This is a genomic window from Symmachiella dynata (genome assembly GCF_007747995.1).
In the GTDB taxonomy this organism is placed as follows: Bacteria; Planctomycetota; Planctomycetia; order Planctomycetales; family Planctomycetaceae; genus Symmachiella; species Symmachiella dynata.
The window spans coordinates 5,836,714-5,894,084 of the sequence record NZ_CP036276.1; the positions used below are offsets into that span (position 1 = coordinate 5,836,714).

Below are 57,371 nucleotides of genomic sequence, written 5' to 3' on the forward strand. Positions count from 1 at the left end.
TTCACCTTATAACGTCGATCGACGGTTCTGGTGAATTTTTGATCGGCAAAGTTGGGCCAATGGTCTTCATCAAACCCGCGATCCCCTTCGAGCTGTTCCTGCGTGACATCCAATACGAGGACGTATTCGTTCGCATCATCGGAGTCCTGACGGCAAGTGAAGGCGTCGTAAGGAACGGCAAACATTTTGTTTCCGATTCCTAGGATTCCACCGTAAGTGACTGCGGCGTAGCGGATGTTGCCGTGGTTGGCGTCGATCACCAAGTCACTGATTTCCCCCACGCTTTTGCCTTGTGGGTTATAGATATTCCTGCCCAACAGTTCGGTTGTGCGGACGTTGGCGCCGGCCGTTTTCTCGTCCAGCTTGCCGATTTTGTCCCGTTTCGTTGCCGGGGATTTGCGTTTTGTATTGGTGTCATCGTAGGCGATCGCCAGCATCGTGGCGGACGCCAAAAAGATGACGGCTAAACTACTGCTTATCAAGTGTGTGCGTTTCATGGCTTTTTCCTCCGTAAAAGTTCACTGTGGGAATTGGCTGCGACGTTTTGTGTTTGCCGTGACGATTACGAAATCTGCCGATAGCAATTGAGGGCACATACCCTTTGCGGTGCGTCGATACGCGTGCAGTTCGTGCGTCTGGGGCAATTAAAAAAAACGTGGCTTCAGTTGGAATGACGCATTCCGACTGCTCGTTTCAGCACGTGCAGGATTTCTCAAATGACTGAACCTGCTCTTCCGCTTTCTCGCGGGCAATTCCGTAACGTTCTTGAATTTTCCCAACGAGAACGTCCCGTTTTCCATCGATTGAATCCAGTTCGTCATCGGTCAGATCGCCCCATTTTTGTTTGGCTTGACCTTTGACCTGTTTCCATTTTCCTTCGATTTGATCCCAATTCATGTCTGTGCTCCTTGTTCATAGGTGACAATGTGCCGTCTGCGCGGCGTGTTAAAACAGATTTTGCGTTGCCGACAAGACAACGCCCGTTGTTCAGAGTGTCGGGTGGGCATCAATCACCTGTAACTGATTGATGACGTGATGCACTCCCGGTACTTTTGCTGCGATTGTTTGTGCAAGCTGCTTTTGATAGTAGGAGTTTGCCGTCCCGCGAAGCACGATCGTGGTTCCACGCGATTCGCATCGCACGCGGGTCAGCCGGTGGACCCCTAAACGCTGCATGGAATTCCAGACCCGCTCGGCGAGTTGATCTTTTGAATGCTCCGAGGTTGCGTTGATGAACATGGTTCCATTTCTTTCACTCGACTCGCAATGAATTGTGCCTTGGGACAGGCTGACGAACATCTGATTTCGTCATCGCTCAATCAGCTTGTTCCCTGGTGAATAGCTTGCGGCCAATCCTCGACAAGTGGCGTTGTGCGGTAAGTGGCTGCGGCTAGTTTGACGCTCGGCTTTGATTGAAGCCGCCCTACGACTACCGCTTGCCATGCTTGTTACACCATCTGTTTTGCACATGCCGTGCCAATAGAAAATAATGCAGCGAGACTTCGGCGCATTTCTACATCGCGAAGTCTCCAAGGCTATTGATTGCGTGGAGATACTAGTCGGATCAGATTTCAAACAATTCCGTTGACCGCATTCACCACCATGAAATTGTGGTTGGTGGATAAAAATGGCGCACCGATATCTGGTTGCCGATCTACCGCAATGGTCGTTGAGCGTTCTCGCATTTGATCCAGCAACGGCGCATAACGGCTGGAGAACATCAGAGGGGGAGCAGAGCAGTTCTTTGTTGAACCGTCGGCTCTTTAAGCGACCGACGGCTCAGTCGGATTACATCTACAGATAAATCATCCGTCATCGAGACTCGCGTGACGTGTGGTCGATTTCAAACCACACGGCAGCACGTTTTGCAAGCGCGTCTGGCGACACTGAAGTTTCAACTCGCCAACATATGAGCATCCGCTTTTGTTTGGCTAAGCGGGCAGCGCTGACTATTCTCGATATTTTGCCAATGCGAGGTCGAGTTGTGCGACGTGTTGCTCGAGTTGTGTTTGCAATGCTTTCGCCCCCGTCAAATCGCCGGCTTTGCCAAGTTGCTCTAACTCGTTGGCCGTGGAGAGACAGTTCTCAGCACCGAAATTGGCAGCGATGCCTTTGAGGCTGTGCGCTGCGTGTTGCACGGCTGAGGGGTCGGCGGCGTCGATTGCTTTCCCGAGATCCTCAAGCAGCTTGGGTGAGTCTTCTTGAAAGTAGCCGATAAACTCCAGAAACAGGTTCTTGTCCCCATTCAGGCGCCGCATCGTGCCTGCATAATCGACAACGTCATCTGGCGAAGCGGGTAACTCCGGCTGTGGTGTAGAAGATGCGTTCTCAACAATTTCAGCGGATTCTTCAAAGTCATAATCGTCTTCGAGATCGTGTAGGTTGTCGCGGCCGAGAGAGGCATTTTCTACCAACTGGACCAGTTCCTCCACATCAACTGGCTTGGAGAGGTAGGCATCCATGCCGGCCGCTAAACATTTCTCGCGATCTCCCCGCATGGCGTGGGCGGTCATGGCAATGATGGGTGTTGATTTTTTAGAATCATTTTCAACGGCGCGTATTTTTGCAGTCGCTTTATAACCGTCCATGACCGGCATTTGCACATCCATCAAGATCACATCGAAGGCCCGATCATGGTACAACTGAATCGCTTCCTGGCCGTTCTGAGCAACGGTGACCGTATGCCCGTACTTTTGTAGGATGATTCTCACGACTTTCTGATTGGCGGGTGTATCCTCCGCCAGCAAAACCGAAAGCGACCGATGTGAGGTGCGGTTGTTGTGTGGGTTCACTTCGTCATTGGTTTCGTCGACTTGGACATGCATGGCCTGCATGACGGCGTCCAACAGGTCGGATTGCGAGACCGGTTTCTGTAAAAAGTGATCGACTCCAGACTCGGTTTCCCGCTGTTTGAATTCCTGTCGATCAGACGAAGAGATCATCAAGATAATTGGCGGCGGATTGGTGGTTCGTTCGCAGATACGTCGCGATAACGTATATCCGTCTACTCCCGGCATCTGCGCGTCGAGGATGACTAACGGATAGGGAGCACCGTTTTCGCATGCTCGATCCATCCGGCGAATCGCTTGTTCGGCTCCCTCCACGGTATCGGGTTGCATGGACCAATTCTTCAACATTTGGGCTAGAATGCGACGGTTCGTCTCGTTGTCATCCACGACCAGAACCGGCAAATTTTGCAGTTGCTTGAGCGACAATCCTTCCGACGGTTTTCTCGTCGCGATCGATTGACGGGCAAGTGTCACCTGAAACGACAGACAACTTCCTTTCTCCGGTTCGCTTTCGACGGAGAGTTTTCCGCCCATTAAACGCAGTAGCTGGTTGCAGATGGCCAGTCCCAGACCCGTTCCTCCATGTCGCCTGGTGGAAGAGGCATCGACTTGAGTGAACGGTTCGAGAATGCGGCGTTGGTCATCCGGAAGAATACCGACGCCGGTATCGCGAACCGAAAAACGGAGTCGCACTTTACTGGGCCATTTTTTCAATGTTTCCACAGCAACGACCACTTCGCCGGCATCGGTGAATTTCACCGCATTATTGATGAGGTTGGTCAAAACTTGCTTAAGCCTAACCGTGTCGCCCACTAATTCGTCGGGGACATTGCTTGCCACATCGCAGGCCAATTCCAACCCTTTATCAAACGCATGCAGCGATAGCGGCTTGATGGCCACATCCAGCATTTCGCGTAGATGAAACGGTTCGTTTTCGATCGTAAATTTCCCGGACTCCAGCTTCGAGAAGTCGAGGATGTCGTTCACCAACGTCAGCAACGAGTGCGCTGACTCGTTGGCTGTTCGAATGTAGTCCTCCACATCGTCTGTCAACTTTTCACCGAGTGCGATTTGCGTCATGCCAATAATTGCGTTCATGGGCGTTCGCAATTCATGACTGACATTGGCTAGAAATTCTGCGCGCGAGCGATTGGCTTTTTCGGCATCTTCCTTGGCGACAAACAGCTCTTTTTGTTGCCGTTTACGTTCGGTGATATCTCGCTCGATCGTTGACGAGCCAATGTCCACCCCGTTCTCATCGGCGATCGGCGATACGGTGACGGAGACGGAGAGTAATTGCCCATCTTTTCGTTTCCGGATCGTTTCAAATTGTTCCAACCGCCTCCCCGAATGTATCGCCTCGGTGATGACTTTCGTTTCTTCTTCAATATCCGGCGGCAAGAGAAAATCGATGGTTCTACCAAGCGTTTCTTCTTCCCGATAGCCATAGACGCGTTCGGCCCCCAAGTTCCAACTGTTGATCGTGCCATCGATGTCGATGCCGATGATTGCGTCGTAGGAAGAATCGACAAGTGCCGCCAAGCGAGCCCGATATTTTGAGTTTTCGCTCTTCTGCGAAATATCGCGGACAAAGGCATTGAAGAGGACTTTGCCGTCAAGCGACACGGCAACGACGCTCAATTCGATGGGGAATTCTTCTCCGTTTTTTCGTAAGGCGGTCAGCTCCACCCGTTGGCCCAGGATCGGTCCCATCCCCGTTTTAAGAAATCGCGCTAACCCTTGGCGTTGAGCGGTCCGATATTCCGGCGGGATGATGCGCGATGCGAGTTCTTCACCAACAACTTCTGATCGTGTCCAACCAAACGTGGTTTCCGCCTGGGCATTCCAGTCCACGATGCGGCCGCGTTGGTCAATCGAGACGACGGCATCCATCGCAGTTTCAACGATGCTGCTGCGATAACGTTCTCGACTGAGTAGCGTACGTTTGGCACGCACGATTTTACCACACAAGGCGGCCGTCAACCAAATGGCGAACATCCCCAACAGCCGGTTCATGACGGAGATCCAAACAACCTCGTCACTCGTTGAAGAGATATACAGGTCGATCACCAACATGACCGAACATAATGCCGCGGTGGCGTAGATATCTAAAGCTTTTCCGGTTCGGAAAGCCAACCAGATAATCGGCAAATACAATATGTAGCCAGCCACATCGACTGCCAGAAACGAATCGAGCAGAAACACTGCTCCAACGGCCGCTAAGACACTCACGCGTGCCAAGACGTACGATTCACGCGAGTTATCCACGACGTCTTGGAACGGCATCGAGTCAGAATTCATACGGCCTACCTTCATCACTGACACTGAACACAAAGAGCATCAGTATAGCCAATCTGTCCGTGATCCAGCTAACGAGACGAGAGAGATCAACGGAAGTGGCCCCAGTCTGCTCCTTGCTGCGCAGCATTTTTCGCGACGTCGCAATCAACAGTGCTCCATGCCTCCGCCACCCAATGGGAGATCCTACCAGGGCTTCAATTTCCAGCCCAGTACAAAGCCGATTCCAAACGCCCATAAGGTCACGACCTCGGGTCGTTCTTGAGCGTACTGTTTCATGCACTCAATCGCCGCATCGCCGGCCGACATGGCCTCTTGACCTGCGAGATGAATCGGCTTCGAGTGACGTTCATGGGATTGGATATTCATATCGTCTGTCATCGATTGCTCCTTTGTGGCAGAACTGAAGCAAGTTCACTTCTCAGGATTACCTTGAAAGTGACTTGCCCTGGGGTTTCCATATGGTCATATCGAACGGGTCTGTTTTTCCGCAGTCCCTTTTAACGCGAGTTTTATCCACGTCAGGTTGCTGCGAAATTCTTGTTTGGATCGACGGAATGCGTTAAACGACTTGCCCATCCACAGCCAGCCGGCGATACCGCTCAGGCTGGCGATGATCAGGCCGGTTACGGTTGCTATTAAAAATGCCAACCAAGTTTGCAGGCCGGCTTGAACCAGCCCCAAAGCCAATGTTGCCAAGGCCATCGGAACACAGCCCAATGCGACGACCAGTGTGATCGCCAGCGCGATGAGCGGTTTGGCAGTGCGTTTCAGATAATCCTCGGCATCGACCTTGAGCAGTTCGGCCTGCAATTCGGCTAAGGAGACGACGTCGTGTGCGAACTGGCCCACATTGCGGGCGACGGTGCGCGGTGGAAAGTGCGTTGAGCCGTTGTGTTCACTCATTTTCGTTTCACCCACCAACCCAGAACCAGACCGGTCGCGACTGCCGCCCCCAATGCCACTGCCGGGTTAGCAGAGACGACTTGTTCCAGTTTTTTGACGAGTTGTTTCCCCTGCCCTAATGCGGCAGCTGCGATTTCTTCGGGGCTACCACATTCGGTGAATGATTTTGGATCGATACTGTGATCGGCGAGGGGCGAGTCGGTCATACGGTTCGTCATTGATTTCTCCATCGAGTTGTATTGTTGAGTCAAAAAGCGAATGTTGACGCGCATCACTCGGTATCAGCGGCGATCTGCTCGCCACCTTGTTGGCCGAAATAATTCCCGGCGTAAGCGACAGCGCCACGCATGGCCATTGTCCCCATGAGACTTAACAAGGTGCTGGTCACGCTGCCGCGAGATTGCGGCTTTGGGTTCGCTTCGACGACTAATTTGTGTTTTTTTGCCAATTTGATCAGCGTGTCCGCATCGGGAGCCACGAGTTCCACCTGCTTGGGAACCACGGCATAGCCGGCGGCAAGCGCGGCCCCCATACAAACCCACGGATATCGTTTGACATAGGTTCGCCAATTCGTCATCTCGCGTGTCGATTCAGCAATATCGTCCACGCCCTCTTTGAGTTCGTGGCGCACGTTTTGCATTTTTCGTCGGATGTCGTCGGCGGGACTGATCATGGCAATGCTTTGGGGGGTTCCGTATCAGGATGATTAGCAGACCGTTAACAAAAGGGTGCCACTGGCGACTTATCCGCCAGTGCAAACGGTGTGACCTGAAAAACACTGCTGGGCAAGCCAGCGGTGGCACCCGACTTTCGATATTTTGCGATTCTTAACAGGCTGTTAACGTTTCATAAACGAATCAGGCACGACCGCACTTAAGGAGTCCAACAGTTGTGCGCCCAACCGCTCCGCGGCCGCCGCCCTGCGCGGCGGCCCGGAGTCAGAGAGTAGGCTGACCACTGTCAGTCCGACCCCCACACCTAACCCAAAGGTGACAAGTGCGGAGGACAATGCGTGATCACCGACAAAATCCTTCGACTGCTCGGTGATTGATTCCTGAATATCGTCCAAACGATTACGAGGTTCAGACATGGTCACTTTCTCCAAAAGGTGACATATTCAAAAGTTGAATCAGCAGGTCAGATTATGACGGTCGGCGTATCGACCCCGTCACGGCACTGATCAAAAACAACACGAGGAAAACGACGAACAAGATTTTTGCAACACCGGCGAAACTGGCAGCGATGCCGGTAAATCCCAAAACAGCGAAAGCCAACGCCACGATCAATAAGAAAATTGCCAGATTTAACATTTCAAACTCCTTGAGGTGAAAGGGAAAAGAGGGTGAACAGTTGCGGTATTATCGAGACCGCAAAGCGAGACCGAGCACGACACCGGTGATTAACCCGGCGCCAAAACAGACTGCTAAAGATTCCGCGGGACGGCGACGGACTAGCTCTTCGGTTTGCTTGTATCCATCGCGCATTTGATCAGCGGCCCGCGTTGCAGCCACTCTGGCTGACTCGCCAGCATGCGCCGCATAGTCACTGACATTGTCGGCGACATCGTGGACACCTTGGCGGACGGCATCCGAGACTTTTTCGACCGTGGAAGTTGAGTTGCTCACGATCTCTTCGAGAAAGTCTTCCACATCGCCACGAGCCTCGCCGGTCTTCCGCTGAATCATTCCGACCAGCTGAGCGGCGTTGCCGTCGAATTGTTTTAATTCGTTGTCCGTCAGTTCTCCCCAACGGTCGAGTAATTTGCCTTGAATTTCATTCCAGTGCCCTTGCAAAACTTGTTTATTGAGCATGACGTGTTCCCTTGTGTTTTATGTGTTGTCGAATAAGAAACCATCGGACGGGTGGGGATGACCTCAGATGACCTTCATCACCAAAAGCACGATCACAATGATGAGAAGCAGGCCCACGCCGCCGCTGGGTCCATACCCCCAATTCCGACTGTGCGGCCATGTCGGCACTGCGCCGAGAAGCAGCAAGATCAAAATGATCAGCAAGATGGTTCCCAACATGGCGGTCTCCCCGATGAGTTGTATGTCTTAAAGTTTTGAGCAACGAAACGACGAAAGAGCAGGTTCCGTGCCAATCGCCAATTCTCATAAAATCCGCTGAAATACGAGGGCGATTGAAGCAGCAATAGAGACACTTCCGCAAATTTCGCGCGACGTGCGGTCAAGCTGAGCGCTCAACGATCAAGCCTGTTCGCCATCCCCTCACATGCAGAAGGCTCCCCCTCAACGCCCCCGACAGAACGCGGCATGAGGGAACGGATCAGCGGATGCAGTCGTCGCGCCGGCGGCAATATTTGGGAGCGCTCGACGTACCTCTTAGGTTTCGAGCTTATCAGGCTTCCAGCTCATTCCACCGAAAGGCAAGCTCGGTGGACGTCAGTCAATCGTCACTCCACCACTCTGAGTGTTCAACGACCGGTCTCAGCCACCAAAAACGCTCAAATTCCGCGATTTTAGTGTTCGGCACACGGCTTGCTTTAACCACATAGAAGAGGAAGCTGGTTGACCAAGCACTGAACTTAAAAAATCAAGGAGATGGTCGTGAACACCACCGAAACTTTGACGTATCGCTGCCCGCACTGTACTGCAGTGATGGATGTGGAATCACAACTGATTGGAGAAAACATCGCGTGTGTCGACTGCGGCAAGCCGATTCAAATCGAGGCGCCGCAGTCAATCCCGGTCAGCGAAACTTCATCGACCGGTGTTCAGAGTCCCCCGGTGGTTGAAGTGCCCGCCGATGAAGAGCGGACTCTTCAAACGCTGCACCCAGCGATGTTTCGCAACCATCCTTTCATCTACCTGGGCATCGTATTGTTGTTTGCCCTCGGTTTGGCAGGTCTCGTGTTATTCCTTGCGGCTGAGGCGAACGTCGATCTTGTCGCGTGGGACCTCAACAACTGGGACGTGCTGGAAGGGGAATCGTTGCTGTGGATCAGCCTGGCGTTGATGGCGGTCAGCACTGTCACTTACTTGGCTTGGCGAATCAAGATCATGTTTGTCACTTTGCAGGTCACAACGGACCGTTGCATCTTTCAGCGAGGGCTCATCGCACGCACCACCTCTGAAGTCCGACACGATGACGTTCGTAATATGCAGATCGATCAAACCGTCCTCCAGCGCATACTGGGTGTGGGCTCGCTGGCCATCTCCAGCTCTGGACAAGATGACTTTGAAATCCGCGCCAAAGGGATTCCACAACCTGAATCCGTGGTGGAAACCATTCGGAATTACCAATAAGTCTGGGCCGTGTTGTCGTTAGTCGGTTGTCTGTTAAAAAATGCCTCAAGCGCGAGACAAGGGATATCTGTCATGGTAGATAAAAACGCGGCAACGCATGGTTCAGGACGTTCGTACACGCTGTTGATCTTGGCATTCGTGATTGCCGCGCTCTATTTGGCCAAAGAGATATTATTGCCGCTTTCTCTCGCCATCTTGCTAAGCTTCGTCCTCACCCCCCTGGTGAGCCGTTTGGAACGGTTGCGTCTTGGGCGAATCCCTTCAGTGATCATCGTATGTGCGATTGCATTCTCTGCCATTGGAGGCGCGGGCTGGCTGGCTACGAATCAACTCATTGAGTTGAGTACGCGACTGCCGGATTATAAAGACAATCTGATCGATAAGATCCACAACCTGCAAAACGGGACCGGTGAGAAACTCGAAAAGGCCAAGCAAGCACTCGAAGACATTGGCACAGAATTGTCGGAAGGCGGCGACGTTGCCGACAAAGAGCAAGATTCCGCCGAGACCTCTGATCAGCCGGCATTGCAGAAAAACATACTGGGGTGGCTAAACCCTCAAAAACAGGCCGATGGCTCGAAAGACAACCCGGTGGAAGTCAAAGTGGTCTCCCTGCCCCCTTCCCCGTTGAATCAGATTCAAACGTGGTTGGGGCCGCTTGTGGCGCCATTGTCCACGGCGGGTATCGTCGTCGTGCTGGTGGTTTTTATTCTGGTCAAGCGAGAAGATTTGCGGAATCGGGTGATCCAACTCGTCGGCACTTCGAAACTGTACGCCACAACAGAAGCGATCGAAGACGCCACCGACCGCTTGAGCCGTTATCTACGGATGCAGTTGTTGATCAACATCATTTATGGTGTCGTCGTTGCTGTTACTTTGATGTTTTTGGACGTCCCCAACGCGATTCTGTGGGGCGTGATGGGGACGATGCTGCGGTTCTTGCCATATATCGGTCCCTGGATCTCAGCCGCTATGCCGATCGCACTGACAATGGCGATCTCCGATGGCTGGTCGCTTCCCTTGATGACCATCGGACTGTTCGTCAGCTTGGAACTGGTGGTGAACAATGTGCTGGAACCTTGGTTGTACGGCAGTAGCATTGGTGTCTCATCGTTGGGTGTTATCCTCGCAGCGATTTTCTGGACCTGGCTGTGGGGACCGGTGGGATTGGTACTGGCGATGCCGTTGACGGTCTGTTTGGTGGTTCTAGGCAAGTATGTTCCGCAACTCGGTTTCCTGCCATTATTGTTAGGAGACCGCTCAGCTCTTGAGCCGTATGAACAGATGTATCAAAGATTATTGACGGCAGAAGACTATGAAGCGAACGAATTGGCTGAAGAGTACCTCAAAAATGCGAGCGTGACGGAATTTTATGACGACGTGTTGATGCCCGCCCTGCAGTTGGCCGAGCAAGACCGACATGCGGCTCTGCTCAGCGAACAACAAGAAACCGTGGTGAACGACTCTGCACGAGAACTCGTCGAGGAGTTGGGCGAACGATTGCCCCAAGAACCACTGCCGGAGAACGGGGCTTGCGGACCAGAGGCTCAGGAGCACGTACTTTGTATTCCGGTGCGCGACCAAGCTGATGAAACGGTCGCGTTAATGACCGGTCAACTGCTGCGGTCTGAAGGATGTCACGTCGAAGTGGGATCAATCGATATGCTGGCGAGTGAAGCGATCAACCGGATTGAAACTCAACAGTGCCAAATCGCGATCCTCATCCTGCTGCCGCCGCTGGGGGCACGCAAGGGACGCTACCTTTGTAAACGGTTGAGCCAGCAGTACCCCGATTTGCAAATCGTCGTTGCACTGATGCATGGTGAAAAGTACGGCAAATCGAAGCAACGTTTATTAAATGCCGGGGCCAACGTCGTTGCAACGAGTCTGCCGGACTTAATCACCTCCGTACGCCAGGCACGCTTCAATGTCCAACAAGCGTCCCACTCGCACAGTTCCACAGAGGAGTCCGTCCCAGTAGAGCAAAATGCCGTCCCTGTTGCCGCCGCACAGCCCGTTGATCACCAACCCTAAAGTATTTCCGGATCATTATTAATCCCTGCATTCTGCTTTGCCCCGTATCTGGTCGTTAAGCAGCCAATTCGAAAGTTGATCTACCAATTGAGAGGAGTTTTCGATGAAATTATCACAATTCATCGCTGTTTTGGGCAGCTAGAAATGCTTGGCATGCTATCTGCAGTATAGATGGAATTACTACATTTTCAGGAGATATCAACGACAACTGATCGGAGAAATCCCATGACATCCGAATCTCAAAATAGACTCAATCAAAGAACGATTACCGCTTTGCAAGAACTCATCGAGATTAATCTCGATAGCTATAACGGGTTTACGAAGGCAGCGAATCTGATCGAGGATACGACATTACAACATCATTTTGCCGGCGTCGCCCAGGAACGAATTAGGCAGGCTGTCGGTCTACAGCAACTCATTGACAGTGATGATGAGCAACCGCTAATCGAAGGCAGTATCGCCGGACGAATTCATCGAGCGATCATGGATTGGAAAGATACGTTTAGTGAAGGGCCCAATGCGGTATTGACCGAAGTGAAACGCGGCGAAGACTACATCAAAGCCAAATACGAGGCTGTACTCTCACGAACGGCCGGTAGCAAAGCGGCTGGCCTTCTCAAACGCCAATACGCCGCCGTTCAACAGGCACGCAACCGCATTTGCGAACTTCGCACGAAATTTACCGCGACCTAATTCTCGACGTCGCCGTTGACGTTGAGAGGGAAGCATGTTGGTATGCCATGAGGTCGAGTGCGTATTCCACTGGTTTGGATTGCCGACTTCACTCAGATCGAATACGGTTTGCTCGTCTCCATGTTACCTTCGAACGACAGTCTCTTTTGAAAAGATCAAACAGATGTCATTTCTTGAAATCCTGGTGTTGTTATTAATTGCTGGAATCTGTGGCGGACTGGCACAGGCGCTCTGTGGCTATTCTCGCGGAGGGTGTCTGATCTCCATCGTGATTGGGTTCATTGGTGCCTTCTTGGGCACATGGCTGGCGCGACTCGCTGAATTGCCAGAGATGTTCGCCATCACCATTGGCGACACAACCTTCCCAATCCTCTGGTCAATTATTGGCGGGGCACTGTTTGCCGCCATCATAGGTTTCATCACACAACGTCCGTCCAAATAAAGTTACTCTTCCCCTTTCGGTTGGCTGGCCGACCAGGCGCTCGTCATCGATAGGTCCGCAGCACTCCGTCAATCGCCAGCAGCTTTGATCAATTCATTGAGGAGGTATCAAGATGAGTGATTCCCGTGAAGATCTGGAAGCGCGCGTCGAAAAACTCGAACATGAACTTCAGGTTGAACAAAATTCGCACAAGGCAAAGAAGTCCGTTCGCGCCCGCTCCCACAAAAAACTCCTTGGTTTGCCGCTCTACGATGTCGCCATCGGTCCCGATTTTGAGAGCGGCGAGGCACGCGGGCATGCCAAAGGGATTTTCGCCATCGGTGATCAAGCCACCGGAGTGATCGCTGTCGGGGGCATCGCTCAAGGCGGGGTGGCCATTGGCGGACTGGCGTGTGGACTTTTGAGTTTAGGGGGCTGCGCGTTCGGTCTGTTGGGAGTTGTCGGTGGCGTGGCCCTTGGTGGATTCGCTTACGGGGGAGTGGCGGTCGGGTTGAAAGCCATTGGCGGTGTTGCTGTCGATCCGGGATGGTTTGGCGACGCACAATTGCCCATCACCAAGCCGTAAAACTGCTGTCGCTCTCAGGTCGGCAGGTTGGGCGACGCCACATAATCGGCACCGACAATCACTTTCAGAGCAGAGGGACAGATCTCGAACTCTACGGTGCCCTTGGTGAGCAAATTTCCGTCAGCGGTGAAGGCCATCGGCGGGTCCGATTCAATACGGACTTTTTTTGTGCGCTGGAAAAGAATGTTCTCATTTTCCCGATAGTCACCCAACGCATAATCGGTGGCGAGACCGGCGATTTGTATCGGCTCGCAATCGCGGACGATCACAACATCCATGAAGCCATCTTCAAGACTCGCGTCTGGTGCAACCGTGAGACCGGTGCCCGATGTGCGACCGTTGGCCACAAAAACATTCAGCGCCTCGATCTGTTGCGGGGGGTGGTCGTCAAACTGCACGGTTAAGTCATAGCAAATCAACTCCGACAGGACGTCGACCACACCGCGGAGATAGACCAGCGGGCCCCAGAATTGTTTCATGTCAGCGGTCAATTGATCCATGAATTGACCGGTGTTGCCTCCCGTGGCCATGTTGCTGAAGTGTGAGCATTCGCTGTCGTTCACAGCCCGGACGAGGTCAACCTGCCTTGTCTCAGCCACATCGACAAGTTCGGCCGCCTGCTGAACGTCGAGAGGAATGGCCAGCGTCCGGCAAAAGTCGTTTCCGGTCCCTAACGGCAGGATCCCTAAGGTCGACGTGGCACCTGCATGCATTAACCCCTGCACGGCAGAGTTCACGGTCCCGTCCCCCCCGGCAGCAATCACCGTCTGAGCACCGTTGCGGGAGACCTGTTCCACCAGCTTGCGTGCTTCTGCATCCGAACCAGGTTGATGCACCGTCACATCAGGGCGGCTTTGAAACAACGCCAGCACATCTTGATTCGCCTCAGCAGAGCCGGCGTGACTGTTCCAGAGAAGATGAATGGGCGTTTCACTCATGGGTGAGCTTTCTTTAATCCTTGAGCACATTGAGTCAGGCTGGACAACACTGTTCGCCCTCCCATCGAGTTGGTTGTTCGGCGACCATTTCCAGGTCATCTCAGCCGGAAGCCAATGCAATATTTCCATCAGCCATGGCGAAATCAACTCAATTCCAAACGTTTTGCGTCAAAAAACGCTCCCGGGTTATCGCATAGGCAGGATCGGCACGGCAACTGCTCTTAAAAGAAAACTATTGCGAGAAATGCAAAACGAACCTTCGAATCTTCACTAAGACAGTCAGTTGAGGTCAATCATGACTAAAGAACTCGTGTTCAACGCCTTGAATGAACAAGTCGGATCAGAATTATCGGCGTGGTATTCCTATCTAGGAATGTCAGCTTGGTGCTCGTCACAACAACTCAACGGCAGTGCGAGATGGCTGCGGGCACAGGCCCAGGAAGAGTACACGCATGCGATGAAACTCTATGATTTCTTGGTCGAACGGAATGCCCCCGTGCAATTGAAGCAGATCGAACCTCCCCAAGCAGAGTTTGAATCGATTGTCGAAATCTTTCACGCTGCATTGAAGCAGGAGGAAGAGAACACACAGCGGATCGACGCTATCTTTCAAATGGCATTGGACCAACGCGCATTCGCTTCGCTTGTCGAGCTGCAGTGGTTCATCACGGAGCAGGTTGAAGAGGAAAAAACGGCCCGTGAAAACCTGGCCAAAGTCAAAATGGTCAGCCAGGATCCGGCAGCCATCCTGGAATTCGACCGCGTGTTAGGGGAACGCGACTTGGTGCTGGACACCAGCCCCGCTTAATGCTGGCCGATGAGCCGGTTGAAAAAGGGTGCCACGGGCGGCTTGTCCGCCAGTGCTAACTGTGTGACGGGCAAAAACAGTGCGGGACAAGCCAGCAGTAGCACCCGACTCGCATATGTTTTTTTTTCAACGGACTGTTATACCGCCGTCATCAACGCTGGCACTGAATCTCTCATCATTTTCAACAAAAAACGATTTACCAGGAGTCCAAAATGTCTAACCAGGTTTCGCCCGTTTCCCACGATGTAAAATCACCGACGGCAGATGTCATCCGTATTTTATTGGCCATCCTGTTACCCCCGGTCGGGGTGTTTTTACAGGTCGGCTTGGGAATGCATTTCTGGCTGAATATTCTGCTGACGATTCTGGGATACGTCCCGGGGATCATTCATGCGGTCTGGATTATTGTGCGGAAATGAACCTGGAATGTATTTCTTGAAAGGACACTTGTCATTCTTGAGCTCCTTAAAAGGAGTCCCGACGAGTGTATGGTCGACACGTGATTGACTTCATGCACGAGCATCACGGCTGAAGGAGTACTATGGAACAGCTTGCCCTACTATCATCGGCCGTCAATTTGAACACGGTCGCCGTGACGGTCTCGATCTTGGTCGTGTTCGCGATTCTGGTCACGATCGTGCTGCGCAGACGCAGAGAAAATGTTTGGCAAGCGTTCGCCCGGCGAAACGGATTTCAGTACACCGTTGTCGAGGGGCAACCCCAGGTCACGGGGCTGCTTGAGGGACGCCGTTTTGAATTGGCGATTTCTCCGGAAAGCTCTGATACAGGGCCACTGGGTGTGGAAGTCATTTCCATGGCTGTTTTCCTACATCATCCCCCGCCAGGCAATCTGCACCTCGAATCCGCCGGCGGCTTGGTGGGGGATGTGCAATTGGCCTTCAATGAGCAGCGATACCAAACTGGTAATGAAGAGTTTGACCAGAATGTGAATGTCGAAATCACTGAGTCCGCAGATGGAGTGGCTTGGCTCACCCCCAAAAAGCAGCAGGCGTTTTTGCAACTGGTTCTGGCGACTCCGACCGACACCTATCAACTTGCGGCCGGGCAATTGCGATGGCAATGCCGGACAGCCATTAGTGTTCCCGACAAACTTGATGAGCATCTCAGATCACTCGCGACCGCTGTGCGCGAACTGGATGCCCCACCCCAGGTGTGAGGCAAGCACGGCGCCTCGTACAAAGTGATCTGCTCAGCGCTGCGCTCCGGGAATCCGCCAGCATCCAGGTGATGAGCGAGAATGATTTGGCTCGCTTCGACATGCTTGTCGGTGCCGTGTCTCAGAAGTCCATCTGTTGGAACTGACGACGCTCCGGCGTTTGCAGGCCACTTCCAGGCGGGTTGGCCAGGAAGGTTGGCCAGGAACGAGATAGGCAGTTTCAGCACAACATCTTGGAACGCATGCTGTGCGAACGTATCTCGAAATGCGAACAGTTTCGCAGTCCTGCCAGTACTCCTAAACCCCCAGGCAACGAGTGAATAATCGGTAACTCTTACCTGGATTCCAATTTCCTGGGGGATTCGACTCAACTTACGGCTCGAATATTCCGAACAATCAGAATACTGCGAACATTCATTACAACCGTCAAAGTCTATCTCCTCTGTGGAGGGCGGTTGAAATGTGGATGCTCTGCCACAAATCGGAGCGGGCAGCACGGGGTTATTGGCCGTGTGGGAGCATTTTTTTTGTCGCAGTAGGGGGCGTTGAGTTGCAGCGGCATTTCGCCGATTTCGGATACAAATTCGGATGAAATCAGAGTAATCCTGACTGGTGAGACAACATTATGCGTGTTCACGCGGCAAGCCTTTTGGAGCGATCCATGAATACGAGACGAGTAAACGTCCCCTTGAGAATCGTGTTGATCACGGCCATGCTATGGTCACCGGTCCATGCGGCAGACGACGCGGGTAGCGTACGTCTTGCTAACAATGAAACCACTGGAACGGCTTATGTCACTCCCACATCGTGGAGTACCGAGTCGATGAATGGTGGGCCCACCGGGATGACATCCGTGGGGAGTCCCGGACCGAGTCGCGCAGCGGATCCCTTTGGGATTCAATTCCGCTTCCGCAGCGACATTCAGCCTTCGTTCGTTAAGGACGGGTATCAAACACTGGGTGCGATGGTCCCGTTCCACATCGATCCGGGGACCAGCTTGGTCTTCATCGAAGGTCGCGGCTACGCCACGAACCATGCCGAATACGGCGGCAACGTCGGCTTGGGCTATCGTTACTACAGCGAAATGATGAATCGCATGTATAGCATCAGTGGTTGGTGGGACTACGATGATAGTAACGTATTCAACTACGATCGCTGGGGCATCAGTTTGGCGTCATTGACCGACAATGGTCTCGACTATCGCGTGAACGCCTATATCGCTGATAACACAGCTGGGAAATTCGTCGGTCGCACGACGGGCATTCCGATCTTCTCGGGATACAACATTGGGCAAGCGACTGATTCACTGTATGAAGTCCCCTACTCGGGGTTTGATGCTGAAATCGGCATGCCGGTTCCCTTCTTGGGTGACTATGGCATTAAGGTTTATGCCGGTGGCTACTACATGCAAGCCGAAGGCGAGAAAGATGCTTCCGGTCCTAAGGTTCGCCTGCAAGGTGACATCACAGAATCGATCTGGGGCCAAGTGGAATGGACCAGCGACAGCGTCTTCGGCAGCAACGTGATGGGGTCGGTCGCAATCGACTTCCCCGGTGGCGGACGGCGTCCGGCCTTTACACGCCAACCGACCAACATGATGCTCGCACAACAAGTCCAACGGCAATATCGCGTTCCTGTTAACGAAAAAGTCGTTCGGGAATCGAGCGTGGCAATCAACCCGGTTGATATGGAACCGTTCATTGTCTATCACGTCGACAACACCGCACCTGGCAGTGGAGACGGTTCGGCAGAAGCTCCGTATAGCACCCTGCCCGGCTCGGTGCCTTCTGAAGCTGACATTATCTTCGTCAACCGTGGCGATGGCACATCGTCGGGCATGACGGGCGACTTTTTCCTGCAAGACGATCAACGTCTGTTGGGTGAAGGCACGGTTCACTTCTATACGTCAACCGCAGGCACGTTTGAAATGCCTGGATACACACCGGGAGTCAACCCGCTACTGGGTGGCACGGTCTCCATGCTGGGTGACCGCGTCGAAGTCGCTGGCTTCCGCTTTGCGGTGCCGGACGGTCAGCCTGCGATCTTCGGGTCCGGGGATGACTTCTTGATCCGTGAAGTCGCGGTCAGTGGAGGCGGACGTGGTGTCGATCTGATGAATGCCACTGGTGTTGGCCTGATCACTGATTCGACCTTTGTCGGAACGGGTGCTGACTCGATTCGTGCGGAAAACGCCGATGGGACGACCTTAGACTTGGCAATCATCGATACGATCATCGCCGACGGGGATGAGGATGGTGTTTATGTCACTGTCGACACCGCCGCCACGATCAACTTGCTGATGGATAACGTGGATGTCTCGGGTGTGGCCGGTAACGGTTTCGGGACGGATGTCAGCTTCTTCAACACGACACTGGCAGTCGATGTGTTTAATAGCTCCTTCTCAAATAACTTTGGCGACGGGTTCTTCGTGGAGCGGGTCGATGATTCCGGATTCAGCATTAACATTGCTGACTCGACATTCGACAACAACGGACGTAACGGTGTCTCCATTTTCAGCTACAACGGTCGCGTGCCGAATGGCATGGTCGACATCGTACGCAGCTCAATGTCTGACAATGCCAACATCGGTCTGCAACTGCATGGTGAGGCGGACGTGACGTTGGATGTGGATCTGGCAGACAACTTCATCAACCGCAACGGCTTCGGCGGTATCCAAATGACTTCGGCTGAGCGTATCCTGCTACAAGGTGTCTGGGAACGCAACGAAATCAACAATAACGGATACGACGACGCAGTCGGCGACGGCGATGGTATCTTTCTGCAGTCGAACCTGGATCTGGTGCTCACCGACAACGACGTCCTTGCCAATAACGGCGACGGATTGCAGGTTGAAATCTTCGGAGCGGCGAGTACGATCCTGGACCTCAACGGTAACCGGATCAACAACAACCTTGGTGCTGGTTTCGACTGGGAATCAATCTTCGGCAGCTCATTGTTGCTGATGGACGTCGATGCGAGTGCGACCCGCATCAGCCAGTTTAACAACAACGACGGCGACGGTATGGAATTCCGTTCGAACGGGCTATCGGGATTCGCTGACTTTGTCGTTGCCACGATCAACGACACCGAGATCAACTTCAACGAAGGACGCGGTGTCGACCTGTTGACGCAAGAAGATGCAGGTATGGAAATCTACATCACAGACTCGCAGATCTCAGCCAACGGCGAAGAAGGGGTCTATCTTGTCAACACCGCATCGGGAACTCAAACTCAAGATGTTTCCAGCTCCGTGGCCTTGGCTGACGATGGCCTAATCGACACCATACCGACGACAACGTTGGTGATCGATAATAGCGAAATCGATGCGAACGGCACCATCGGAACAATGGGCGGTGTTGTCATCCGCGTGGGAACCTCCGATGGCGGTCGTTCTTACACCTTCGACGGAGGATATGCTAGCGACGGTTACGGCGGTGTGATCGCCGGCTTGACCAACAGTATGTTGTCAGGGAACTACGGGGAGGACCTTGTCATCGAAAGCTTTACGTCGACGGTTGATCCGCCTGATACCGATGGCACTTGGACCGACGCAGAATTCACAGTGGACAATTACGAGTCCGATCCGCTGGCGAGAATCGACGTGGTCTTCCACGGCAATACGGCTGACTCGATCGATGTCATCAACTTCGGAGCCTTCTACGACAACGCCGAAGCGGTCTTCAAGTCACGCGATGTTGATCAAACCGATCCAGGACCGTTTACCGATCCGGCCAGACGGCGAAACGCAACTCGCTTGGCAGCCAGAGATGGTTTGCCGCCGGCAACACCAGGTGGAGCATCGGACACTTTCCTCTATCCAGGTATTGGCGAAAGCACGATGCGGGTCGAAGGGCCTCTGCCAGGCATCGAAGATGGTGTCGACATCCTGGACCCCGGCTTCGGCGGTGGAGTCATCTTGGGTGTCCTACCCGGCGAGTTTCCGTTTGTCTGGCAAGTGGTGCCTCCGGGAACAATCTTCCCCTAAGCACGACCTAATGGTCACCTGACCAACGCAACTGAAAAACGAACACTGGGGATGCCGATTTGACGGCATCCCCAGTTTTTTTGTTTGTCGACAAGGAGTTTCAAAACTCTCTGACGCGTCACGCAACCACTTGTATTATAGATTCCTGAACAGGCGCAACCTGGTTTTGAAACTGGTTCTACGCAAATCAAGTCGCCTTCACCCGCGCGTAAGTCAGCGTGTCCAGAAACTCATCCCATTTCTTGATCGCTTGCACCTGCCGACCTTCATAGGTCAGCCCCGCTTTTTCCAGCACTCGCGCAGAAGCCGGGTTGTTGGCGAAGACCGAGGCATAAATCCGGTGCAGCCCCAGATCCTCAAAACCGAACCGCACGATCTCAATCGCCGCTTCGGTCGTATAGCCGCGGCCCCAATAGGGCACGCCAATCCAATACCCCAGCTCGGCCCGCTCCCATTCCCGTTGCACGGTCAGCCCGACCGAACCGAGAAATTCATCGGTTTCAGTCAGCACCATGGCAAAGTGATAGGCCTTGCCGCTCGCCGCTCTCTCCAGGGCGCTGGCAATCCACTCTTCTGCAACACCGTCCGGATAAGGATGCGGAATCCGCAGAGTCGTGGCTGCAATCGCTCGTTCTCCGGCCAGTTGTTGCATCCCCGGCGCATCGGTCAATTGATACGGCCGTAATGTGAGGCGTTTTGTTTGCAGTGTGAGTTGGCGCATGCGGGATCTTTCGGATTTCGGGCGCAGAGTACGACGGCGAGCCGTCGGTTTGGACGAGGCCTGGGAACACGAGAAAGCACGTCCGCAAGGATTCGCACCCTGACCCGCCGGGTTGGAGCCGGCAATGCTGCTGTTACACCACGGACGTGTGTGGGCAATTGATGTATTGAGGCGTATGCTGATCGATCCCCAGCCGACCACCTGCCGCTGTCGGTGATGTGCGGTGAATTGGTGCAAGAATTACATCCAATCGACGTCCACTAAGTCTCGTCTGGGTCATCGACTTCAACGAATTCGATCAACAAAGTGACAAACACTACCACAAAGGCCGCAATCGTAGTGAACGCAATAACACCGCGCACTGCACGACCGGAAGGCACGCCGATGACAATGCATATTGATAAGAAGGCTGCAAATCCGACGGCCGTCAGAAGTGGCCGTCGATACGTGGGAGACACGAATAGTCCTACCAAGGTTCCTCCCCAGGTTGCTAAACCTAGTGCGAACACGGCGGCGATCAGGTAAATCTCTCCCTCCTCTTGAGGGTTGGAGGGGCGCGTTAGCAACCAGCCTGCACGGCCATCGTGGATAGCCATAATGTCGTGCACACCAATTCCAGCGCCAATAATGAGTGCAACCAAGGCACCCGCGATTACGGACCAGCCACCGCGTCGTTCCAAGCCATCCGCCAACACCCAGTCCAGCAGACGTTGCGATACGGTCTGACTCGATGACTCTTTGGCAGAATGCGTTTGCGGCAAAATCTCATCTGCTTTTTCCAGTCCTGGCAGGAACGTATTGCGAGAGATGAGCGCGCCGATGGTCAGACCGATCAGTCTCAACGGTGACATTTCCGGAAGACTGCACGCCGCACCGATGCCGGCGAAAAGCGTCGCCATCAAAATCCGCTGCGCGACACCCCCGCCGGTGTCAATTAGCGAGCCGAGTAGCATGCCAACAAGGCTGTAAGCGATGCATCGCCAGAGACGAAACGTATTCTTCTTTTGATGCATCGCAAATTCTCAAATCGAGCGCCGGGTGCCACTGCTGGCTTGTCCAGCAGTGACGTGGCAGGTCGCACGGTTGGTACTGGTGGACCAGCCAACAGTACCAACCGTTTTGTGCCAAAGGTTTATCAGCAGCGAGCAGCTACTCTTCCAACTCCACGTTCCAGTACGCTTCGCTAATGAACTTGGACCAACTGTCGATCCGTTGTCCGTGCGTTGCGTACAGCGGCTTCCATTGGGGGCGCACTGGTTCCTTGCGCAACAACATGCGGGCTTCTTCCGGAGTGCGGTCCGCCTTGCGGGAATTGCACTCCACACACGCCAGCACGCAGTTCGTCCAACTCGAGCCACCCCCTTGCGACCGGGGCAACACGTGGTCGATCGTCAATTCGTTGCTGCCTGGTTGGCAACCGCAATACTGACACGCATAGCGATCACGTTTGAAAACGTTGCGGCGGCTGAAAGTGACAGCGTTGACCGGGACCCGGTCGTACTGCACGAGCGTAATGACCTCAGGCACGCGCAAGCGCAATTGGCTAGTGCGGATGACCAATTCATCGTCCTCCGGCATGACTTCGGCCCAATCGGACCAGTCGTACGTCTGGTAGTTCGCCGGGTCGACGATGCGGGCGTTTTCGCTGAACACCTTGACCAATGCGCGGGCGACGGTCGCCACGCCTACTGGTTGCCAGTTGCGATTCAAGACCAGCGTCGGTCGATCTAAAACGGCAGCTACCATCGTATCCTCCTATGAGAAGTCCTTCGGCATGCGGTATGAGACTGCAGCCTGATCCGTCGGCATACAACCTGTCGGCATTTTCTCAGGTGAGACCTGCGAGGTCAATTGTTACGGGAAATTGTTAAATTTTTATCAAGGGTATCCGGGGGGAATCGAACCCGCCACCACGACCTTCACAGGGTCGCATGCATAGCCACTACACTACGGATACCATATGTCCGCTAGGACACGGACCGCCGTCAGTCGGTTCAATCGTTTGCCGACGTTTCGGTGGAAATTCTCCATGACCGCATTTGATTTAAGTGTCACCACCCGCCCGGGATGCGCGGGACTGGTCCCTCAATGGTCATCTCCGGCATAAATCCACATCGCTGCGGTTTGCCCTGCGCGCTCGAATCCACACTTGCGATAAAAATCGAGCGCCCGGCCGTCGGCCACCAGCATCTGTTGATGCAAGCCGGCGTATTTGTCCATGAGCAGCCGCATCAAACCGGTCCCGATTCCCCGACCGTGATATTTCGGCCATACCAGCAAGTGTGGGTAATAAACCACCAAGTGGCCATCAGAAATCGCATTCCCCAATCCAACTAGCTGCTCGCCGTCCCAAGCGGTGACCAAGGAATCTGATGCCAATAACCCCTTGTGCAAGACGTCCGGCTTGTCAGCCGACGACCATTGATTGGCGAGGTAGAGCGGCAAGATTTCCTCGATCGTCGGTCGGCGATTGTCGCTGTATTGAATTGCGAGCGGTTCCATAAATCGTGTGCGTCCTGCTATGAGGGATTGTGAATTTGCCGCTTGTCGGGATTGAAAAAAAGTGGCCAGTGGTCGGTGGCCAGAAATGTGGGGAAAGACAAACGGCTGTTGAATGCCAACCCTACGGTCTAAGGACTATGGCCTACAGCCTTTTCCCTCAAGCCTCAAGCCTCAAGCCTGCGCCCCCCCGCACAATGCAGGGCGTCTTTCAATTGTCAAAAGTGATCCCGGATGGAATTGAACCATCGTTGCCAGCATGTCGAGCTGGAGTCGTACCATTGGACCACGGGATCGGGAACCAAATTTCAGACGCGTTGAATCGCCGAATGTCGTCTTCCTCCCCCGTTACTACAAATTGCATCTACGAGACGGGTAATGATCTAAGTGTTCGATTGATAAAAAATCCGGGGTGGCCGCGATGGCGCAGACATCGGGGCGGGCGCAGCCCGCAAGAAGCCGCAATTTCCGCATTCTTAAACAAGCAGACTCTCGCTGACGAGGACAGCTGAAATTGCTGCGTCTTGTGCCTACGGCACACCGATTGCCGTTGGCAATCGCTGCCACCCGATGATTATTTCACCACGGCGAAAGGCAATCTATTGCTCTGGGAGAGGGTCAGGGGTGATGGCTCCACGAGCCGGACGGTGTCGCCAAGGTCGTGCACAGAATCCGGCAAGCGGCCACAAGCCGTTCGCCGCACGATCAAAAGTACCCCACCGAGGAATCGAACCTCGTCCAACAGTTTCGAAGACTGTCATGCATCCATCACAACCGCAGGGCTTGTTTAGTAGGCAGTAGGCAGAAAGGAGTGGCCAGTGGCCAGAGACGGCGGGGGCTACCGGCTATTGAGGCTTAGGTTTAGCTCATGATTGAAAGTACTTATATTCAACTTCCGCGAATGTCATCTGCAAGTTTTTTTGCGTCTTGTATGAGAAGATCGACGCGAGAAACGGAAGTCTCAGCGCGTACGCGGCGACGCAATGGGAGAGCTTGCTGCTGAACGTCATCACAGATATTGGCTAGACGAGTTGCGGAAAAACGGCCACGGCAAAGCTTCACATATTTCAGGAGATACTCTAGATAAGCGCACTTCTCCCAAAATACGCCTAGCGGTATTGCTGCAGCAGCGGCAATCAAGTGTCGCTTGTCACGATGATCAACCAGAAAACTGACAACCCGCCAATTCCCCCGAGAACCAAGTTTTTTAAGTTTCAACGCTGTTAATTCTTCAAGCCATTCTAATCGGAGAGATTTTGGCAGCTCCTCTAGCAGATACGTCGCCTCAACACTGCGGCAGCCGTCATGCCAAATATGGAAACACAATCCGTCATATTGAAAGAACAGTCGTTTTGCTTTTTGGAGATTCATGAGTTTTACCAGCACCATACGAAATGAAGGAAAGGCCCATCGTCATTCTGCTGACATTCACCTGCCAACCCGATCGTCTAAGGTCTAAGGCCTACAGCCTCTTCCCCTCAAGCCTCACGCCTCCAAAGTAGCGGGTCCGGGAGTCGCACCCGGCGGTCAAGGCTTATGAGGCCCCGCTGAGCACTCGCTCACCCGCGTTGTTTTTAGGCTGTAGGCTGTAGGCTGTAGGCTGTAGGGAATTTTCCCTAAGGCCTACGGACTAAAGCCTACGACCTTCGTCCTCAAGCCTGTTCCCTCAAGCCTCACGCCTACCGAAGTGACCAAGGGGAGAGTCGAACTCCCATGCCCGCAGGCACGGCGGTCTGAACGCCGCGTGTTTACCAGTTTCACCACTTGGCCGTGTGTTTCCGTTAAAAAAATTCACGCTCCGCCGATACGACGGTAATCCTGAACGACAGAAGAGTTACAGATCGACGCTCGAGATGCGTTGAGCGAAGGCTGTGACGTCACGTTCATTCTCATTTTTTTATCCGTGTTTCATCCGTGTTCATCCGTGGCTTTTAAAATCTGCGTTTAATCTGTGTTCAATCTGTGGCAACGAAGTCCGTTAAACCATCATGTCACAAAATAGCCCGTACGGGATTTGAACCCGTGTCTCCGGCGTGAGAGGCCGGTATCCTTGGCCGCTACGAACGGGCCGTTTGCTAGTAGGCAGAAAGGAGTGGCCAGTGGTCGGTGGCCAGTGGCCAGAGATGGTGGGGATCGCCGAACGACGTTCGCCTGCCAACCCTACAGTCTACGGTCTAAAGCCTACAGTCTTTTCTTCCTCAAGCCTGTTCCCTCAAGCCTCACGCCTCCCCAGTGCGTCGAGACGGAGTTGAACCGCCATAGTCCGTTGGGACGGGTGGGTTACAGCCACCGGGGCTCGCCAATGCCCAGCCGACGCGTGTTGACGGCGGTCGGCTCGTGGCGTCACGTCGTCTTGGCAATCAGTTCTTCAAACCATTCGCGTCCTACTTGTGATTTGTCTCCTGTTTCGTTGTCGCAGCGATAGAAAGCGCGATAGAGGTCGAGGTTGTTGTCTAATCGCTCGATCAAGCGCGTTGCCCGTTTTATCGCTGTCTTCCATTTGCCACGGCGGTCGCCTGCGACCCATGCGTTGTAGGCTTCGTCGTGCAATTCAATGATTTCCAAAACTGCTTCGTCGGTGATGTATTGCTCTGCGAATCTCCGGGCATAGGCGCCATGGTGATTCGGCCCGCTGCGCTGTTTGGTCGGATCGACTTGAAACTTAAACGTGTCATGAATCAGCGCAACGAGCCGTAATGAGTGGTAATACGGCGATGGGGCATACCACTGCTCGATGTTTTGGATCACGGCGGCGATGTGGTATTTGATCGCCCCCTCGGGATGCCCCCGCCGCGGCCGTCCATATTCGAGCCCCTGCCGAAACAGGGGGTCGGCGGCGAGTGTCCGTTCGATGTCGTTGATGAGTATAAATGGGAATTCCTCCATGGTGTTGTTTTCGATCACGTCTTCGCCGGTGGCGACGGTGTCATCACGTAACCACGTGAATGCGGCCGCGGCCGTTCGGCGAGCATGCTGTCTCCTATAAATAACAAAACGCTGTGCATCCGCTCTTGGATCAAATTATCTCGCTCCGGCGGCGGTGCATTTACAGATGCCGGAGCAGAAATCGGTAAAGGGTCGGGTTCAAAATTCGTAATATGTGTCATTGAAAAATATCTTTCGTCAGCCGCTATGGGCCGGATGATTCAAAAGGGAGACCGATCGTCTTGTCGTGACCATCGGTGTGGAAAATACCTCACGCAAAGGCGCAAAGCCGCGGAGGATAAAGTTGGCGATGTTGAAACACTGAATCCGTTTTTTAAATCTCAACGTCTCTCTGTGATCTCTGTGTTCTCTGTGGCTAAAAATTTTTATTGAATGGTGTGCAGCAAATTGTTTCGTTGGGATGCCCAACTGTCCGACACAGAAAGGTGCGTCGCGACGCACCCTACGGGGTGATGTTGCGCTGTGGAGTAGCACGGGTGGGAGTCGAACCCACAGACGATCACGAAGGTTTGAGCTTCGCCGCTTTTCCGTTTGCGTACCGTGCCATTTACTGCTGGGCCGTTTGCTGATCAAAAGCGTCTCCGATGGGATTTGAACCCACGACCTCCACCGTGACAGGGTGGCGAGCACTCCGGACTGCTCTACGGAGACTTGGTTTCTTGAATGTCGAGGATTGGATAATTTCCAACTCTGTCATCTACCCAGAGTGAGATTCGAACTCACAATCGCTCGGGTTTAAGCCGAGCCGCTCTGCCGATTGGCGTATCTGGGCGTGCAATTCACACCAATAAGTTTCAAAACCGATGACAAGTAGTCCTGGAGGGACTCGAACCCTCGATCCGCTCCGTGTAAAAGAGCCGCCTTCGCCGCTAGGCCACAGGACTTTGTAGTAGGCCTGAGGCTTGAGGCGACAGGCGTGAGGGTAAGAGGCCGTAGGCTTTAGTCCGTAGACCGTAGGGTTGGCATTCAATTGCCGTTTGGTTTACCCCCGCATCTCTGGCCACTGGCCACCGACCACCGGCCACTCTTTTCCAAAATTGCGGGGGCAGGAATCGAACCTGCGGACACGTGGTTCAAAGCCACGTATTTCTACCAGCAGAAACTACCCCGCATTGGGGAAGGCCTGAGGCTTGAGGGGACAGGCGTGAGGGAAAGAGGCCGTAGGCTTTAGGCCGTAGACCATAGGGTTGGCATTCAATTGCCGTTTGGTTTCCCCCCCATCTCTGGCCACTGGCCACCGACCACCGGCCACTCTTTTCTGCCTTAGGCTTGAGGCTTGAGGGGACAGGCGTGAGGGAAAGAGGCTCTAGGCTTTAGGCCGTAGACCATAGGGCTGGCATTCAATTGCCGTTTGGTTTCCCCGCGTATCTCTGGCCACTGGCCACCGGCCACCGGCCACTCTTTCCCAAAGCTGCGGTGGCAGGAATTGAACCTGCGTCCAGACAGTTAACAGCCGCCCGCCCGTTCCAGCACAGGCCCCACCGCAATAGTTTGTTGATTCAATGCGTTGATCAGCCACAGATGGAACACAGATCAAACACAGATAAGTTGCTGACTCGCCAAGCCCCTTCGGCCCGACATTTGTTTGAGGTAAGTGCCTAACTTCTTCGCACTATGATCCCCGCCAACCTTTTCGTCGGTGTTCAATCCGTGCTAGTCACGTTTTAAACATTTTGCATTTTGCGCAAATATTCGTACGACGAGGCATCATGAAATTCAGCTGCACAGCGGCCATTTCGATAATCCATAGTGAACGAACCGGTCGAGTGTTTTACGTTGGAGACCATTGGGACACACTGCTGGACAAGGAGCCCCGTGCACGACGGCAAGCCGTCGGTTTGGGATGTTGTGTTTCACGTCTGCGAATCTGTGTTTTATCTGTGTTGCATCTGTGGCTAAGTACCCCGTGGCCAACGCATCGTCGTTAAACCACACAATCAAATGAGAGCGCCCAGCGGGAATTGAACCCGCGCTTCCGCCATGGCAAGGCGGTAGGCTTCCGCTACATCATGGGCGCTTGTTGTGGAGTGAATTGTCAAAGAGCAGCGTGAGAGTTTCGTGATTCGTTTTAAGTGAGGCCGGAGGGTTTCGAACCCCCACCCGCCTGGTTAAAAGCCAGGGATGCTGCCGTTACACCACGACCTCGAATTTGTGCGTGGTGCCGGTGTTTATGTCGAAGGTGTGTCATTGGGTTTCTCCTGTTCCGTGTCAATAATCGGGATGGTCGGAGTCGAACCGACGACTACGTGGTCCCAAACCACGTGGGGTACCGTTCCCCTACATCCCGCATGTGGTCTCGCAAAACAAAACGAGACTCAAAAACTCTTGTTTCAAAACCAGGTTTTGAAACCAAAAAAAAGTACTCCGTAGGGGAATCGAACCCCCGTCTGCGGACTGAAAAACCGCGATCCTGCCATTAGACGAACGGAGCTTGCTCAGTAGGCAGTAGACGGTAGGCAGTAGACAGATGATTCCTCCAACTTCAAACACATCCCCAACAATCCCTTTTCTGTCTACCGCCTACTGCCTACTGTCTACTGCCTACTAAAAGGTGGGTCGGGAGGCGCTCGAATCCTCGTCTGCGGTGCTTCAAACCGCCGCTATGCCGTCTCAGCTACCGACCCGAGTTGTGTCGTGCGCGACTTTACGTGGCGTCGCCCGAATTTTTGAAACGAAAAAAGCCCGGTGTCGCGTCTGTGACACCGGGCTATGGAGAGTCTCTCCCTAAAATCAAACCAGGTGTCACGTGCGCAATGGATAGACCGTCAGCATATTCGCCGGGTAGGCGATCGACTGTTGATCCATCTGGGGTTCGCGGTGAAAACTTGGTTTTAGGTAAGACATCTTTTGACTCGTTGGCAAAAATTCGCGTTGGCTTCTGTTTTCATCCAGCAATGAATTGTTTTCACTGCTTCTGAAACTTAAGACGCACAGCACGGCAATTGGTTCACGGAATTTGCTATTTTTTTATAAAAGCCTGGGAAGGCGCGGCCGGCGCATAAAAAAACCCCCGGACATTCCGGGGGTGATGTGGATTTCATGGGATCCTCTGGGCATCAATCGACAGCTAAGCCGGTCGCCAGTTTTGCCAGCGATTCGCTTTCGATTTGCCGCACACGTTCGCGGGTCAGCCCCAATGTTTCGCCGATTTCTTTCAGCGTGCGCGGTTCGCCGTCGTCGAGGCCGAATCGCATGCGGAGGATCGTGGATTCGCGATCATCCATTTTTTCGAGCATTTCGAAAACGTGGCGGAGGTTGTCGCTATCGACCAGTTCCGCTTCGGGACCTTTGGTCCGCTCATCGGCGATCATTTCACCGAGCGACCAGCCGCCGTCGGTTTGGTCGGTTTGCGGATTGTTGTTGTAGAGTTGAATCGCTTTTTTCACGATCCCCAATTTCTTCTTGGGGATATCCAGATCCCGCGCGATTTCCTCAGCGGTCGGCGTTCGTTTTAACTCATCTTGCAGACGGGCCGAGGAGCGACGCCACTTGGAAAGCAATTCCACCATATAGGCGGGGATGCGAATTGTCTTGGCCGAATTGACCAAAGCCCGTTTGATGGATTGTTTGATCCAATAACTGGCATAGGTGCTAAACCGCGTTCCCATTTCCGGGTCGAACCCTTCCACGGCGCGAAGCAATCCCAGGTTGCCCTCTTCGATCAAATCTGGCAGCGGCAGACCTTTGCCGGTGTAGCTGCGGGCGATATTCACCACCAGCCGCAAGTTGGCCCGTACCATGCGATCCCGGGCTTCGGTATCGGATTCTGCAATCCGATAAGCCAGATCCTTCTCCTCTTGCGCGGTGAGCAACGAAGTTTCGTTGATCTCGCGGAGGTAAGTCTCCAACGGACTTTGCACGGCCGAAGAAGATCGACGTCGCGTTTTTTGTGTAGATTCTATGTCGGTTTTCATATTGATTCTGCGAGTCGAGTGGAAGATCACGATATTGCCGGACAATCCTGTGGCTCATTCGCATTCCATGCGCCGGACCACCCTTGGCGGACGAGCGGGCGTTCCAAACGACCGTTTAGAACACCTGCAACGATTCTCCGCTTTGGCGGCGGGCTGAGACGTACCGTTGAACACTCATTCAATACCGGTAACGGAACGTTCGCCGTTTTGAGTTATCGGCCTGTGATTTGGGATAGCTGAACTAGAAAGCCGCTGCAGATCCCTTACCCGCCATTGTGCGAATCACGTGGCGCAATAATAACGGCCTCTCATGCTGGGCAGTGTGGACCAGAGATGTTCTGACGGTTAGATGGGCGCGGATCGAAGCGGGGCGGGGCGACGTGACCTCAGTCATCAACGCGGGGAGGCGCCGGCAATTTGCAGCTTTTTACGAAAAAACTCGTGGCCGCACTCAGGCGACCACGAGTTTCTTATGAACTGCAATTTCTAAAACCCAATAGTGAAACGTCGAAACCAATCATCGAATCGACAGTCACGGTTTGTATTCGGGTTTGTCCTACTCGGAGACCGGTTTCTCCTCGGCTTCCTCTGCAGGAGCCTCTTCGGCATCCTTGTCAGTTGCTTCCGCTTCGGCTGTCTCAGCAACGGGTTCTTCGGTTGTTGCTTCTTCAGTCGCCGCTTCTTCGGCAGCAGGTTCCTCGGTAGCAGCTTCTTCGGTGGCAGCTTCGGCCGTCGCCGTTTCGGCTTCGGGCGAATCCATTGAGAACAACGGACCTTGTCCGCCGCCGATGCCTCCTTTGAGCGGCTCGCGTAGAGCGGCCGAATCGCCTGAAGCGGTACCACCTTCGGTACCTCCGTCGGCTGCGGCAGCTTGCTCTTCTTCCTCAGAAAGTTTGCGGCTCAGGCCGATCTTGCGGTCAGCGGTATCGACACGCAGAATGCGAACTTCGATGTCCTCACCGACTTTGACTACGTCTTCGGGGTTTTCGACCTTATGGTCAGCCAATTCCGAAACGTGCAACAAGCCTTCCAGGTTGTCTTCCAACTCGACGAAGACACCAAAGTTGGTGAGCTTGGTGACTTTGCCTTGTACGATCGATCCCGGTTGGAAACGGTCGGGGATGTCTTTTTCCCACGGGTCCTCTTCCAATTGTTTCAAGCCCAAAGCGATCCGTTTCCGCTCTTGATCGACTGAAATGACCTGACATTTGATCGAGTCCCCTTTTTGCAGCATTTCGCTGGCATGCGAAATTTTGCGGGTCCAGGACATGTCGCTGATGTGCAACAGCCCGTCGATCCCCTCTTCGATTTCGATAAACGCACCATAATTGGTGAGGTTCCGCACGGTTCCGTCGATGTTGGCACCGGGCGGGTATTTGGCGGCGACTTCGTCCCAGGGGTTGGGAGTCGTCTGTTTCATACCCAAGGAGATTTCCTTTTTCTCCTTGTTGATTCCCAAGACCATCACATCGACGATGTCGCCGATATGGACCAGGTCGTTGGGGTGATTGATCCGCTTGGTCCAGGACATCTCGCTGATGTGCACCAAACCTTCGATCCCGTCTTCCAGCTTCACGAACGCTCCGTAGGTCATCACGTTGACAACTTCGCCGGAGACTTTGTCGCCGACCGGATAACGTTCTTCGACCGCGTCCCACGGGCTCGGTTCTTTCTGCTTCAGCCCCAACGCGATCTTTTCGCGTTCGGTATCGACATTCAGAATCATGACGTCGATCTCGTCGTCGATCGACAGTTTTTCTGAGGGGTGATTGATCCGGGCCCAGGTGATGTCCGTAATGTGCAACAAACCATCGATGCCGCCCAGGTCGACGAACGCTCCAAAGTCGGCGATGTTTTTGACCACACCGCGACGGATTTGTCCGACTTCGATCCGGGACAACAGGCTCCGTTTCATTTCCTGCCGCTGGTCTTCGATCAGTTTACGCCGCGAAACCACGATATTGCGGCGGGTTTCGTCGATCTTGAGGATCATGCACTGCACTGTGCGGCCGATGTAATCGCCAATGTCCGAAGGACGACGGATGTCGACTTGACTGGCGGGCAAAAAGACGTTGACGCCGATATTGACCAGCAGTCCGCCTTTGATTTTTCGTACCACTTTTCCGGTGACAATGTCGTTTTCCTCGTGCTTGGAAATGACCTTTTCCCAATCACGAATCCGGTCCGCTTTCCGTTTGGAAAGCAGCACCATCCCCATCTCGTCCTCGACTTCTTCCAGGAGGACTTCGATGGAATCGCCCGGTTGCGGGAAATCTTCGTCCGCATCCCATTCATTGCCGGGGACAATGCCTTCGCTTTTATATCCGACATCGACCAGAACGTCGGTGCCTTCTTGACGCAGCACAACGCCGGTCAGGATGCTGCCCGTTTCGTAGGAAGGCATCTCGCGGTAGATCGCATCGATCTCCTGAGAATCGTCCTCACCTTCTTGCAACGCCGTGTCAAAATACGACTCAAACTCGTCGTCGCTGATACTGAATTCACGAATTAAATTACGATCGACCATGGAGATCCTTAACTGTCGTCATCATCAATTTTTGAGCGGAACATACGGAGGCATGCACAGCGGAAATTTTGCGACTGCCAAGCAAGTCCGTCGATAAAACGATGTTCTCGGTTTCCGTGGGAAATCCCCGTTGCAGCGGTTGGACTTCCCGAATGCTGGGAAACAACTTTTGACAACCGGTTGGGGAGTCGAGAGACACGTCGTCGCGGACAGCAGCCGCCTCAAGAAACGCGCAAAATTGTGAGCTGACAGACGATTGAACGAAAAAATGTAAATGGGTTTCAGAAAAGGCTCGTTGAGCAGACAAACCTTTGCCCCCGTGGGCGATTACACAACATCACCACGAAAAACGGGGGCCCGCCTCCTGTATGTCATTGGGAAAGTACGGCGACTATAGCAAATATTCCCGTATTGAATCTAGCAACATACGCCCCATTCCCCGGTCTGGGAGGAGGAATTTGCCACTTTTTCTCGCCGACAACCCTGTGCCCTCGCAGCGGGATTCATCAACTGCCAGAGTACTTTGGCAGCGCAGTACGGTGCACCTGGGGGACGAAATGTTCCTGAAGCGCGCGGATTTCGTGTTCTGTGGTGGCGACCGCTTCGGCGGTTCCGTGTATCTCAAAATCGATGCGGACTTGATAGCTTCCTCCCGGGGGCAGGACGACCACCCGTCCTTGCTCGCGTTCAAAGGTTTTGAGATTGGGGAAATCGGTTCCCGGTTCAATTCCCGTAACATACCCATCCGCTTCGAGTTGTGTACATTTCCATTGTGTTAACCACGGAAGCTGGCTCTTCGCATATCGCATACTCAGTCCGCAATCCCCGGCACGGTTGCGCAGCAAAACGCGCGTTTGACCCGCTTCGTCAGCGGCGAGTTCGAAGAAATAGCATTGCTCCGCATATCCGGCGGTCGGCCCCAGATAAACGTCGTAGCTGTCGATGTCGGCGGCGGCGTGGGTGTCGCGGGGGGCCATTTCCAGAATTGGAGCCACCAATTTGGCGCCTTCCTCCAGTAACGGTTTTCCAAAATTCGTGTGGTACAGCAATTCCAACTCCGCCGGCGTCCCTTGCAGATTCCGCACTTCGTCAATAATCGAAAACGAATTGCTGCCGGCGGTCGTCGAAAATGTGGAGACCAACTGCAGACTGGGGCCGAACATCATCGTTTCGTCGACCACGCCCGTTACGGAAATCGTGCCTGCATCCGTATCACAGATTGAAACCGCGACATGGTGCGCGGGCGTATTGGCGATTTTGCCGTGCAGCGTCAATTCCGTTTCGGTGGCGTTCCCCTCGTTGTTTTTGATCACGTCCGTCCCGGGTGCTCCGTTGGACGATAATCCGCAGCGGCACAACAATTCGTTGAATCCACTCAGCCACCCGAGTCCACTGCGGTCGGATTGATTCACAAACGCCGGATTGACCGGTTGCGGGACGGGGGAATTCCATCCCAACGCCAAACCGTCGCAGGCCCCCTTCCAGAGTCCCATGCCGCGGGTCGGCAAAATCGACATCGTCAAACGCCCATTATCGACCTCCACCACATCCACCCCGGCGGAAACCCCGCCCTGCAAGGTCCGTTTCTGCACCGACCAATTCGTCGCCCCGGCCAGGGACGGTCCGTCTTGGGGATCTAAGTCAAAATCATCCAACCAAATTCCACCAGCGACGTCGGTTAATACCCACTGTTTTTCAGTCATTTTCTGTTCGCTTTATTTGTGTAAGATTTCGAGAGACCGTAGGGCAGGCTCCCGCCTGCCGTAAACTACGAACGACTTGATGACATGGCGGCAGGCGGGAGCCTGCCCTACAATTTCTCGGTGTGGTGTCAGGTAGATTACGTCGCGCACGACCGCAAGCGGTCGGTTTGGGAGACGATTGACAACGGTGTTCCCCTGTGTTGTCATCAAATCGCTGCTTGGTCTGGACGATGCGATCTCGATCGATCATTCTACGGGGATCACTCTCGAAGTGCTACAATCTTGGCCGAAACGTGGAACGATCTCGCTTCCAAACTGAGCAAAGCCCCTCATGACTAAAATCCTTGCTGCTGTTGTGCAACTGCAGTCCACTGAAGAGAAGTCACGAAACGTCGATGCGGCTGCGCGGCTTGTCACCGAAGCGGCACAGCGCGGCGCTTCGTTTGTGGCGCTACCGGAATTATTCAATTGCATTGGTCGCTGGGAAGCCGTCGTTGCTGCGGCGGAACCGATCAGCGGACCGACGAGTCAGCGGATGAGCGAATTGGCGGCGAACTTGGGCATTACGCTGCTGGCCGGCAGCATCGCGGAGCAATCCGAAGTTGCAGGGAAAATCTACAACACCAGTCTGCTGTTCGGCCCCGACGGCCAGCAGTTGGCCTGCTATCGCAAACGGCACTTATTTGACGTCGATGTTCCGGACAAGGTGACTGTCCGCGAATCGGAATTCGTCATGCCGGGCGCAGAGATTGTCGGCACAACATTGCCGGACTTCACACTCGGGCAATCGATTTGTTACGACCTCCGCTTTCCGGAACTGTTCCGCGCGTTGGCTGATCGGCGGGCGGATGTGATTGCCGTTCCGGCGGCATTTGCTTTTGGAACCGGTTGCGACCACTGGGAGGTATTGCTCCGCGCGCGGGCGATTGAAAACCAGGCCTTTGTGATTGCCCCCAATCAACATGGCCGACATACGCCGACGCTGCAGTCGTATGGGCGTTCGATGATTGTCGATCCCTGGGGAACGGTCTTAGCAACGGCGGCCGACGGCGAGTCGTTGGCACTGGCTGAACTCGATTTTCAGCGATTGCAAGACATCCGCCGCCATTTACCGGCACTATCGCATCGTCGCGATGGTCAATGAGACTCCGGAGACTGGCTGATCAATCACCCTGATCGGCGTTCGTGACAGCGGCGGAGTACAACGCATCGAGTTGGTCGCGGTACTTGTCGATAATGAATCGCCGGCGGACCTTCAGCGTGGCGGTCAGTTCATTCTCTTCCAGTTGAAACGGCCGGGCGAGTACCAAAATGCGTTTGACCCGTTCCGGTTGGCTGACTGCTTCCATGACGCGGGCGACGCGTTCCTCATAGAATGCGACGAGCGCCTCGTTGCTAAGAAAATCGCCATCGGCGGTTAACGTTGCTCCCAACTCGGCTGCCTTGGCTTCGAGTTGCGGGAAATTGGGGACCAACAATGCAGAAACAAATTGTCGCCCATCACCATAGGTCACAGCTTGGTCGATAAACACGTCGCTGACCAACAGCGTTTCCAATTCGGTGGGCGAAATGTTTTTGCCGCCGGAGGTGATGATCAGGTCCTTCTTGCGGTCGGTGATTGTGAGAAAACCGTCGTCGTCGATCTCACCCACATCGCCGGTATGCAACCACCCATCGACAATGGTTTCGGCGGTGGCGTCTGGGTTTTTCCAGTACCCTTTCATCACGTGCGGGCCACGGGTGAGAATTTCGCCTTCGTCGCCGATTTTGATTTCCACGCCGGGGATCGCTTTGCCCACGGTGCCGGGTTTATTGTCGTCCAAACGGTTGAAGGTGATCACCGGTGACGATTCGGTCAAACCGTAACCATCCATCAGCGAAATGCCCGCAGCGATGAATCCCTCAGCGATATGCTTAGGGAGCGGTGCGCCGCCGGAGGAGAGTTGTCTCAACCGGGGGCCAAAAATCTTCTGCAATTGTTGGCTGCGGACTTCCGGGTCGAGGTGGCCGACCATGGCCCACAGCTTTTCGTAAAACCTTGGCACCGAGGCCATCCAACTCGGTTGCGTTTCTGCCAGATTGAGGACCAACGTCTCGACCGATTCGGCAATGCAGACCGTCATTTGGGCTAGAATCGCCTGATAGTGATCAACCGTCCGCGCATAAATATGGCTGTACGGCAGCCAACTCAGCGAAAGGTCTCCCGGTTGCGAGGCTCCGGATTGAAGCATCGCTACGGAATTGGACTGCAAGTTGCCATGGGTCAGCATCACCCCTTTGGGATTGCCGGTCGTGCCGCTGGTATAAATGATTGTTGCTAAGCTGTCGGAACCGACCATCCCTTCACGGCTGAGCACGCGGTATTGTCCATCCCTACCCAGGTTTCGACCTGCTTGCAAAAAGCCATCCCAGGTCCAGTATTTTAACTTGGTTTGTGGCTTGAGTGGTTCAAAGGAGATTAAGAATTCTAAGTTGGGCAGGTCGCCGGCAACTTCCAGCACTTTGTCAGCTTGGAGTTGATTGCTGACAATCACCCCCCGTGCTTCGCTGTGGCCCAACTGGTATTCCACTTGTTTTGGAGACAACGGTGCATGCATCGGCACGTCGGCAGCACCGGTGGAGAGAATGCCGATGTCGGCGATCAACCATTCGTAGCGATTCTCGGAGAGTAATCCAATGTGATCGCCCGCTTGAATCCCCAGATTAATCAATTGGGCGGCAAAGGCATCGGCGTCGCTACGGTAGTCGGCGTAGGAATAGTCGCGATACCGACCGTGCTCTTTATAGCGAAGCGCCGTGCGCGGCCCCAAACGTTCGGCGACTCGGCGGTGTAGTGCCCCCAAATTGTATTCGCTCACAATGCAACTCCATCTGGGATAGCAAATAAAACACGATCAAAAAGAAAGGTGCGCCGCGACGCACCTTTCTTTATAAGGCAACAGGCTTCCACTGGCAAACTGGCGCCGTATGTTGCCAATTAGTTGTCCATCGACTCAAACACCGTGGCAACCCCCTGCCCTTGCCCCACACACATAGTCGCAATGCCGTATTTCGAACCTTCGTCGCGCATGCGGTGCAGCAAGGTGGTGGCAATACGGGCGCCACTGGCACCGAGCGGATGGCCGATGGCGACGGCTCCGCCACGGGTATTGACCTTGGTTTCGTCGATACCCAGCATTTTCAAACAGGACAACACTTGTACGGCAAAGGCTTCGTTGAGTTCGATCGCGTCGATATCATCCAACGTCAAACCCGCACGCTTCAGGACCTTGTGAACTGCCGGAACCGGTCCGATCCCCATTTCGACCGGATCGACACCCGCCACTGCCATCGCACGAATTTTGGCCATCGGTTTTAGCCCCAATTCTTGGGCTTTTTGTTCCGACATAATCAGCATCGCCACCGCACCGACGTTGGTGGGAGAACTGTTCCCTGCGGTCACCGAACCGCCGGCGGGATTGAAGACCGGGCGCAGTGCGGCGAGTGCCTCCAAGTTGGTCTCTCGGCGAATGCATTGATCGCCATTCAGCAACACCTTGCGTCCGTCGCTGTCGCGGCCCCAGGTGGGAATGATCTCGCTTTCAAACTGGCCGCTGTCAGTCGCCTTTGCCGCCAATTCGTGACTGCGACAGGCATAGGCGTCTTGTTTTTCCCGCGAGATGCGATACTTCGAAGCCATGTATTCGGCGGTCATGCCCATATTCATCATGGCTTCGGTGTATTTGCGGAACAGTCCCGGACAGGGATTGTAACCGTCGTTCATGCCGACGTGATCCATGTGTTCCACACCGCCGGCGATTTGAATGTCTTCGCATTCGCCGCGGATGCTCATCGCACAATCATTGATTGCCTGCAGACTCGACGCGCAGTTACGGTTGATGGTGACGCCGCCGGTTTCGATCGGCAAATCGGCCATCAGTGCGGCAATGCGACCGATGTCGAAAGCTTGTTCGCCCTGTTGTTGTACGCAACCCCATTTGACGTCCTCGATCAGATTGCGATCGATGCCGGTCCGCTCAACGAGGGCTTTGATGATGCCGGCCGACAGATCTTCGGCACGGACATCCCGATAATATCCTTGGTCTGCAGAGGCCCGTCCCACGGGAGTCCGCACAGCATCGATGACGACTGCCTGTTGCATGGATTTGTCCTTTATTCTTTTCCGCTATTATTTTCCGTAGAAGTAGTGTGCATCTTGACGCAAACTACAAAATTATTCGTAGATCTTCTTGCCGCTGCTTGCTAGTTGCTTGAGCATGTCGGTGGGCTCAAAGCGTTTGCCGAGTTGTGAGTATGGTTCCAAGTCTTTGAGAATTTGGTCCGCTCCGACGGAATCGGCCCAACGCAAGATGCCGCCGCGGAAAGCGGGGAAACCGATTCCCAGAATCAAGCCCATGTCGACGTCGCCCGGTTCGCGGACGATGTTTTCTTCCAGCACCCGCGTTGATTCCAGGAACATCGGTAGGAACAACCGTTGCGTAATTTCTTCTTGCGAGATCTCGCGATTGTCGACGCGGTTTTTTTCCAAAAACGGTGTGAATTCGGCATCCGGTTCTGGTTTGCCCTTTTTGCCGGTGTACTTGCGAAATCCACTGCCCGATTTTTTGCCCATCCGACCGGCATCGACCAAGTCCTTGAGCAGCGGGGTGAGGATCGCGCGATCGGAGTAGGCATTGACCATCGTCATGCCGGCGTAATAGGACGTATCCAGCCCGACAACATCCTGCAGAGCGATCGGTCCCATCGGCATGCCGAACTTCAGTGCGGCTTTGTCGATCGCGTCCATCGAAGCCCCTTCGAGCAATAACTGCAAAGCTTCGTTCATATAAGGAAGCAACACGCGGTTGACCAAAAAGCCGGGGCAGTCGCCCACGACAATCGGCGTTTTCTTAATCCGTTTCGAGAGGGCGACAATCGTGGCGATTGTTTCATCGCTCGTATCATCACCACGAATGACCTCAACCAGTTGCATGCGATCAACAGGAAAGAAGAAGTGCATGCCCACGAATCGTTCGGGGTGCGGAGCCGATTTGCCCATGCGGGTGATGGAGATCGTCGAGGTGTTGCTGGCCAGGATCGCATCGTCGCGCATCAGGCCGGCCAGTTCTTTGTACAACGCCGTTTTGACTTCTTCGCGTTCGGTGATGGCTTCGACCACGACATCACAATCATCGACGTGTGATTTGTCGGTCGACGTATCCAGGCAACTCAACATGTTGGCCAGATCGTCGTAAGTCGCGCGGCCGATTTTGATGCGGCCTTCGACGACCTTGCGGGCTCGTTTCATGCCATCGGCAATGCGGTCGTCGTCGACGTCCAACATCAATGAGCGAATGCCCACGCGGGCGTGCGAGGTGGCAATCCCCGCTCCCATCAACCCCGAACCGAAAACCGCAACGCGATTCACGTCGCGGGGAACGATACTGGTGTCGGCCACACCGGGATCGCGGGCTAAGCGGGTATTCATGAAGAAAATGGCAATCAGATTGGTCGAGATTTCGCTGCCGACCACTTCCAGCGACGCTTCCTGCTCGACCTTCAAGGCTTCGTCGAGCGGCAAGTTGGCCCCTTTCATGATTGCCCGAATGGCAACGATCGGCGCTGGGTATTGCCCTTTGGTTTTGCCCATGATGTAGCCTTCGGCGGTCGCTTGCGAAAAGTGCAATTGATCCTCCGAGAGTCCCAACGGCAGTGCCAGCTCCGTGCGGCGTTTTCGCCAATCGTCGGATTCACGGGCATAGGCAATCAAACGCCGGCCTTCGTCGATCAGGTGTTCGGGCGGCACCGCATCAAACGCGAAACCAAGCTCCGCCGCCCTTTTGCCTGTGATCGGATTGCCGGAGCAAATCATATCCAGCGCGGGATTTAGTCCAATCAGTCGCGGCAACCGCTGTGTGCCGCCCCAACCGGGAATGATTCCCACATTGACTTCCGGCAGTCCAATTTTTGTCTTGGGTGTATCGGCGGCGATGCGGTAGTCCATCGACAACGTGATCTCCGTGCCGCCTCCCATGCAGTTTCCGTCGATGAGCGCGACGGTCGGAAACGGCAGTTTGCTAATGCGGCTGAACAACGCGTGACCGACCTTCATGCTCTCGCCGAGCTGTTCCGGCGTGGCATGCATCAGTGCGCCCAGTTCGGTGAGGTCGGCGCCGGCGATGAATTGCCCCGGCTTTCCGCTTTTCAGGAGCAGTCCTTGCAGATCCTCACGCGCCTCAAGCTGAGTGACGATCTCGGTCAATTCCGCCAACACAGGCTGCCCGAACGTGTTGACCTTTTTGCCCGGCGCATCAAATGTCAGCAAGGCAATCTTGCCGTCCAATTCCGTCAGTTCAAAAACATTAGCCATGGACATCTCTCTTTTGATTATTGCAAGGTGGCCGAAGCATATAACGGCACAACCCGTTCCGTCGACGCACAGTTCAGGCGTCGACTACCGCTGAATTGATTGAAAGGAAAAGCAACTGTCGTGGTCGCCTGCCGACCCTGTCCCCAATAGAATTGTTCGCCCGCATCGTGGCGTTGGAGATTTAGAATATCGAATCGGTCGCAGGGAATCCACCGAAAACCAACCGACCGGAAGGGAGGTAAGGGAAAGTCTTATTCGCTACTTTCTACCCACTGCGTCCCATTGCCCCACATTGATGAGCCTCTGCAACCGCAATGACTGGCCATTGAATCGCCAATTGAGCAAGAGTACCATCGGTCTTAACAAAATCATACCGTCACCAAAGCCAAACTCTGCTCCCTAAAGGAACCATCACCATGCACCGCCGCACATCGATGTTTCAGCTCTTTAAACTCTCCACGATGTTTGTCGTTTTCAGTTTGGCGTTCCAAGGTCTCACGCGCGCGGAGGAAGCACCGGGCACCAAAAAATTTGCGCGAATCAAAGTGGGAGACAAAACCACCTTTGCGATTGTCGAAGGGGACCAGGTGCGGGAGATCAAAGGCAACCTGTTTCGCAAATGGGAAGAAACCGACACTACCCATGCGCTGAGCGACGTTAAAATCTTGGTTCCCACGTCGGCGCGACACGTCTTCGCCATGGCTGGCAATTACAAAAGCCATCTCGCCGGAGCGGAGGTTCCCAAGAAATTCCAGATTCCCCAACCGTTTTTTAAAAGTCCGTCGTCATTGTTACCCGAGGGAGGAGTGATTCGCATTCCGCCGGGTGACGAAAACGTGCATTACGAGGCGGAGCTGGTTGTCGTCATCGGCAAACGGGCCAAAAACGTGCCTGTGGAAAAAGCGATGGACTATGTATTCGGCCTGACCTGTGGCAACGACGTCAGCGCCCGCACCTGGCAAAACGATGCCGAGACTAAAGACGTACAATGGTGGCGGGGTAAAGGAGCCGATACGTTTGGTCCTTGCGGACCGTTCATCGTGCAGGGATTGGATCCGAGCAATCTGAAAATGACTTTGCGACTCAACGGCGAAGTCCGTCAAGAAGAAAACACCAGCCAATTGTTGCACGATGTGCCGAGCACGGTCAGTTTCATCAGCAAGCATGTCACGCTGTTGCCGGGCGACTTGATCTTCACGGGGACCCCCGGAAAAACCGACCGGATGAAATCGGGAGACGTCGTCGAAGTTGAAATCGAGGGAATCGGCATTTTGCGCAATACCGTGGCCAAAAAAGGGGAGCGGGTCAAAGGCGAGAAAGGTAAAAAGCGAAAACGCAAAAAGGATTAATTTTCCGTCGCACAAAACTCTTCGCGATCGTGGCAACATACGCGTTGGAGCGCGCGTCCAAATCGGTTAAACTCGATAGCCAATCAACTGGGAAACGGTCGTCGCATCAATGGAATTGATATCAGCAGATCAGGAGCGGCAAACATGCCAACCACACCTTTGGAACGTATGAAAGTCGATCTTTGCTCGCAAATCGAAGAAATGATCGCCGAGTTGAGCAACGCCGAGAACTCCGTCAAGCAAGGTGACTTTAACGTTTCGGCAGAGATCCTCGAGTCGGTGTCGCAGCGCATCAATGCCGCCGCACAGGCAGCGCGGAACTCCGGAGAAGAAGCACACCAAACGACCTGGATTCACTTTAAGCGTCCGATCTTGGAAGTCTTGGTCCGCGAAGGGGGCTCCGCCCGGAATTGGCAAGTCTTTCAATATCTGGAAGACCATCTGCGGCTCACGGCCGGCGACAAACAGCAGCATGTTGATGAGACGCGTGAAACCGAATGGCAACATGAATGCCGTATTGCCGGCAAAACGATGCGGGAAGAACCGCTGAACTATCTCGAGCCGATCACGGTTCCCGGAGTTTGGACGATCACCGAAGCGGGCCGCGAACATCTCGAAGAATTACGCCGCGCCGACGGCCTGGCAATGCAATGAGCGCGCAAGCGGATCACGGAACGTTTACGGAGAGTCTATGACGGGCGGCCTGCACTGGATCGACGGAGTCATTGTCGCGAGTTATATCGCGTTGGTGCTCTGGCTGGGGTGGTACTACAGCCGCCGACAAACCGATACCGGAGACTACTTCACCGGCAATCACGCCATGCCGCCGTTGCTGATCGGCATTTCCCTCTTCGCGACGCTCTTCAGCACGATCAGTTTTCTCTCCACCCCGGGTGAACTGATCAATAAAGGCCCCGTCATCCTGACTGGCATGCTGGCGATTCCACTCTCCTATATTATCGTCGGCTATCTGCTCATTCCCGTCTATATGCGGCAACGTGTGACCAGTGCCTATGAGCTGTTGGAAACGCGACTGGGCCTGCCGGCGCGGATGTTGGGAGCCGTGATGTTCGTGCTCTTGCGATTGTCTTGGATGTCGATGTTGATCTACCTCGCCTCCAAAGCTGTTTTGGAAATGTTGGACCTGTCGCACGACCAACTCCAAATCGTGGCTGCCGCCACCGGTGCGATTGCCATTATCTATGCCTCGATGGGAGGCCTACGAGCAGTCGTGATTACCGACCTACTGCAATTTCTGCTCCTGTTTGGGGGAGCGGTCTTGGTGATCGTGATGGCCACCGTCAGGATTGGCGGCATCGACTGGTTTCCCACCTCATGGAATCCCGCGTGGGACACGCAGCCATTGTTCAGTTGGGATCCGTATGTACGAGTCACCGTGTTCGGCACCATTTTACATGGTGTGTTATGGTGGGTCTGTACAGCGGGAGGCGACCAAACGGCGATTCAACGCTTCATGGCCACCCGCGATGCCAGCGCGGCCCGCCGTTCGTTTTTAGTCAATTCGATTGCCGGAGCAGCTGTTATCACTGTGTTGGCACTTGTGGGATTTTCGCTTCTGGGCTTTTATCAAGCATTTCCAGCGGAACTTCCCGAGGGGAAAACGATCGCCGCCGATGCCGATATTCTGTTCCCGCGCTTCATCTCTCACGAACTTCCGGTGGGACTGTCCGGTTTGGTCGTGTGCGGCATGTTCGCCGCGGCGATGTCGAGTATCGATTCCGGCGTGAACTCGATCAGTGCGGTGGTGATGACCGATTTCATCGACCGTTTCCGCCGTCATCCCGTCTCAGAACAACATCGCCTGCGAATCGCGCGCTGGTTGGCCTTTGGAATTGGTGTGGCTGTGGTGATGGCCAGTGCGCATCTGGATCACGTTCCCGGTAATTTTTTAGAAAAGACAAAACGCACGATCGGATTATTCGTCGCGCCGATGTTTTCGCTCTTTTTCATGGCCGTCTTCGTTCGTTTCGCCACCGCCTGGGGCGCGATTGTCGGGGCTGCGTGTGGTTTTCTAGCCGCCGCGATTGTGGCGTATTGGAACTTTGGCGTCGATTATTTCAGCCAACTCTCCGCCACGTCGGACGCCTCATTGATTGCATCCGAATCGATCAGCTATCAATGGATTTTTCCCGTCTCACTCGTAACGGCCATTGTGTGTGGTTGCATCGCCAGCATGTTGAATCGCCTATTCCGCCGCGATGCCGCCAGCTGACCTTTGACTTTCAGCGCAGCTTCTCAGGGTTTGGACAACGACCATGGATGATAACTCCTTATTGCGGACGTTTCGAACGAGCGGGTTTTGCATTATCGACAACGTGATCCCCGCCGACCGCTGCGACGAAATCCGCAGTAGTGTCGAAGCTACGGTCAAGCGCGAATGCGGTCAGTATGCATCACCGCAGGGTGTTGATTTTGTTCCCGGTTTGATCAACCACGATCAATCCTTCGCCCCCTATTTAGCCGAGACACGATTGTTGGAATTCGTGCAGAGGGTGCTCGGCGAGCAGGTGCGGATTTCGTTCACCTCGGCCATTATCAATCAGCCGGGAAACGTCCGCGGCAAATGGCACGCCGACTGGCCGTTCAACCAGAATAACGCCGGACATGTGCCGGCGCCTTATGGCGATGCGGTGCTGCATCTGACCACGTTGTGGATGCTCTCGCCGTTTGATGCCGGCAACGGCGGCACCTTGGTTGTTCCAGGCAGCCATCGCATCTCCACCAATCCCACCGACTCGGCTTACGGCGTCGATGCCGAAGCGCCGCACCCCCAAGAGGTCCATGCCGCCGGTGCCGCCGGCAGCGTGTTGGTTTTCGACAGCCGCCTGTGGCACACCACCGCACCGAACAATGCCCCAAACGCGCGCGTCGCGTTGGCGGTTCGCTATGCACCCTGGTGGTTGAATCTCGAAGTCTTGCGCCCCGAATCCGACCTGCGAAAACAAATGGTCACCGAGCCTGGAGCCAGCGAAAACCTCGTCCCCTCCGTCAATCCGGCCGTCTACGAGAAACTACCCGCCAACGTGCAACCGCTCTACCGCCATTGGATCCAACCCCATCCGTAGGTCATGCTGTGCATGACGAATCGCCAAATTGTGACGCTATTCCAAGCCCCGTCATGCACAGCATGACCTACGAACGCGCTGACATTTCACTTATCCGCCGGTAATGACTTTAAGACCACTGGCACGATCGCCTGATTCAGGTAGCGGTGGCCTTCGGGGTTGGGATGGCATTGGTCAGTTGTCCAATCGCCGATGGTTGTTCCGGCGGTTTCGGCGTCGGTCCAGATTTGATAATGATCCACAAGCGGAACCTCCATTTTCTTGGCGACTTCTCGGCAGGCGGCCACGTATTTTTCGAGGCGTAAATTCGGATGTTCGCCGACGCCATTCTGTTTGGCAGTTTTGCCCCACCGCGGTTCGGTCATCAATACTGGTTGGATTCCCGCCTTGCGAAGCCGTTTGACGATCTGCATGAGGTTATCGCGATACTCATCGACAGTGATCCGCGATTCCGTCTTGCCGATGTCGACGTAACTGTCATTCGTCCCATACATCACGGTCACAATGCCCGGCTTGAGCGCAATGATTTTATCCAACCGCTTCAGCGCCTGATCGGTCCGTTCACCACCGATGCCAACATTGGTGACTTCGACCTCGCGCCCCTGCTCTTTCAGCGCTGCTTGCAATAATGCGGCAAATGTCTCTTGCGGCTTCACACCGCTGCGAACGCCTTTGGTGATCGAGTCCCCCAACGTGACAATCCGCGCGGTCGGCTCAGCAGCGATCACAGTGCCGCCCAGTATCGAGAGCGCAACCACTACTCTTAGACACAACATCACTCGCCGCATGAGATATCCCCTTGTCACTCTGAACTAAACCAAATTCAAAAAAAACAACACCCGCTCGACCAACGGCCCAGCGGGTGTGTGCATTGTCACAATACCGTTTCGACTACAGGCTGAGGATGCCGCTTTTTTCGAGGTAGGCGATCACTTCGTCGGCCAATTCGTCGATTCCCTTTTTGTCGGAATCCAGCACCAACTCCGGTTTTTCCGGGGCTTCGTACGGATCATCGATCCCGGTGAAACCTTTGATTTCGCCGGCGCGGGCTTTTTTATACAGACCTTTGGGGTCGCGGGCTTCGCAGGTTTCCAGCGGGGCATCAACCAGAATTTCGATGAATTGTCCTTCGGGCAGCAACGCGCGAACGGCGTCGCGGTCGGCGACGTACGGCGAAATGAAGGCGGTCGTGGTGATCGTGCCCGCTTCGCAGAACAATTTCGCCACTTCGCCGATGCGGCGAATGTTTTCGGCCCGGTCTTCGGCGGAGAAACCGAGATTTTTGTTCAGCCCCATCCGCACATTGTCACCGTCCAGCACAAACGTCCGTTTGCCGGCTGCGTGTAATTTGTGGTCGACCGTGTTGGCCACGGTGCTTTTACCGCTACCGCTGAGTCCAGTGAACCACAACACCGCGCCTTTGTGCCCGCTGAGTTGGCAGCGTTCTTCCGGTGTGACTGAGTGCTCGTGCCAGTGAACATTTGTTGCTTTTTGTTCTGCCATCCGTCCATTGCTCCTTAAAGTTTCTCGTACGTTTTTTTGCTTGTTTTGAATCGCGAGGCCCATACTAGGGAAACCGGGCGACGGTGAAAAGGGAATCTGCCTGTTTCCCGCGCATTCGGACTGGAAACCAATCCGAGGCGGAATGTTTTCCTGTTAGCTCAGCGAAAACTCCATCCGCCACTACTGCCACTCAGGCGCGTTCCAGCAATGATTGCACCGCCTCGAAAACCGATTTGACCGAACCCACCGTGGCAAAGAGGGCGAGGAAGAAAACCAACCCCATAATTCCGTTTTCCCACCAGCGATTGCGATATTTCTCGCCAATAAACCGCTGCCGAGCGGTGATCATCCAAAGCCCGCCGGCGAGTATCGGGATCAGCACCACCTGCAAGCTATTGGTGATCAAAGTCAATTGCACGAAGTTCGGCATTCCCGGCATGGTCCAGACCAACGGTGACACCAGAATCCACACCACCACGGCACGATACAGTGGATGTGTCCGATAGTCCCCCTGCAATGGACCGCTGCCCGCCTGCCAGCGCAGATAACCGTGACTGGCAATCATCCCCAATCCGACCGCATGTCCCACCAGCGAGGTAAAGACAGCGGCGAAGACCCCCAAATGAAACAGCAACCGCCCCCCGCTGCCCAACACTTTGCTCAGCAGCGTCGACAAATCCTCCAAGGTCTCAATGTGGGCACCCGTGCCGAAAATCAGCTCCGCTCCGACCGTCCAGATGGCCAAATCGAGCACTATCATGACAATAACTGCCAATAGAAAATCGTACATTTGCAGCCGGCGATAGCGGGGACCCTTCCAGCCTTTCTGGTCCAGAAAATAGGGATAGGCCAAATTCATCAACGAACCGCCAATGGCGCCCAGCATGCCGATAGCGATCAACAGCGAATCGAATTCCCCCTTTTGCTCAGGAAGCTTGAACTCAAACACGCCTTCGAGAATTCCGCTCGGACTGGGACCAACCCACGCCGCTAACCCAATCAACGAGACGGCCAACAAGGCCAGCATGACCTTGAAGACGATTTCCAGGTATCCATAGACCGGCCAAAACACGATCGCCAAAGCGACCAGACACCACAGCGTCGCCCATTGCCAAGTCGCGCCGAATCCCGCAATCGCCACACAACTTTCGCCGATGCCCACGGACATATAGGCCCCGTAGATGTGGCCCATCACAATAGCCACCACCATCAAAAACGGGGCGTACCAAGGATGCAGCCGTGCCAAGCCATCCAGCACTCCTTCGCCATGCTGATTGCAGAGCTGGTATTTGGCGATCAACGACACAAACAGATACCGCATGATCAGGGCCACGGCAATGATCCACATCAGCGCATAGCCGTAGTTTCCCCCCGAGATGCCGCACTCAACAATGTCCCCCGCTCCCAGCCAGGTCAAGACGACGATAATCCCCGGCCCCATCGAGCGGAGATATTGCCGGAACGTCGACGGTAGCGGCGGCCCCAGCTGCGGCCCCACATCGACTTCCTTTAATTCATGCGACATATCAGCTCTCCCGACAGCCAGGGTTTGCAATACGCTCTATTCAAGGCCCGCAACGAAGCCGCGAACGTATCACAAGCGAACCTACAGCCGCAAGCGCCTCTCTCAGGGACAAAGCAGGATCAGCTCATACCCCAGATGCCACGAAGTCATTGACGAAGCAGAAACCCCAGGTTAAACTCCGTGTCGTTGCCCCCAAAACTGCCCCCGTAGCTCAACTGGATAGAGCGTCGGCCTCCGAAGCCGAAGGTTAGTGGTTCGAATCCACTCGGGGGTACTTTCGGGAACGCTATTGCCGAAGGCTGGCGAAATTGAGGCAGCTGCCTATTACCGTCTTCCTCTCCCTCACGCCGCGAAGAGTTCACAACGACAGCTCGTTGTCCATTGCTTGCCAGACGATCCGTTCCCTAGCCGCTCTCTCGCAAATGCCTTTGAGACTCATGTCATTTCACTCGTGCTGATGAGCTCCAATCTCGACGCTGTCGTCGAGAATCAGCTGGTTTGCAACGGCCTGCAAATTGACTTTGGCATCTGATATTGCGACGGTTGCACTGTAGTCTTCGAGTTGCGGTGGTCGAGTTCGATGCTGCCGTGAATTCGCTATGCGGCAACTAAGACAAATTTGAAATCTGTTGAGCGAAAAAGCTAAAGAGACTATTCAAGTCGTTCTTAGTCTCCTCGCACGCGACTTATTCATCTGGTCCCACCGCTCGGTATTGAACCTCGCCCCGGCTTGAGGCGCGACTCAATGCCTGCGTGCCTCGCGTTACCCTTCTGAGATCAATAATTTCATCCACCTTTTGGAGTGTGCATAATCGGCTTGGAAGGTACTCAGGGTTTCGCGAATTTCACCCAAGTTTGCTTCGAAGTCGGCATGCTTTTCCTCCAACTGCTGTAGGTGGTCGGTAACTCGTGAAGCGGCCGAGTTTGATTTCTGGCTATGGCGGGCCGGTTCCGGTGGTGGAGCCCAAGGATCGTCGGTATCAATTTGACGAACATGTCTTAACAATTCTTCTCGGACGAGCGGCTTAAACAAGACATCGACAAATCCCAGGTCGATTGACTCCTGGAGCAAGTGCATATCTTTGCCTTGCAACTGGCTTTCGGTGGTCAATCTCGTCAGCAGAATGAATTCGGGCGGACTTGAATTGCCGTCATCGCTTATGCGTTCGATTTGCATATTGGCTTTGAACAGATCGACTGCCGTCATTCCACCAACGAGCAAATCGGTGATGACAAGGCGGATGCGGTGGTCCCGTTTGAGAATTTTCAACGCATTTTCACCGGAGTCGGCCGCAATAACTTCGTGTCCGTGCGCCGATAACAATCGGTCCATGTTTCGTAGAACCAACGGAACGGTGTCGACAACTAAGATGATCATTTCGTTTTCCTTAAACGCTAAGGCGATTTTTGAATAGAACTTGAACAGTCTGAGGGGCTGAAGATTGTTGGAGTCGTTCTCGCCATTCGCTCATACGTGTTGCGAGGCTATTTTTTTAGATCAGCATCAGCCGTTTGACTTGTCTTGCTGGACAAGTACGGAATCAATGCTGATTCTCGATCAGATTCTAAGGTTGAAACGGCTACGCGTTTTCTTCATTCGACACGCTGGTAGCCGTCTGACCGATTGTGCTTCTGGAAATACGCTGACAACGCCGTATCGTTTCGAGCAAGTGCATTTCGTTGAAGGGTTTGGTGATGTAGTCATCTGCTCCGGCGACGATTCCAGCGGCGCGTTCCGAAGGCATGGCTTTTGCAGAAACCATGATGATAATTGCGTCCTTCAAGGTGAGGTTAGCCCGCAGGCGACGGCAGACTTCCAGCCCATCCATGCCGGGCATCATTACGTCCAACAGGATAATATCCACCAGACACTCTTCGGCGATGCGAATGGCATCGTGCCCGTTTCGCGCATATTCGACTTCATAGTCATCCTCCAAAATCTCATAGAGAACGGCCAAATTGACAGGGTTGTCGTCGACGACCAATACTTTTTGTAGTTGATTCATGGGGGCCTAGCTCAAGCTCCAAAATTGGACATAGTGACTGGAAGGGACGATTCGATAGAATTCGAGCACTGACAAACCGTGGTAAACGGATACAACCCGCGCAGCATCGCGTCGAGTTCAGTTTGTGCAGAGACCATCATGGCTTGACCGTGGGTCGAATCAGGATTGTTTTTTATCTGGTTGCAGAACTCGCAACCGTCCGGTCTGGGCATCACCACCTCCACGAACACAACGTCGGGCGAAAGTGACAACAGACCGTGGTGCGTCTCGTTGGCCTCACCGACCGGACTCAATTCGTGCCGATCGGGGAAGGTTTCCTCGATGATCGTCAAATTCATGGGCGTGTCATCGACAGTCAAGATACGGTTTGCGGCTAGCATTTCAGTTCCTCATGAAGGTGAGACATCGGTTGGGCTTGCTGATAGGGGAACTCCGGTCCGTTCAACTCCGAGGCGGTTTGTGGGTTGGTCAGTTCATCCGTTGGTTGCGGGTTGTCGAAGGGGATCTCGATACTGACAACAGCGCCGCACGGCGTTCGGTTTTGGGCCCAAATGTTCCCGGCGTGTTGTTCGATGATCTCACGGCAGATCGCCAAACCGAGTCCCGTCCCGCCGGCGCCCGTATTCGTGCGGGTTGATTGCACAAACTTTTCAAAGATCTGTTCCAATTCCTCTTCGGCGATGCCCGGTCCCTGATCGGCGATTTGAATGATCAATCGCCGGCCATCACTCTCTAAGTCGACATCAATCCTTCCCTCGGGAGGCGAGACTTTGAGCGCATTGCCCAAAACATTCCGCACGACTTGCGAGAATTTGTCGCGATCCACACAAACGTCGGTCTCCCCTCCCCGGGTGTGTAGTTGAATCGAAACCTTGCGCTCCTCCGACATGGCGTGGAATTCCCGGATGACCTCACTAACAATCGTTGCCGAATCCCATTGCTGTTTGTCGAGATGGATGGTCCGCGATTCGAGTTTGGCTAAGTCCAGCAATTGATTGACGAGGTACAGCAAGGTGTTGCCGCAAGTTTCGATGTTTACGAAATACTCCGATAACTTTTCGTGAGTCGCCTTTTCCATTCGCTGCACGCCGAACCGGGCAAAACTCAATATTCCGTGCAGCGGAGTTCGCAACTCGTGGGACATGTTTGCCAAAAACTCTGACTTCGCTGCATTGGCCGACTCGGCAGCTTCGGTCGTACGTCGTAATTCCTCGGTCCGAATTTCGATCGTGGATTCCAAATGCGCATTTTGCGATTCCAATGCCTTTTTGGTCAGCAACAGTTGGTCGGCGTACCGTTGTAGTTCGCGTCGAGAATGTTCTTGATGGGTCTGATCCTCGATAATCACCATGCATTCCCGTTCACGCGTCTCCGTAATTCCTCGTAAGGCCACCCGCACCGGCAACGTGTTCCCCTCATGGTCGGTCGCGAGCGCTTCAATGCGCGGCCGCGAATGCTCGACCGCGGGATTGTTGACACATGCGCTGATCCGTTGTGAAAAATCGTTGCCGTCCGTGGATTGAACCAACGTTGCGACATTCTTAGGAAACGGCGCGTTAGCTCCGTAGCCGAATAATTGCGATGCCATCCGATTCCAGGACCGTATTTTGCCCGTTGAACCGACGCGCAACGTCGCATAACCGACGGCATCCTCAAGGGTTCGCAGCCGAATCGATGCATCGCTGAGGCGCCGCGCGATGACCGCGCGGTGCCGTTCCTGTAGTCCGATTGCAATGACGGCGATTGCTGCGGAGATGAGGATCAAATTTATGGTCATACCAACGGTTTCCACTGAGTTACGATTCCAGCACAGTGACGATTTCAGCTTTGAACTATTTTTAAAACCCGGTTGCGCTTGTTCCTGAAACGTTCAGGCCAACACCAGCGGGATACGTCCGCGGGTTTTGCAACGACTCTTAGTTACTATTCCAACAAAAAAACGTCCGATGCTGCTGGGAGCAGATTGGTTGGGGCCAACGTCGAATCAGCTACGGTCACAACCCGCATCGTGCCGGTCACGAAACGCAGATCGTACGACCCTGCTGCTCCGACAAAGATCGTGTGCCCCCATTTGGCATAGATCGTGCCGGAGATATCGCCGCTGCCGACCAGTTGCTGTGCTTCGATGACGATCGGCCGCCGATCGAGCCGTTGCTGGAAGATGAGCATTCCGTGAAATGGGCTACCCGGATCGTTGAGTCCGGTCATGCGGCCCCCAGGAATCAACGGCGTGATCAGTGTGCTGGGCATTAAACCTAATAGCGGGTTATCCGGTACGGTGTCGGGATCTTCGGCCGCATCAGGGGCCCCATTGGCCACGTTGTAACCAGACGACTCGGTGATATAAAATAGCACCCCTTCGGCTTGCACTGGTCCGATGAGACTTAAAGAAATCTGGGTCGCGGGATTAACTCCGCGAATGATGTAAACCCCCGGTTCAAAACGGACGCCACCAAGTGGCGAAAGCGCGGTGATGGAGTTGTAGACTCCTGGTTCAATCACACGTTCGGTCAATAGCGATGTCAATGGGTCGACAAGCGGTGCAAACAGCGGCCGGAGCAGGATCGATAACTGCCCGGTCACGCTGTCCAAAAGTTGTTGCGTCTGAGCGTTGGACAAAGTGACGACAACGAGGTCAGCAGGATTGTGGATCGTCGCACTGACGTTGTCTTCGTCGCTCGTCACGGAGGGGACCGGTAAATTGGCGAATGGATCAGGGACCGGCAGGCGGCTGGCTTGCAGGGGATTGGAGTCATTCACGTCAAATGGCAGGTAGTAGTCCTGATCATCGACGCCGCCGACCACACGGATGTCGCGCGCCAGCACCCTGGTAAGAGGTAGCAAGGGCATGCACGAAACTGCATATGGAAAAGGTTCCGCCGCACCAGCTGGGTCGCCATTCTCGTCAACACCACCCCACTGGTTATTCACCAGAATCGAGCCATCGACGAGGAACCGTCCCAAGCCTTCGACTTCCAGGCCGGCCGTCAATGTGGGTAACCCTGTTTCAGGAATACAGGCAATCGCATCGTCGAGGAGATTGCCCACCACTCCGGGCAGCAAGTCTTCAAGCTGGACTTCGATCAAGGAACTAGCAATCCCCCCCACAACCGGCACAGACGAGAGCATGTTCGCCACGCCGGATTGCTCAATGGCAGCGTCGATCAGTTGTTCGTTGTCAACGATCGCTGCGATTTCGGCAGTGGTCGGATAGCTCGCATCGGCAGGGTCTGGGTCCAGGACGACAACCGCCGCCCCGGCAGTCGCATCTTGTACGCCAGCCACGGCTCTGGCTTGAACATTGTTATTGGCCGTACCCGTGAGAATCTGCATAAACCGCGAGCGATAATTCTGCGTGATGATGACTTCCACGTGGTCGGATTGGCCGGCATACAATCCACTGGTCGGTGGGATATTGACCGTCACACCCGCGTCTGGCAATTGGTTGCCGTTTTGCACCAAGTCCGTTGCGGTCTCGACAGCAACAGCGGCGGTGTTGTTCAATTGCAGATCCCTGGCAGCTGCCGTTGCCGCTGCGTCGGCGGAGTGTTGCAGTTGCCGGTGTCCATCCATGATCATCCCGCCGTCGATCACTAATCCCACGATACCGAACAACGTCGGCAACATGATCGCGAGCAGGACAATGACCTTGCCGCTGCGGCCTATGTTCGGCGCATGACCGTCAGCGTTGTGACAGCGGCCGGTATCTCGGGATGGCGTTGGTATCGTTCTCATGATCAGAGCCCCTCAATTGACAATATGCATCGTGGTTGCGGAATTCAGGTCAAAAGAGCCCCACGGCAATAAACCCGGCACCAAGGACTGATGTCGATAGTCGACTTCGACGCGCACACGGTCGCGCGGCGAGTTATCTCCATCCGGCCAGGAAATGCGGATATTGACTTGTTCATCATCCATGGTTGCGGTGGCGATAGCGGCAGCCGCCACTAGATCGGAATCATCACCGGCGGTCCCTTCAAATGCTTCCGGTCCCCAGGTCCCCACGGCCTGCGGGGCCAAGGAACCGTGCAGAATGGTTTCCCGCGCAACACGTCGTGAGACCTCGGCTAATGCGTTGTAACGAACAGAGGCAACGCCCAAATCGAGCATCGCGAAGAGAATGAGCAACAGGACCGGCAGTACGATTGCACTTTCCACGATCGTCGCCCCGCGCCGGCGGGCGGTGTGACTCGTTGGTCGTTTGGGTGTTCGTAACTTGTGCATGACTGAGGACTCACTAGCGGAACTGGCAATATTCCGCATGTTTGAACAAGTTGGTTTCTGAGGGTAAAGCCGGCCAGTCCACGACCGTGCGAAACGGATAGGAGACCTCGACGGCAATGTGCATGATGCCATCCCCGTCGACGTTCGTCGATAAGTCGTATTCCATATCCGACTCGTCAAAATCCGGAATATTCGACATCTCATTGATCACCGCTTGTCGAACGGTCGCCTCCCAAGAGGGACGCGTGTAATTGCTGAATTGACGGACAGCGCCGGTTTCTGCTCCCGTGCGAGCAGCATTGGCTACAACCTGGTGAAAGTGGACGATGCGACCGAAATCACAAGTGCCCAGCGCGATCAGCAACAAAATCGGCAGCGCTATCGCGAATTCAGTCGCCACAGTCCCCCGCGCATGGCGGCCCCGTTGCCGGTCAGTACGCGCGGACACAAAACGGCGTCGAATTGTGGGTGGGCAATGTTTGTAGAATCGTGAATGCATGGTTTATTGGTTAATAAAGGCTTCTTGAATTTGAATGGCAGCTGGACCGACCAAAATGACAAAGATTGCGGGAAAGATGAGCAACAACGTCGGAATGAGAATTTTGACCGAGGCCTTTTGCGCCTTTTCTTCGGCCGCCTGTTCACGTTTTGTCCGCAGCATATCTGCATGGTTTCGAAGAGCGTCCACGATATTTGAGCCGAACCGCTGAGCCTCGCGAATGAATGTGCTGAGTGTGCGGGCCCCGTCAAAATCGGTTCGTACTGCAAAGCGTTTGAGGGCTTGATCCACCGTGGCGCCCAATTCCATATCCCGCTGAATGATGGCCAATTCAGCGGCCAGTTCCGGGTGTGCGAGGAGCAGTTCGTCACTCACTTGGTGAATGGTTTGTTGAAGGCTTAAGCCGCCCCCTAAACAGACCGTCATCAAGTCAATAAAATCAGGCAGCGATTTTTGCAGCAACACATGTTGCCGAGCGATAGCACGGTCGAGCCAAAATCCAGGCACGAGAAAACCGACAGCGCCCGCTGCGACGGCGGCTGGGATCATCCATTGTGCGGAAATGTAGCCTGATAATTCCAACGGAATCATCGCCGCAGCCGGAATCGCAGTGAATAACAGCTTCGCAATATAGTAGCGTTGAATTGCCGCTTGATCGTAGATGCCCGCTTTGGTGAGACGATGTTGCAATCCCGAACGTGATGAGGCATGCGAAGGATTGAGCTGCTGCAATTCTTCAACGAATCTGGACAGCACGCCATCACTCTCTTCATCGTCATCGCCCTTTGCCGTCGCAATGGCCATGCTCGATGGCTCGAGCTCTTTGATTCGATTACGAACTTTGACATCGTATGGATTCGAGCGGACGAGGAGAGCGTAAGTGGCGATAGCCACGATACCGAAAATAATGTACGGAATGCTCACGAGAGAACCAGCCATAACGGGGGACCCTTTAATATTCAAAATTGACGATTTTCCGAATCCACAACGCGCCAACAAGTTGTGCTGCAGCTGTGGCGACCAATAACATCGGACGATCGATCAAAAATTGGGCGTAGTCTGGGGCTGTGAGGATGATTCCGATAAATGCCGCCACTGGCAAAATGATCAACACAACCGCCTGCGTTCGGCCTTCGCCGGTGAGCGCACGCACCCGTTCTTTTAACTTTAACCGTTTGCGAATCATTCCCGACAGGTTGTCGAGCAGTTCAATGAGATCGCCACCGGAGCGGGATTGAACCAAAATTGCGACAACAAAGATTTGCAGTTCCATAATCCCCGCGCGCTGGGCGAGTTGACGTAATGCCGACTCGCGACTGATGCCTAGATTTTGCTTTTCGTGACAACGAGCGAACTCCGTCGAAATCGGCGGCTCAAAGTCGGTGGCAACAATTTGCAAGGCGGAGGGAATTGTTTGACCAGCTTTGACCGCCCGGCTGATCATCGAAAACGCTTCAGGGAGTTGGCGGGACATCAATTTTTGCCGCCGCTGTGTGCAGACCATCAACACGCCGAATGGTGACAACATTCCGGCAATCCCCAAAGCCGCGCCCAACCACCAAAACCACAAGGACCCGACGGAGGCAGCCACAACACCACATGCGAGACAGCACAACAGAAACATCGTATTGGACCATGTGCTGCCGGTCAGTTCGATTTGCTGCCGCAGCCATTCGCTCCAGGTTTGACGCATGAAGTCCCGGTTTTGTAGCCGTTTGATATCCTTAAACAACGAGACGGTTTGATGGCTATCAGGTTGCTTTGATATTCCTTTGACGCGTTCGCGCACGGCGATTCGGTAGCGGAATAACCACTCGTAATACAAAACACCGAGGCTCAGCGCGAAGGCTGCAGATGCGGCAAGTGTCAGTGCGATAAATACTGTTTGGTACATCAGAATCCTCGCAGATGGTCGACACGGTCGAATTCGTAATCACCCCGCTCAAAGATTGAACGAGGCAGATCCATGCCTGCGGCCCGAAATCGTTCGAGGCATTCCGGGATAATCCCGGTTGTTTCAAACTGACCGACAACATGGTTTTGATCATCGACGCCAGTTTGCCGAAAGGTGAAAATGTCATGCATGCTGACACTCTCTCCTTGCAGTCCGGTTACTTCAGAGACTTGAATAATTTTGCGCTGGCCACCTGGCAAACGCGCGACTTGTACGACGATCTGGATGGCAGATGCAATTTGACGATGGATGAACCACATCGGCAATTCCGGTGCGGCCATTCCGACCAGCATTTCAAGTCGGCTCAGGGCGTCACGAGCTTCATTGGCATGAATCGTTGACATCCCCCCTTCGTGTCCGGTGTTCATAGCTTGCAACATGTCAAACGCCTCAGCACCGCGGCATTCACCCACAATGATCCGGTCCGGTCGCATTCGCAGCGCATTGCGGAGCAATTCGCGGGAGTTCACTTCGCCCTTGCCTTCCAGGTTGGACTGCCGCGTCTCCATACGTGCCACATGCGGTTGTTGCAATTGAAGTTCCGCCGCGTCTTCAATGGTCACCACGCGCTCATGCGCAGGGATAAATCCGGACAGCGCATTAAGCAACGTTGTCTTACCGCTCCCTGTGCCCCCCGAAACGAGAATGCTCATGCGGGCTTT

53 protein-coding genes and 16 tRNA genes (2 of these 69 only partly in view) are annotated in these 57,371 nt (G+C 54.2%); 16 read left to right on the top strand and 53 right to left on the bottom strand.

Annotated elements, in window-relative coordinates; translation table 11 throughout:
• From Mal52_RS22060 to Mal52_RS22115, 12 genes are all read right to left on the bottom strand, one after another.
• Positions 1-497 carry the 5' portion of a PRC-barrel domain-containing protein gene (locus tag Mal52_RS22060; protein ID WP_145378700.1) on the bottom strand. 466 nt of this gene lie to the left of the window's left edge, so the window shows 497 of its 963 coding nt (coding positions 1-497); it begins with the start codon at positions 495-497; the stop codon falls past the left edge of the window.
• A gap of 196 nt (positions 498-693) precedes the next feature.
• Positions 694-897, bottom strand: a complete 204-nt coding sequence (locus Mal52_RS22065) for a CsbD family protein (RefSeq protein ID WP_145378701.1) — start codon at positions 895-897, stop codon at positions 694-696.
• Positions 898-987: 90 nt separating this feature from the next.
• Positions 988-1,239, bottom strand: a complete 252-nt coding sequence (locus Mal52_RS22070) for a BON domain-containing protein (protein ID WP_197534392.1) — start codon at positions 1,237-1,239, stop codon at positions 988-990.
• Positions 1,240-1,949: 710 nt separating this feature from the next.
• Complete coding sequence (locus Mal52_RS22075; protein WP_197534393.1) at positions 1,950-5,090, bottom strand: hybrid sensor histidine kinase/response regulator; 3,141 nt, start codon at positions 5,088-5,090, stop codon at positions 1,950-1,952.
• A gap of 183 nt (positions 5,091-5,273) precedes the next feature.
• Positions 5,274-5,468, bottom strand: coding sequence for a hypothetical protein (locus Mal52_RS22080; protein ID WP_145378704.1), 195 nt, complete (start codon positions 5,466-5,468; stop codon positions 5,274-5,276).
• An 84-nt stretch (positions 5,469-5,552) separates the two neighbouring features.
• The gene (locus Mal52_RS22085) at positions 5,553-5,993 is read right to left on the bottom strand and encodes a phage holin family protein (protein ID WP_145378705.1); all 441 of its coding nucleotides are present in this window, start codon (positions 5,991-5,993) and stop codon (positions 5,553-5,555) included.
• The gene (locus tag Mal52_RS22090) at positions 5,990-6,211 is read right to left on the bottom strand and encodes a hypothetical protein (protein WP_145378706.1); all 222 of its coding nucleotides are present in this window, start codon (positions 6,209-6,211) and stop codon (positions 5,990-5,992) included. Before Mal52_RS22090 ends, Mal52_RS22085 begins: the two co-directional genes overlap by 4 nt.
• 53 nt (positions 6,212-6,264) lie before the next feature.
• Positions 6,265-6,666, bottom strand: coding sequence for a hypothetical protein (locus tag Mal52_RS22095; RefSeq protein ID WP_145378707.1), 402 nt, complete (start codon positions 6,664-6,666; stop codon positions 6,265-6,267).
• A gap of 165 nt (positions 6,667-6,831) precedes the next feature.
• Positions 6,832-7,083 (bottom strand): hypothetical protein, encoded by a 252-nt coding sequence (locus tag Mal52_RS22100; protein ID WP_145378708.1) that lies wholly within the window; start codon positions 7,081-7,083, stop codon positions 6,832-6,834.
• 52 nt (positions 7,084-7,135) lie between these two features.
• A complete protein-coding gene (locus Mal52_RS22105) occupies positions 7,136-7,303 on the bottom strand; it encodes a DUF1328 domain-containing protein (protein ID WP_145378709.1) in 168 nt (55 codons plus the stop codon).
• Between the two features lie 48 nt (positions 7,304-7,351).
• Positions 7,352-7,804 carry a CsbD family protein gene (locus Mal52_RS22110; RefSeq protein ID WP_145378710.1) on the bottom strand — a complete coding sequence of 151 codons (453 nt, stop codon included), beginning with the start codon at positions 7,802-7,804 and terminating at the stop codon, positions 7,352-7,354.
• Between the two features lie 63 nt (positions 7,805-7,867).
• Complete coding sequence (locus Mal52_RS22115; protein ID WP_145378711.1) at positions 7,868-8,023, bottom strand: DUF3309 family protein; 156 nt, start codon at positions 8,021-8,023, stop codon at positions 7,868-7,870.
• 540 nt (positions 8,024-8,563) lie between these two features.
• Here Mal52_RS22115 and Mal52_RS22120 point away from each other — a divergent pair.
• The 5 genes from Mal52_RS22120 (at position 8,564) to Mal52_RS22140 (ending at position 12,996) form a co-directional block, all read left to right on the top strand.
• Positions 8,564-9,262 carry a PH domain-containing protein gene (locus Mal52_RS22120; protein ID WP_197533389.1) on the top strand — a complete coding sequence of 233 codons (699 nt, stop codon included), beginning with the start codon at positions 8,564-8,566 and terminating at the stop codon, positions 9,260-9,262.
• A gap of 72 nt (positions 9,263-9,334) precedes the next feature.
• On the top strand, positions 9,335-11,296 hold the full coding sequence (locus Mal52_RS22125; RefSeq protein ID WP_145378713.1) for an AI-2E family transporter: 1,962 nt from the start codon (positions 9,335-9,337) through the stop codon (positions 11,294-11,296).
• 225 nt (positions 11,297-11,521) lie between these two features.
• Positions 11,522-11,989 carry a PA2169 family four-helix-bundle protein gene (locus Mal52_RS22130; protein ID WP_197534394.1) on the top strand — a complete coding sequence of 156 codons (468 nt, stop codon included), beginning with the start codon at positions 11,522-11,524 and terminating at the stop codon, positions 11,987-11,989.
• Positions 11,990-12,152: 163 nt separating this feature from the next.
• Complete coding sequence (locus Mal52_RS22135; RefSeq protein WP_145378715.1) at positions 12,153-12,431, top strand: GlsB/YeaQ/YmgE family stress response membrane protein; 279 nt, start codon at positions 12,153-12,155, stop codon at positions 12,429-12,431.
• 112 nt (positions 12,432-12,543) lie between these two features.
• A complete protein-coding gene (locus Mal52_RS22140) occupies positions 12,544-12,996 on the top strand; it encodes a hypothetical protein (RefSeq protein WP_145378716.1) in 453 nt (150 codons plus the stop codon).
• 14 nt (positions 12,997-13,010) lie between these two features.
• On the opposite strand, the gene Mal52_RS22145 is transcribed toward Mal52_RS22140, so the two are convergent.
• A complete protein-coding gene (locus Mal52_RS22145) occupies positions 13,011-13,934 on the bottom strand; it encodes a diacylglycerol/lipid kinase family protein (protein WP_197534395.1) in 924 nt (307 codons plus the stop codon).
• A 295-nt stretch (positions 13,935-14,229) separates the two neighbouring features.
• On the opposite strand from Mal52_RS22145, the gene Mal52_RS22150 reads away from it, so the two are divergent.
• The 4 genes from Mal52_RS22150 to Mal52_RS22165 all read left to right on the top strand — a co-directional run bounded on the left by Mal52_RS22150 (position 14,230) and on the right by Mal52_RS22165 (position 19,904).
• Positions 14,230-14,742 (top strand): ferritin, encoded by a 513-nt coding sequence (locus Mal52_RS22150; RefSeq protein ID WP_145378718.1) that lies wholly within the window; start codon positions 14,230-14,232, stop codon positions 14,740-14,742.
• A 212-nt stretch (positions 14,743-14,954) separates the two neighbouring features.
• Positions 14,955-15,161 carry a YqaE/Pmp3 family membrane protein gene (locus Mal52_RS22155; RefSeq protein WP_145378719.1) on the top strand — a complete coding sequence of 69 codons (207 nt, stop codon included), beginning with the start codon at positions 14,955-14,957 and terminating at the stop codon, positions 15,159-15,161.
• A 122-nt stretch (positions 15,162-15,283) separates the two neighbouring features.
• Positions 15,284-15,919, top strand: a complete 636-nt coding sequence (locus Mal52_RS22160; RefSeq protein WP_145378720.1) for a hypothetical protein — start codon at positions 15,284-15,286, stop codon at positions 15,917-15,919.
• Positions 15,920-16,580: 661 nt separating this feature from the next.
• Positions 16,581-19,904, top strand: a complete 3,324-nt coding sequence (locus tag Mal52_RS22165; RefSeq protein WP_145378721.1) for an inverse autotransporter beta domain-containing protein — start codon at positions 16,581-16,583, stop codon at positions 19,902-19,904.
• Between the two features lie 187 nt (positions 19,905-20,091).
• On the opposite strand, the gene Mal52_RS22170 is transcribed toward Mal52_RS22165, so the two are convergent.
• The 10 genes from Mal52_RS22170 to Mal52_RS22215 all read right to left on the bottom strand — a co-directional run bounded on the left by Mal52_RS22170 (position 20,092) and on the right by Mal52_RS22215 (position 26,010).
• A complete protein-coding gene (locus tag Mal52_RS22170) occupies positions 20,092-20,625 on the bottom strand; it encodes a GNAT family N-acetyltransferase (protein WP_145378722.1) in 534 nt (177 codons plus the stop codon).
• Between the two features lie 260 nt (positions 20,626-20,885).
• Entirely contained in the window at positions 20,886-21,638 is a 753-nt protein-coding gene (locus Mal52_RS22175) for a hypothetical protein (protein WP_145378723.1), read from the bottom strand.
• Between the two features lie 136 nt (positions 21,639-21,774).
• Positions 21,775-22,371: an HNH endonuclease gene (locus Mal52_RS22180; protein WP_145378724.1), complete on the bottom strand. Its 597-nt coding sequence runs from the start codon at positions 22,369-22,371 to the stop codon at positions 21,775-21,777.
• 137 nt (positions 22,372-22,508) lie between these two features.
• Positions 22,509-22,582 (bottom strand) — tRNA-His (locus Mal52_RS22185).
• Positions 22,583-22,710: 128 nt separating this feature from the next.
• The gene (locus Mal52_RS22190; RefSeq protein WP_145378725.1) at positions 22,711-23,127 is read right to left on the bottom strand and encodes a GNAT family N-acetyltransferase; all 417 of its coding nucleotides are present in this window, start codon (positions 23,125-23,127) and stop codon (positions 22,711-22,713) included.
• Between the two features lie 222 nt (positions 23,128-23,349).
• Positions 23,350-23,420 (bottom strand) — tRNA-Val (locus tag Mal52_RS22195).
• A 592-nt stretch (positions 23,421-24,012) separates the two neighbouring features.
• A complete protein-coding gene (locus Mal52_RS22200) occupies positions 24,013-24,495 on the bottom strand; it encodes a hypothetical protein (RefSeq protein ID WP_145378726.1) in 483 nt (160 codons plus the stop codon).
• Positions 24,496-24,812: 317 nt separating this feature from the next.
• Positions 24,813-24,894, bottom strand: a tRNA-Leu gene (locus tag Mal52_RS22205).
• Between the two features lie 229 nt (positions 24,895-25,123).
• Positions 25,124-25,194: transfer RNA gene (locus Mal52_RS22210), tRNA-Glu, on the bottom strand.
• A 273-nt stretch (positions 25,195-25,467) separates the two neighbouring features.
• Positions 25,468-26,010, bottom strand: a complete 543-nt coding sequence (locus Mal52_RS22215) for a hypothetical protein (protein ID WP_145378727.1) — start codon at positions 26,008-26,010, stop codon at positions 25,468-25,470.
• Positions 26,011-26,094: 84 nt separating this feature from the next.
• Between Mal52_RS22215 and Mal52_RS22220 the strand changes: the two genes are divergently transcribed.
• Complete coding sequence (locus Mal52_RS22220) at positions 26,095-26,442, top strand: hypothetical protein (RefSeq protein WP_145378728.1); 348 nt, start codon at positions 26,095-26,097, stop codon at positions 26,440-26,442.
• Between the two features lie 96 nt (positions 26,443-26,538).
• On the opposite strand, the gene Mal52_RS29940 is transcribed toward Mal52_RS22220, so the two are convergent.
• From Mal52_RS29940 to Mal52_RS22280, 14 genes are all read right to left on the bottom strand, one after another.
• A tRNA-Leu gene (locus tag Mal52_RS29940) sits at positions 26,539-26,615 on the bottom strand.
• A 31-nt stretch (positions 26,616-26,646) separates the two neighbouring features.
• Positions 26,647-26,721 (bottom strand) — tRNA-Asp (locus Mal52_RS22225).
• 47 nt (positions 26,722-26,768) lie between these two features.
• Positions 26,769-26,842: transfer RNA gene (locus Mal52_RS22230), tRNA-Leu, on the bottom strand.
• Positions 26,843-26,881: 39 nt separating this feature from the next.
• A tRNA-Val gene (locus Mal52_RS22235) sits at positions 26,882-26,954 on the bottom strand.
• A 153-nt stretch (positions 26,955-27,107) separates the two neighbouring features.
• Positions 27,108-27,182, bottom strand: a tRNA-Gln gene (locus Mal52_RS22240).
• A 299-nt stretch (positions 27,183-27,481) separates the two neighbouring features.
• Positions 27,482-27,556 (bottom strand) — tRNA-Asn (locus Mal52_RS29945).
• A 460-nt stretch (positions 27,557-28,016) separates the two neighbouring features.
• A tRNA-Gly gene (locus tag Mal52_RS22245) sits at positions 28,017-28,087 on the bottom strand.
• Between the two features lie 56 nt (positions 28,088-28,143).
• Positions 28,144-28,215, bottom strand: a tRNA-Lys gene (locus Mal52_RS22250).
• A gap of 70 nt (positions 28,216-28,285) precedes the next feature.
• Positions 28,286-28,357: transfer RNA gene (locus Mal52_RS22255), tRNA-Pro, on the bottom strand.
• A 73-nt stretch (positions 28,358-28,430) separates the two neighbouring features.
• A tRNA-Glu gene (locus Mal52_RS22260) sits at positions 28,431-28,501 on the bottom strand.
• 121 nt (positions 28,502-28,622) lie between these two features.
• Positions 28,623-28,694 (bottom strand) — tRNA-Phe (locus Mal52_RS22265).
• 432 nt (positions 28,695-29,126) lie between these two features.
• On the bottom strand, positions 29,127-29,984 hold the full coding sequence (locus Mal52_RS22270; protein WP_145378729.1) for a sigma-70 family RNA polymerase sigma factor: 858 nt from the start codon (positions 29,982-29,984) through the stop codon (positions 29,127-29,129).
• A gap of 556 nt (positions 29,985-30,540) precedes the next feature.
• A complete protein-coding gene (locus Mal52_RS22275; RefSeq protein WP_145378730.1) occupies positions 30,541-32,511 on the bottom strand; it encodes a 30S ribosomal protein S1 in 1,971 nt (656 codons plus the stop codon).
• Between the two features lie 506 nt (positions 32,512-33,017).
• A complete protein-coding gene (locus Mal52_RS22280; RefSeq protein WP_145378731.1) occupies positions 33,018-34,214 on the bottom strand; it encodes an aldose 1-epimerase family protein in 1,197 nt (398 codons plus the stop codon).
• 331 nt (positions 34,215-34,545) lie between these two features.
• Between Mal52_RS22280 and Mal52_RS22285 the strand changes: the two genes are divergently transcribed.
• Positions 34,546-35,358: a carbon-nitrogen hydrolase family protein gene (locus tag Mal52_RS22285; RefSeq protein WP_145378732.1), complete on the top strand. Its 813-nt coding sequence runs from the start codon at positions 34,546-34,548 to the stop codon at positions 35,356-35,358.
• Between the two features lie 19 nt (positions 35,359-35,377).
• On the opposite strand, the gene Mal52_RS22290 is transcribed toward Mal52_RS22285, so the two are convergent.
• From Mal52_RS22290 to Mal52_RS22300, 3 genes are all read right to left on the bottom strand, one after another.
• Positions 35,378-37,072 (bottom strand): AMP-dependent synthetase/ligase, encoded by a 1,695-nt coding sequence (locus Mal52_RS22290; protein ID WP_197534396.1) that lies wholly within the window; start codon positions 37,070-37,072, stop codon positions 35,378-35,380.
• 119 nt (positions 37,073-37,191) lie between these two features.
• Positions 37,192-38,355, bottom strand: coding sequence for an acetyl-CoA C-acyltransferase (locus Mal52_RS22295; RefSeq protein WP_145378734.1), 1,164 nt, complete (start codon positions 38,353-38,355; stop codon positions 37,192-37,194).
• Between the two features lie 72 nt (positions 38,356-38,427).
• Positions 38,428-40,563 carry a 3-hydroxyacyl-CoA dehydrogenase NAD-binding domain-containing protein gene (locus tag Mal52_RS22300; protein WP_145378735.1) on the bottom strand — a complete coding sequence of 712 codons (2,136 nt, stop codon included), beginning with the start codon at positions 40,561-40,563 and terminating at the stop codon, positions 38,428-38,430.
• A 416-nt stretch (positions 40,564-40,979) separates the two neighbouring features.
• Here Mal52_RS22300 and Mal52_RS22305 point away from each other — a divergent pair, with 416 nt between their 5' ends.
• The 4 genes from Mal52_RS22305 (at position 40,980) to Mal52_RS22320 (ending at position 44,998) form a co-directional block, all read left to right on the top strand.
• Positions 40,980-41,912 (top strand): fumarylacetoacetate hydrolase family protein, encoded by a 933-nt coding sequence (locus tag Mal52_RS22305; protein WP_197534397.1) that lies wholly within the window; start codon positions 40,980-40,982, stop codon positions 41,910-41,912.
• A gap of 144 nt (positions 41,913-42,056) precedes the next feature.
• Positions 42,057-42,566, top strand: a complete 510-nt coding sequence (locus Mal52_RS22310) for a winged helix-turn-helix domain-containing protein (protein ID WP_145378736.1) — start codon at positions 42,057-42,059, stop codon at positions 42,564-42,566.
• 37 nt (positions 42,567-42,603) lie between these two features.
• Positions 42,604-44,145 carry a sodium:solute symporter family transporter gene (locus Mal52_RS22315; protein WP_145378737.1) on the top strand — a complete coding sequence of 514 codons (1,542 nt, stop codon included), beginning with the start codon at positions 42,604-42,606 and terminating at the stop codon, positions 44,143-44,145.
• A 43-nt stretch (positions 44,146-44,188) separates the two neighbouring features.
• A complete protein-coding gene (locus Mal52_RS22320) occupies positions 44,189-44,998 on the top strand; it encodes a phytanoyl-CoA dioxygenase family protein (RefSeq protein ID WP_145378738.1) in 810 nt (269 codons plus the stop codon).
• 86 nt (positions 44,999-45,084) lie between these two features.
• On the opposite strand, the gene Mal52_RS22325 is transcribed toward Mal52_RS22320, so the two are convergent.
• The 3 genes from Mal52_RS22325 to Mal52_RS22335 form a co-directional block, all read right to left on the bottom strand.
• Positions 45,085-45,786 carry an SGNH/GDSL hydrolase family protein gene (locus Mal52_RS22325; RefSeq protein ID WP_145378739.1) on the bottom strand — a complete coding sequence of 234 codons (702 nt, stop codon included), beginning with the start codon at positions 45,784-45,786 and terminating at the stop codon, positions 45,085-45,087.
• A gap of 103 nt (positions 45,787-45,889) precedes the next feature.
• Complete coding sequence (gene cysC / locus Mal52_RS22330) at positions 45,890-46,501, bottom strand: adenylyl-sulfate kinase (protein WP_145378740.1); 612 nt, start codon at positions 46,499-46,501, stop codon at positions 45,890-45,892.
• A gap of 190 nt (positions 46,502-46,691) precedes the next feature.
• Positions 46,692-48,026, bottom strand: a complete 1,335-nt coding sequence (locus Mal52_RS22335) for an Nramp family divalent metal transporter (protein ID WP_145378741.1) — start codon at positions 48,024-48,026, stop codon at positions 46,692-46,694.
• A gap of 200 nt (positions 48,027-48,226) precedes the next feature.
• Between Mal52_RS22335 and Mal52_RS22340 the strand changes: the two genes are divergently transcribed.
• A tRNA-Arg gene (locus tag Mal52_RS22340) sits at positions 48,227-48,300 on the top strand.
• Between the two features lie 489 nt (positions 48,301-48,789).
• On the opposite strand, the gene Mal52_RS22345 is transcribed toward Mal52_RS22340, so the two are convergent.
• The 10 genes from Mal52_RS22345 to Mal52_RS22390 all read right to left on the bottom strand — a co-directional run.
• Complete coding sequence (locus Mal52_RS22345; protein WP_145378742.1) at positions 48,790-49,404, bottom strand: response regulator; 615 nt, start codon at positions 49,402-49,404, stop codon at positions 48,790-48,792.
• Between the two features lie 202 nt (positions 49,405-49,606).
• Positions 49,607-50,032, bottom strand: coding sequence for a response regulator (locus Mal52_RS22350; protein WP_145378743.1), 426 nt, complete (start codon positions 50,030-50,032; stop codon positions 49,607-49,609).
• An 11-nt stretch (positions 50,033-50,043) separates the two neighbouring features.
• Positions 50,044-50,412: a response regulator gene (locus Mal52_RS22355; RefSeq protein ID WP_145378744.1), complete on the bottom strand. Its 369-nt coding sequence runs from the start codon at positions 50,410-50,412 to the stop codon at positions 50,044-50,046.
• On the bottom strand, positions 50,406-51,809 hold the full coding sequence (locus Mal52_RS22360; protein ID WP_145378745.1) for a PAS domain-containing sensor histidine kinase: 1,404 nt from the start codon (positions 51,807-51,809) through the stop codon (positions 50,406-50,408). Before Mal52_RS22360 ends, Mal52_RS22355 begins: the two co-directional genes overlap by 7 nt.
• 146 nt (positions 51,810-51,955) lie before the next feature.
• Positions 51,956-53,767, bottom strand: coding sequence for a pilus assembly protein TadG-related protein (locus Mal52_RS22365; RefSeq protein ID WP_145378746.1), 1,812 nt, complete (start codon positions 53,765-53,767; stop codon positions 51,956-51,958).
• A 12-nt stretch (positions 53,768-53,779) separates the two neighbouring features.
• Positions 53,780-54,256: a TadE/TadG family type IV pilus assembly protein gene (locus tag Mal52_RS22370; RefSeq protein ID WP_145378747.1), complete on the bottom strand. Its 477-nt coding sequence runs from the start codon at positions 54,254-54,256 to the stop codon at positions 53,780-53,782.
• A 13-nt stretch (positions 54,257-54,269) separates the two neighbouring features.
• Positions 54,270-54,704: a TadE/TadG family type IV pilus assembly protein gene (locus Mal52_RS22375; RefSeq protein ID WP_197534399.1), complete on the bottom strand. Its 435-nt coding sequence runs from the start codon at positions 54,702-54,704 to the stop codon at positions 54,270-54,272.
• A gap of 54 nt (positions 54,705-54,758) precedes the next feature.
• Positions 54,759-55,694, bottom strand: a complete 936-nt coding sequence (locus Mal52_RS22380) for a type II secretion system F family protein (RefSeq protein ID WP_145378749.1) — start codon at positions 55,692-55,694, stop codon at positions 54,759-54,761.
• A gap of 13 nt (positions 55,695-55,707) precedes the next feature.
• Positions 55,708-56,649, bottom strand: a complete 942-nt coding sequence (locus Mal52_RS22385; protein ID WP_145378750.1) for a type II secretion system F family protein — start codon at positions 56,647-56,649, stop codon at positions 55,708-55,710.
• A protein-coding gene (locus Mal52_RS22390) for a TadA family conjugal transfer-associated ATPase (protein WP_145378751.1) crosses the window boundary here: on the bottom strand, positions 56,649-57,371 show its 3' portion. 627 nt of this gene lie beyond the right edge of the window; only the last 723 of its 1,350 coding nucleotides appear in the window; its start codon lies beyond the right edge, outside the window; its stop codon occupies positions 56,649-56,651. The genes Mal52_RS22385 and Mal52_RS22390 overlap by 1 nt, the downstream gene beginning before the upstream one ends.

Coding starts and splice junctions, on each gene's coding strand:
- Mal52_RS22065 (WP_145378701.1), bottom strand. CDS start 897: ATGAATTGGGATCAAATCGAAGGAAAATGGAAACAGGTCAAAGGTCAA.
- Mal52_RS22070 (WP_197534392.1), bottom strand. CDS start 1,239: ATGTTCATCAACGCAACCTCGGAGCATTCAAAAGATCAACTCGCCGAG.
- Mal52_RS22075 (WP_197534393.1), bottom strand. CDS start 5,090: ATGAATTCTGACTCGATGCCGTTCCAAGACGTCGTGGATAACTCGCGT.
- Mal52_RS22080 (WP_145378704.1), bottom strand. CDS start 5,468: ATGACAGACGATATGAATATCCAATCCCATGAACGTCACTCGAAGCCG.
- Mal52_RS22085 (WP_145378705.1), bottom strand. CDS start 5,993: ATGAGTGAACACAACGGCTCAACGCACTTTCCACCGCGCACCGTCGCC.
- Mal52_RS22090 (WP_145378706.1), bottom strand. CDS start 6,211: ATGACGAACCGTATGACCGACTCGCCCCTCGCCGATCACAGTATCGAT.
- Mal52_RS22095 (WP_145378707.1), bottom strand. CDS start 6,666: ATGATCAGTCCCGCCGACGACATCCGACGAAAAATGCAAAACGTGCGC.
- Mal52_RS22100 (WP_145378708.1), bottom strand. CDS start 7,083: ATGTCTGAACCTCGTAATCGTTTGGACGATATTCAGGAATCAATCACC.
- Mal52_RS22105 (WP_145378709.1), bottom strand. CDS start 7,303: ATGTTAAATCTGGCAATTTTCTTATTGATCGTGGCGTTGGCTTTCGCT.
- Mal52_RS22110 (WP_145378710.1), bottom strand. CDS start 7,804: ATGCTCAATAAACAAGTTTTGCAAGGGCACTGGAATGAAATTCAAGGC.
- Mal52_RS22115 (WP_145378711.1), bottom strand. CDS start 8,023: ATGTTGGGAACCATCTTGCTGATCATTTTGATCTTGCTGCTTCTCGGC.
- Mal52_RS22125 (WP_145378713.1), top strand. CDS start 9,335: ATGGTAGATAAAAACGCGGCAACGCATGGTTCAGGACGTTCGTACACG.
- Mal52_RS22130 (WP_197534394.1), top strand. CDS start 11,522: ATGACATCCGAATCTCAAAATAGACTCAATCAAAGAACGATTACCGCT.
- Mal52_RS22135 (WP_145378715.1), top strand. CDS start 12,153: ATGTCATTTCTTGAAATCCTGGTGTTGTTATTAATTGCTGGAATCTGT.
- Mal52_RS22140 (WP_145378716.1), top strand. CDS start 12,544: ATGAGTGATTCCCGTGAAGATCTGGAAGCGCGCGTCGAAAAACTCGAA.
- Mal52_RS22145 (WP_197534395.1), bottom strand. CDS start 13,934: ATGAGTGAAACGCCCATTCATCTTCTCTGGAACAGTCACGCCGGCTCT.
- Mal52_RS22150 (WP_145378718.1), top strand. CDS start 14,230: ATGACTAAAGAACTCGTGTTCAACGCCTTGAATGAACAAGTCGGATCA.
- Mal52_RS22155 (WP_145378719.1), top strand. CDS start 14,955: ATGTCTAACCAGGTTTCGCCCGTTTCCCACGATGTAAAATCACCGACG.
- Mal52_RS22160 (WP_145378720.1), top strand. CDS start 15,284: ATGGAACAGCTTGCCCTACTATCATCGGCCGTCAATTTGAACACGGTC.
- Mal52_RS22165 (WP_145378721.1), top strand. CDS start 16,581: ATGAATACGAGACGAGTAAACGTCCCCTTGAGAATCGTGTTGATCACG.
- Mal52_RS22170 (WP_145378722.1), bottom strand. CDS start 20,625: ATGCGCCAACTCACACTGCAAACAAAACGCCTCACATTACGGCCGTAT.
- Mal52_RS22175 (WP_145378723.1), bottom strand. CDS start 21,638: ATGCATCAAAAGAAGAATACGTTTCGTCTCTGGCGATGCATCGCTTAC.
- Mal52_RS22180 (WP_145378724.1), bottom strand. CDS start 22,371: ATGGTAGCTGCCGTTTTAGATCGACCGACGCTGGTCTTGAATCGCAAC.
- Mal52_RS22190 (WP_145378725.1), bottom strand. CDS start 23,127: ATGGAACCGCTCGCAATTCAATACAGCGACAATCGCCGACCGACGATC.
- Mal52_RS22200 (WP_145378726.1), bottom strand. CDS start 24,495: ATGAATCTCCAAAAAGCAAAACGACTGTTCTTTCAATATGACGGATTG.
- Mal52_RS22215 (WP_145378727.1), bottom strand. CDS start 26,010: ATGGAGGAATTCCCATTTATACTCATCAACGACATCGAACGGACACTC.
- Mal52_RS22220 (WP_145378728.1), top strand. CDS start 26,095: ATGCTGTCTCCTATAAATAACAAAACGCTGTGCATCCGCTCTTGGATC.
- Mal52_RS22270 (WP_145378729.1), bottom strand. CDS start 29,984: ATGAAAACCGACATAGAATCTACACAAAAAACGCGACGTCGATCTTCT.
- Mal52_RS22275 (WP_145378730.1), bottom strand. CDS start 32,511: ATGGTCGATCGTAATTTAATTCGTGAATTCAGTATCAGCGACGACGAG.
- Mal52_RS22280 (WP_145378731.1), bottom strand. CDS start 34,214: ATGACTGAAAAACAGTGGGTATTAACCGACGTCGCTGGTGGAATTTGG.
- Mal52_RS22285 (WP_145378732.1), top strand. CDS start 34,546: ATGACTAAAATCCTTGCTGCTGTTGTGCAACTGCAGTCCACTGAAGAG.
- Mal52_RS22295 (WP_145378734.1), bottom strand. CDS start 38,355: ATGCAACAGGCAGTCGTCATCGATGCTGTGCGGACTCCCGTGGGACGG.
- Mal52_RS22300 (WP_145378735.1), bottom strand. CDS start 40,563: ATGGCTAATGTTTTTGAACTGACGGAATTGGACGGCAAGATTGCCTTG.
- Mal52_RS22305 (WP_197534397.1), top strand. CDS start 40,980: ATGCACCGCCGCACATCGATGTTTCAGCTCTTTAAACTCTCCACGATG.
- Mal52_RS22310 (WP_145378736.1), top strand. CDS start 42,057: ATGCCAACCACACCTTTGGAACGTATGAAAGTCGATCTTTGCTCGCAA.
- Mal52_RS22315 (WP_145378737.1), top strand. CDS start 42,604: ATGACGGGCGGCCTGCACTGGATCGACGGAGTCATTGTCGCGAGTTAT.
- Mal52_RS22320 (WP_145378738.1), top strand. CDS start 44,189: ATGGATGATAACTCCTTATTGCGGACGTTTCGAACGAGCGGGTTTTGC.
- Mal52_RS22325 (WP_145378739.1), bottom strand. CDS start 45,786: ATGCGGCGAGTGATGTTGTGTCTAAGAGTAGTGGTTGCGCTCTCGATA.
- cysC (WP_145378740.1), bottom strand. CDS start 46,501: ATGGCAGAACAAAAAGCAACAAATGTTCACTGGCACGAGCACTCAGTC.
- Mal52_RS22335 (WP_145378741.1), bottom strand. CDS start 48,026: ATGTCGCATGAATTAAAGGAAGTCGATGTGGGGCCGCAGCTGGGGCCG.
- Mal52_RS22345 (WP_145378742.1), bottom strand. CDS start 49,404: ATGATCATCTTAGTTGTCGACACCGTTCCGTTGGTTCTACGAAACATG.
- Mal52_RS22350 (WP_145378743.1), bottom strand. CDS start 50,032: ATGAATCAACTACAAAAAGTATTGGTCGTCGACGACAACCCTGTCAAT.
- Mal52_RS22355 (WP_145378744.1), bottom strand. CDS start 50,412: ATGCTAGCCGCAAACCGTATCTTGACTGTCGATGACACGCCCATGAAT.
- Mal52_RS22360 (WP_145378745.1), bottom strand. CDS start 51,809: ATGACCATAAATTTGATCCTCATCTCCGCAGCAATCGCCGTCATTGCA.
- Mal52_RS22365 (WP_145378746.1), bottom strand. CDS start 53,767: ATGAGAACGATACCAACGCCATCCCGAGATACCGGCCGCTGTCACAAC.
- Mal52_RS22370 (WP_145378747.1), bottom strand. CDS start 54,256: ATGCACAAGTTACGAACACCCAAACGACCAACGAGTCACACCGCCCGC.
- Mal52_RS22380 (WP_145378749.1), bottom strand. CDS start 55,694: ATGGCTGGTTCTCTCGTGAGCATTCCGTACATTATTTTCGGTATCGTG.
- Mal52_RS22385 (WP_145378750.1), bottom strand. CDS start 56,649: ATGTACCAAACAGTATTTATCGCACTGACACTTGCCGCATCTGCAGCC.